Below are 57,042 nucleotides of genomic sequence, written 5' to 3'. Positions count from 1 at the left end.
CATCTCGCTGCTGCCGGTGGAGCTGATCCTGCAGGTCGGCTCCGGTGCGGGTTTCGCGATGGTGTTCGCGCTGCTGATCGCGGCCATCCTGTGGAACCTGGGCACCTGGTGGCTGGGGCTGCCGGCTTCGTCGTCGCACACGCTGATCGGCTCCATCATCGGCGTGGGCGTGGCCAACGCGCTGATGCACGGCCGGGACGGCACCAGCGGCGTGGACTGGGCGCAGGCCACCAAGGTCGGCTATTCGCTGCTGCTGTCGCCGCTGGTGGGCTTCGGTTGCGCGGCGCTGCTGCTGGTGGTGCTGCGCGCGCTGGTCAAGAAGCGCGAGCTGTACGAAGAGCCCAAGGGTCAGACGCCGCCGCCGTGGTGGATCCGCGGCCTGCTGGTGCTGACCTGCACCGGCGTGTCGTTTGCGCACGGCTCGAACGATGGCCAGAAGGGCATGGGCCTGATCATGCTGATCCTCGTCGGCACGGTGCCGATGGCCTACGCGCTGAACCGCGCGATGCCGGTCGAGCAGACGGTGCAGTTCACCGCGATGGCCCAGGTCACGCAGCAATCGCTGTCCGGCAACGCAGTGCTGGTGGTGCCGGCGGACGCGCGCAAGGTGCTCAGTGACTACGTGCGCACCAAGGCCTACACGCCCGAAGTCGTGCCGGCACTGGCCGAGATGGCCGGCAACATCGGCGCGCAGGTCCAGGCCCACGGCTCGCTGGCCAAGGTGCCGGCCGCCGCGGTGGCCAACGTGCGCAACGACATGTACCTGACCTCGGAGGCCATCCGCCTGCTGGACAAGTCCGGCGAGGGCAAGCTGGACGCACAGTCCAAGGCCAACCTGAAGGCCTTCAAGAGCGGCATCGACGACGCGACCAAGTTCATCCCGCTGTGGGTCAAGGTGGCAGTGGCCATCGCGCTGGGACTGGGCACGATGGTGGGCTGGAAGCGCATCGTCGTGACGGTGGGCGAGAAGATCGGCAAGACGCACCTGACCTATGCGCAGGGCGCGTCGGCCGAATTGGTGGCGATGCTGACCATCGGCGCGGCCGACATCTACGGCCTGCCGGTCTCGACCACCCACGTGCTGTCGTCCGGCGTGGCCGGCACGATGGCGGCCAACCGCTCCGGCCTGCAGTGGTCCACCATCCGCAACCTGCTGATGGCCTGGGTGCTGACGATGCCGGCGGCCATCGTGCTGTCCGGCTCGCTGTACTGGCTGTTCACGCAGCTATTCTGAAGTTCACGGTAGAGCTCAGTCGACTCAAGCGCTGAGCTCACTTCGTCACCGCAACATCCTCCAAGCATCGGTTCGTGCGTACCCGGCTGGCTGCGGTTCAGACCCGCAGTTGCAGAGCGCATTCCCAGGGGCATGGGGGCAGGGCTTTCGTTCGTCTCGCGGCCAGCGGCCATGCGTGTACGCTCCGGCTTGTGGCGGCCATGTGCCATGGATCTGGCGTAGAAATGCAGTTTTTGCGGGCTCCGACCGGCAATGAGCAGTCGGTCACGCCGTGCCGCTTTCGGGTAGCCACTCTCGGAACTACAAGATAGGAATCGAGACGATGACTCGCCTTGAAGCAGAACTGACGAAAGTCCTCCAGCCAGGCATGAGCGTGCCGGGTCCACTTAAGTTGCTCTATTCGTGGATTGAAGCGAATGGCCATTTTTTTGACAGGCCAAATGGCGAGCGCGTTGGCTTCCTTTTCCAGCAAGAGGCGCTCCGCGCGGGCTGGACCAACACCGAACGCCCCGGAGGAACGATCATAGAGTTTCTCGCAGAGGGTAACGAGCACTTGCATCACTGGTTCGGCCATCGGCGCGGTGACATGCTGAGCCGGCTTTGCGTTTTTGCCAGGACGGGCGCTGAAGGTTCAATGGCCGCGCTTTGGCTCGACGCCGAAGGGCGCCAGTTGATCGTCCATCTCGGGTCAGGATCGGGGTCGCTAACGACTTGCGTACTGGCGAGCGATCCAGTGGACTTTCTTCGTCTTTTGGCTATTGGCTACGACGAGTTGTGCTGGGGAAGCGACTTCGCTGAGCCGCCGAATAGCGATGCCTTGGGCGCCTCCATCTATGTCTATCCGAACCAACCGTTTCAACTTTGGGTACGCCAAACCTTCAATGTGACGATCCCAAGGACGGGATTGGAGATCGTCAAGAACCCGGATGACATGGGGGCGCCAGATTCGGCCGACGCATTCAACAGGTGGGTTCAAGAGAGCCTTGACTAGCATGGTGAGCGAGTAGGCTCGGCGTCTTTGACGTCCAGCAACGGCTTTGGGATGCTGAACCTCCAATAGCGAACTTCCTCGGTGGCCGTCAGCCGCAGCCAACGGTCGCCTGACCGTCCCATCCTGCGCCCAGTGCCAAGCGCAGGGCGCCCGTGCGTTGGGCAGGACCCTCCGCTTGCGCAAACGCCCGTCTGGACGAGCAGATTTGGCGGCCTGCGTGTGGGCCGGGCTGGGCGGCTCAAGCTATCTGGACGGGAATCCGTTCGCGCTGCGGACTGGCTCGGACGGTTTTCCGTTCGGCGCGGCTGCCAGCTGGCCTCGCCAGCGGGGAAAAGCGGTTTGGTGCCCCGCTGCGCTGGGCTGGCACGGTGTCTGCATTAGGGGGTGGATGGCGCAAATGCGCCACCAATACCGTACAAGCAGGCCAGCAGCAGATGGGCAGTCACCAGGCAAGGGGAGCGATGAGGCAAACAGCCGTCAGGCTGTGCGCTGCCGTCGCCCTTTGCGGGCTGGCGCTGGTGGGTCGCGCGGTCACCCCGGTGGCTGCCGCGGCCAGCGCGGTGCCGGCCTCGCCCACGCTGGCGCGCATTGCCGAAACCGGCCCCATCAACCTGGGCCACCGCGAGTCCTCGGTGCCGTTTTCGTATTACGACGGCAAGCGCCAGGTGGTCGGCTACTCGCAGGACCTGATGCTGAAGGTGGCCGACGCGATCAAGGCCGAGCTGAAGCTGCCGGCGCTGACGCTGAAGCTGGTGCCCGTCACCTCGCAGAACCGCCTGGCGCTGGTGCAGAACGGCACCGTGGACCTGGAATGCGGTTCGACCTCGAACACGGCCGAGCGCGGCCGGCTGGTCGCGTTTTCCACCTCCATCTTCGTCATCAGCACGCGGTTGCTGGTCAAGCGCGACGCCGCCATCAAGGACTTTGCCGACCTGGCCGGCCGCAAGGTCGTCGTCACCTCCGGCACCACCTCGGACCGGCTGCTGCGCACCTACAACGAGTCCCGCGGCAGCCGCATCCAGATCGTCACCGCACGCGACCATGACGACGCCTTCCAGGCGCTGGAGCAAGGCCAGGTCGAGGCGCTGATGCTGGACGACGCGCTGCTCTACGGCGAGCGCGCCAAGGCGCGCCTGCCGGAGGACTGGATCGTCACCGGCACGCCGATGTCCTCCGAGGTCTACGGCTGCATGATGCGGCGCGACGACCCGGCGCTGAAGGCCGTGGTGGACCGCGCGTTGACCCGCTTGTTGACCAGCGGCGAGGCCTTGAAGATCTACACCCGCTGGTTCCAGCGGCCCATTCCGCCGCGCGGCCAGAACCTGAACTGGCCGCCGTCCGAGTCCCTGCTCAAGCTTTACCGCCAACCCGGTGACCAGCCGCTCCCCTGAGGCTGGCCCGCGTTTCCTTTTTTCGTTTCCTGACCATGATGGAGTCCTTGATGTTCACCAAACTTGTTTCCCCTTCGACCCGCCGTGCACTGTTGGCTGCAGCCGCCCTGTCCGCCGTGGTCGGCAGCGTGCATGCCCAGGCCACCGACACGCTGAAGAAGATCAAGGACAGCGGCAGCGTCACGATGGGTGTGCGCGAGTCGTCCGGCGCGCTGTCGTACACCCTGGGTGACGGCAAGTACGTCGGCTACCACATCGAGATTTGCGAGAAGGTGCTGAGCGACGTGCGCAAGCAGCTGGGCCTGAGCTCGCTGGCCGTGAAGTACCAGCCGGTCACTTCGCAAAACCGCATCCCGCTGGTCCAGAACGGCACCGTGGACATCGAGTGCGGCTCCACCACCAACAACGCCACGCGCCAGAAGGACGTGGCCTTTGCCGTCACGACCTACGTCGAAGAAGTGCGCATCGCGGTGAAGGCCAACTCCGGCATCACGTCCATCGCCCAACTGGCTGGCAAGACGATTGCCACCACCACCGGCACCACCTCGGTGCAGACGCTGCGCAAGCACGAACGCGCCACTGGTGTGGACTTCAAGGAACTGTTCGGCAAGGACCACGCCGACAGCTTCCTGCTGCTCGAATCGGGCCGTGCCGATGCCTTCGTGATGGATGGCCAGATCCTGGCCGGCAACATCTCCAAGGCCAAGAACCCGGCCGACTTCAAGATCGTCGGCGAAGTGCTGTCGGTCGAGCCGATCGCGATCATGATCCGCAAGGACGACCCGGCCTTCAAGAAGGCCGTGGACGACAGCATCAAGGCGATGATGAAGTCCGGCGACATCGCCAAGCTCTACGACAAGTGGTTCCTGCAGCCCATCCCGCCGGCCAACACCAAGGTTGGCCTGCCGCTGTCTGAAGCCACCAAGGCGGCCTGGGCGAACCCGAACGACAAGCCGATGGAAGACTACGCGAAGAAGTGATCTGCGCTTCATGCTGAGGCGCCGTCGCTGAGCGGCGGCGCCCTGCATGACTCATCGAGGCCAGCCAGGAGGGAAGTTCGCAATGGCGACTTGGGATTGGGAGGTGTTCTGCAAGGACACCATTGAACAACAGGTGGCCCCGCGGTGCTTCGGCACCAAGGGCGACGTCACCTACCTGGACTGGCTGCTGTCGGCCTGGGGCTGGACGCTGAGCGTGTCGGTCCTGGCGCTGATCGTTGCGCTGCTGGTCGGCTCGCTGATGGGCATTCTGCGCACCACGCCGAGCAAGGCGCTGGTGGCCTTCGGCAATGCCTGGACCGAGCTGTTCCGCAACATTCCGCTGCTGGTGCAGATCTTCCTCTGGTACCACGTGCTGCCCACGCTGGTGCCGCCGCTGCGTGCGGTGCCCAGCTTCCTGCTGGTGGTCGTGGGCCTGGGCTTCTTCACATCGGCGCGCGTGGCCGAGCAGGTGCGCGCCGGCATCCAGAGCCTGCCGAAAGGCCAGCGCTACGCCGGCCTGGCGATGGGCCTGACGCTGCCGCAGACCTACCGCTACGTGATCCTGCCGATGGCCTTTCGCATCGTCATCCCGCCGCTCACCAGCGAGAGCATGAACATCGTGAAGAACTCGTCGGTGGCCTTCGCGGTGAGCGTGGCCGAGCTGACCCAGTTCGCGATGCAGGCGCAGGAGGAAACCTCGCGCGGCATCGAGGTCTACCTCGCGGTGACCGGGCTGTACTTCGTGTCCGCCTTTGCCATCAACCGGATCGCCAAGCTGATCGAAGGCTGGATCCGCGTGCCGGGCGTCGCGGGAGGTGGGCGATGAATCTCGATTTTTCCTTCCTCAGCTGGCAGATCGTCTCCAGCTTCATTGCCAAGGGCTTCTTCTTCTCGATCCAGCTGACGCTGGTCGCGATGATCTGCGGCATCGCACTGGGCACGCTGCTGGCGCTGATGCGCCTGTCCGGCAAGCCGTGGCTGGTGTGGCCGGCCACGATCTACGTGGACACGCTGCGTTCCATCCCGCTGGTGATGGTCATCCTGTGGTTCTTCCTGCTGATCCCTCTGCTGATCGGCCGCCCGATGGGCGCCGAGTTGTCGGCCATCATCACCTTCTCGGTGTTCGAGGCAGCCTACTACTCGGAGATCATGCGGGCCGGCATCCAGAGCGTGCCGCGCGGCCAGCAGTACGCTGGCTACGCGGTCGGCATGACCTATGCGCAGACCATGAAGCTGGTGGTGCTGCCGCAGGCCTTCCGCAACATGTTGCCGGTGCTGCTGACCCAGACCATCGTGCTGTTCCAGGACACCTCGCTGGTCTATGCCATCGGCGCCTATGACCTGCTCAAGGGCTTCGAGGTGGCCGGCAAGAACTTCAACCGCCCGGTCGAGACCTACCTGGTCGCCGCGGTTGTCTACTTCGTCATCTGCTTCAGCCTGTCGATGCTGGTGCGTCGCCTGCAGAAGAAAATCGCCATCATCAGATAAGGACATGCCGTGATCGACATCAAGAACATCTCCAAGTGGTACGGCAGCTTCCAGGTGCTGACCGATTGCACGACGACGATCAAGAAGGGCGAAGTGGTGGTCGTCTGCGGGCCTTCGGGCTCGGGCAAGTCCACGCTGATCAAGACGGTGAACGCGCTGGAGCCGTTCCAGAAGGGCGACATCGTGGTCGACGGCATCAGCCTGTCGGACCCCAAGACCAACCTGCCCAAGCTGCGCAGCCGCGTGGGCATGGTGTTCCAGCATTTCGAGCTGTTCCCGCACCTCTCGGTGACCGAGAACCTGACGCTGGCGCAGATCAAGGTGCTGGGCCGCAGCAAGGACGACGCCGTCGTCCGCGGCCTGAAGATGCTGGAACGCGTGGGCCTGAGCGCCCACAAGGACAAGTTCCCCGGCCAGCTCTCCGGCGGTCAGCAGCAGCGCGTGGCGATTGCCCGTGCGCTGTCGATGGACCCGATGGTGATGCTGTTCGACGAACCCACCTCGGCGCTGGACCCGGAAATGGTTGGCGAAGTGCTGGACGTGATGGTCAAGCTGGCCGAAGAAGGCATGACGATGATGTGCGTGACCCACGAAATGGGTTTCGCCAAGAAGGTCAGCAACCGCGTGATCTTCATGGACGCCGGCAAGATCATCGAGGACTGCAAGAAGGATGACTTCTTCGGCAATGCCGATGAACGCTCCCCACGCGCCAAGGATTTCCTGTCGAAAATCCTGCAGCATTGAACAGGCAGTGAGCTGCCGGCCCGAGATTCACGGGCAGGACCGGGCCGGCGCCTCCGTCAAGGGAGCGCCGGCCCTTTTTGTCGGAGCCGGAGACGCAGCCCGCCCGGCGGGTGGGATCAGGTACGCCTGAAACCGGGTGCTCAATGCAGCAGGAGGGACTGGATCCACTCCGCGGACTGGCTGACCTCGGTGTCCACCGAACGTGCCAGCGGCTGGTAGCGCAGGCCGATGGCCACGCGACCGGTCCACCAGACCAGCCGGCCGGTGGGCAGGGCCACCAGTCCCGGCGTGGCCTGCTCGGGCACGCAGCACGAGGCTTCGCTGATGCCGGGCGCGGTGGCTGAAGGCAGTTGCAAGGGCCGCGCGATGTGTCGGCGGGCGCTGTCGCGGCGTTCGGCCGCCAGCGGGCTGGGGAAGATCTGTTTCTGGACAGCAATTTCAGACATGGCGCGCTCCTGAAGACAAACCCCGTGACCGCCGCGACCGCAGGCGGTCCACGAGGGCATCGTGAACATTCTTGGGAGGGGTCGCAATGGGGTTGATCATGCGGCGCAACAGATGTCCTTGATGCCAGCGTGCAGCGCACGCGCGCGTGCGGTTTGTCCTACGCTTGGGGATTGGTTTCGCGACGGAGCGGCCGTCGCCCCGGTGGGAGAATCCGCCGCATGACTGCTGCCGCGATTTCCCCTGCTTCCACCACGCCCGCCGCCGTGGACCGCCTCACCCTGATCCGCCCGGACGACTGGCACCTGCACGTGCGCGACGGCGCGCCCATGCATGGCGTGGTGCCGGCCAGCGCGCGCCAGATGGGCCGCGCGCTGATCATGCCCAACCTGCGCCCGCCGGTGACCACGGCCGCGCAGGCAGCGGCCTACCGCGAGCGCATCCTCGGCGCCGTGCCCGCAGGGCGGGATTTCCAGCCGCTGATGTCGCTCTACCTGACCGACAACACGCCCCCGGAAGAGATTGCCAAGGCCAAGGCCGCCGGCGTGGTCGCGCTCAAGCTTTATCCGGCTGGCGCCACCACCAACAGCGACGCCGGCGTGACCGACCTGCGCAAGTCCTACAGGACGCTGGAGGCGATGCAGCGCGAAGGCCTGCTGCTGCTGGTGCACGGGGAAGTGACGGACCCCGAGGTGGACCTGTTCGACCGCGAGGCGGTGTTCGTCGAGCGCGTGATGAAGCCGCTGCGCCAGGACTTCCCCGAGCTGAAGATCGTGATGGAACACCTCACGACCAAGGAAGGCGCCGAATACGTGGCCCAGGCCGGCCAGTACACGGCCGGCACCTTCACCGCGCACCACCTGCTCTACAACCGCAACGCCATCTTCCTCGGTGGCCTGCGCCCGCACTACTACTGCCTGCCGGTGCTCAAGCGCGAAGTGCACCGCCAGGCCCTGGTCGCAGCGGCCACCTCCGGCTCGGACCGCTTTTTCCTCGGCACCGACAGCGCGCCGCATGCCTCGGTGATGAAGGAGGCCTCGGTCTGCGGCGCGGGCTGCTTCACCGCCCTGAGCGCGCTGGAGCTTTACGCCGAAGCTTTCGATAACGCCGGCGCGCTGGACAAGCTCGAAGGCTTCGCCAGCCTGCACGGGCCAGCCTTCTACGGCCTGCCGCCGAACACCGACACGGTGACCCTGGTGCGCGAGGCATGGACCTTGCCTGAGGCCATCCCGTTTGGCGACGCGCAGCTCAAGCCGCTGCGCGGCGGCGAGACCGTCGCCTGGCGCCTGGTCGACTGAGCGCCAAGACCTTCCAGCGGCGCTTTCGGGCGCCGTTTTTCATGGACCCGGCAGGTCTGCCCACAAGGCGGGCCGTGCCACAGGAACCCTGCAGCATGCACCCGCTTCCCGGCTTTGCTCGCGCCCGCACCCTGGCGCCGCTCGTCTCGCTGGCCCTGGCTTTTCCGACCTGGGGCGCAGACACGCCGCAGGCTGCCGACAAACCGCCCGCCTGGAACGTCAACCAGCCGCCCGGCCCGGCCAAGACGGTCAAGCTGGACACGCGCACCGGCACCTGGATGAGCGTTGACATCAGCCCGGACGGCCAGACCCTGGTCTTCGACCTGCTGGGCGACCTCTACCTGCTGCCGGTCGCTGGCGGCGAGGCGAAACCGCTGACACATTCCATGGCCTGGGAACAGCAGGCCCGCTTCTCGCCAGACGGCAAGCAGATCGCCTACGTCAGCGATGCCGGCGGCGGCGACAACCTCTGGGTCATGAACGTGGATGGCAGTGGTGCGCGCGCCATCACCAAGGAAGACTACCGGCTGCTGAACAGCCCCGTCTGGCACCCGAACGGCCAGTACATCGCCGCGCGCAAGCACTTCACCGGCACCCGCTCGCTGGGCTCGGGCGAGATCTGGCTTTACCACGTGAACGGCGGCAAAGGCCTGCAGCTCAACGAGAAGCCGAACTGGCAGAAGGACCGCGGTGAGCCCGCGCTGTCGCCGGACGGCAACTTCCTCTACTACTCGCAGGACAGCACGCCCGGCACCAGCTTCGAATACAACAAGGACGCCAACGGCGACATCTTCCGCATCTACCGCCAGGACCTGCGCGACGGCAGCACCGAGACGCTGGTGCGCGGCCCCGGCGGCGCGGTGCGGCCCACGCCTTCGCCCGACGGGCAGTGGCTGGCCTTCGTGCGCCGCGTTCGCAATCAGAGCACGCTGTTCCTGAAGAACCTGCGCACCGGCGAGGAACGCGCCGCCTGGTCTCACCTGGACCGCGACCTGCAGGAAGCCTGGTCGGTCTACGGCGTGTACCCGGCGTTTGCGTGGACGCATGACGCGAAGCAGATCGTCGTCTGGGCCCAGGGCAAGCTCTGGCGCGTGGACCCGTTCAAAGGCAGCGCGGCCGAGATCCCGTTCCACGTGCAGGACACGCGCGAAGTGCGCGAAGCGCGGCGCGAGCCGCAGGTCGTCGCGCCGGACAGCTTCCCGGTACACCAGCTGCGCTGGGTCAACGTCTCGCCGGACGGCAGCCGCGTCGTCTACTCCGCCTTGGGGCACCTCTATGAAAAACGCCTGCCGGACGGCACGCCGCGCCGGCTGACGAAACAGGACGAGCGCTTCGAGTTCTTCCCCAGCTTCTCGCGCGACGGCAGGCAACTGGTCTTCACCAGCTGGACCGATGCGCAACTTGGCCAGGTGCGCACGCTGGACCTGGCCAGCGGCCAGGAAACCGTGCTCACGCCCGAGCCCGGCCACTACCTCGCGCCGCGCTTCTCGCCGGACGGCAAGCGCGTGGCCTACAGCAAGGTGCGCGGCGGCTACCTCAGCTCGCCCTGGCATGCGCTGGACACCGGCATCTACCTGGCCGACGCCGATGGCCGCGGCACGCCGCAGCGCATCGTGAAAGACGGCGAAGCGCCGCAGTTCGGCGTCAGCAGCGACACGCTGTATTTCACCCGAGACCTCAGCACCAGCGAGGTCGACATGCAGCATAAGCTGATGCGCCTGAACCTGGCGGACCGGCAGGAGACGGAGGTCGCGCACAGCGAGTTCGCGTCCGAATTCGCCGTCTCGCCCAACGGCCAGTGGCTGGGCTTTGTCGAACGCTTCCATGCCTACGTGGCGCCGCTGCCGCTGACCGGCAAGCCCATCAGCATCGGCCCGAAGATGGACGGCCTGCCGGTGCGGCAGCTGGACGTGAACGCAGGCGAATACATGCACTGGAGCGGCGACAGCCAGCGCCTGCATGTGGCGATTGGCGACGAGTTGTTCACCACCGCGCTGAGTGCCGCATTTGCGCCAGGGACCGAGGACAGGCCAGGCTACAAGCCGCCGGAGCACGGCCAGAAGATCGGCTTCACGCAGGCGGCCGACAAGCCCGCCGGCCGCGTCGCGATCACCGGCGCGCGCATCGTCACGATGCGCGGCGACGAGGTGATTGAAGACGGCACGGTGCTGGTCGAGGGCAACCGCATCGCCGCAGTCGGCCCGCGCGCTGCGGTCAGCATCCCGGCCGATGCGAAACAGGTCGACGCGCGTGGCAAGACGGTCATCCCCGGCCTGGTCGACGTGCACTGGCATGGCGGCATGGGCGAAAGCGGCGTGATCCCGCAGCAGAGCTGGGTCAACTTCGCGTCGCTGGCCTTTGGCGTCACGACCATCCACGACCCGTCCAACGACAACGGCGAGATCTTCACCCAGTCCGAGCTGCAGCGCGCCGGCCTGGTGGTCGGCCCGCGCATCTTCTCCACCGGCACCATCCTCTATGGCGCCAAGGCGGACCAGACGGCCGTGATCGACAGCCTGGACGATGCGCTGACGCACCTGAAGCGCCAGCAGGCAGAGGGCGCAATCAGCGTGAAGAGCTACAACCAGCCGCGCCGCGATCAACGCCAGCAGGTGATCGAAGCCGCGCGGCAGACCCAGATGATGGTGGTGCCCGAAGGTGGCTCGCTGTTCGAGATGAACATGAGCATGGTGATCGACGGCCATACCGGCATCGAGCACGCCGTGCCGGTGGACACGGTCTACGACGACGTCAAGCAGCTCTGGTCGCAAACGGCAGTGGGCTACACGCCCACGCTGAACGTGGCCTACGGCGGGCTGGACGGCGAGCACTACTGGTACGACCGCACGGAGGTCTGGAAGCACCCGCTGCTGACCCGCTACGTGCCGCCCTCGGTGCTGGTGCCGCGCAGCGTGCGCCGGCCGACCGCGCCGGATGAGGACTACAACGTGATCCGCGCCGCGCGCACCGCCACCGAGCTGTCACGCGCCGGCGTGGGCGTGCAGATCGGCGCGCACGGCCAGCGCGAGGGCCTGGGCGCGCACTGGGAAATGTGGATGTTCGCGCTGGGCGGCATGCAACCGCTGGAGGCCATTCGCGCCGCCACGTTGACCCCCGCGCGCTACCTAGGCATGGACCACGACATCGGCTCGCTGGAGCCCGGCAAGCTGGCCGACCTGGTGATCATCGACGGCAACCCGGTGGCCGACATCCGCCAAAGCGATCGCGTCTTGCAGGTGATGCAGAACGGCCGGCTCTATGACGCAGCCACGCTGAACGAAGTCGCCCCGCGCCAGAAGGCCCGCGCCCCGCTGTTCTTCGCCGGGCAGCAAGGGGCCGCGATGCCGGTGACGCTGCAGGGCCATGGGGCGGATCAGGACTGAGGGCGGGGGGCGGTAACGCTCGCGGAATGTCAGCTCGGACTTGCCTGACGTGATGGCTGTTCATGGTTCGCCCAGTCACGGCGGTGCCACGAATAAATGGGGTCAGCGAATAAATGGGGTCAGAGTCAATTTATCCGGACAGGACCGTGCCCTTGCTTTGAGGTATCTCAAGATAAATTGACTCTGACCCCATTTATTCGCGCTCAACCTCGGCGCCGCGGCAAGCCCAACATCCAACGCTGAGCCTCCGAAGCAATCGCCCCGCCAGTTGCAGCGGCTCCGGTGTGATCCGGGACCGCCGCCACTGGCGGGGCAATGTTGCAGGCGGCCCGAAGGCCGTTGCAACTGAGGTGCCTCAATGAGGCTGTTCCATCACAGCGAGTTCAGGAACGCCAGCATCGCCTCTCGGTCCGCCTTGCTCAACGCTTCGAAGCGCTGGCGGCTCTTGGTGGCTTCGCCGCCGTGCCACAGGATGGCCTCGGTCAGCGTGCGGGCGCGGCTGTCGTGCAGGTAGCCGACCTTGCCTGCGGTGCCGGCCACCTTCTCGGTGTAGCCCACGCCCCACAGCGCCGAGGTGCGCCACAGGCTGCCGGTGGCCTGGCCTTCGACCAGGTTGTCGGCCAGGTCCGGGCCCATGTCGTGCAGCAGCATGTCGGTGTAGGGTTTGATGGTCTGGTTGCGGTTCTCGGCCAGCTCGGAGAGGCCGCCGGTCTTGATCTCGGCGGTGTGGCAGGCCACGCAGCGGGTGCTGGCAAACAGCTGGGCACCGGCGGCCACCTGCGTCGGGTTCACGTCCAGGTAGGACAGCGGCGTGACACCCTTGGGGAAGCCGCTGGCCTGGCTGCGCTGCGCGGGCACGCCCAGCAGGCCGAGGTAACGGGTGAGCAGTTGCAGTGCGTCTTCGCTGATGCCGGGTTCGACCTTGGCGGTGGTGCAGTTCGCCGGGCCGGCCAGGCAGTCCCGGTTCGGATAGACCGGCGAGGTGACCGACATGTCCTGCAGCGCCGCGGCCGCGGCCTGGTGGCGCAGGCTGACCTTGGCAGCCTTCCAGCCGTAGCGGCCCACGCGCACGGCCTTGGTTTCCGGGTCGTAGACGAAGTTGGCCACGCCCTTCACGCCGTCCTCGTCCGGCGTGCTGCGCACGCGCGAGAGGATTTCGGCATCGGTGATGGCTTCCAGCAGGCCCATGCCGATCATCGGCTGCGCGCTGCGCAGCGAATACACGCTGGGGGTCGGGCCGTCGAAGGCGACCCTGGGCTTGCTCAGTTCCACGGCGGTGCCGTCGGCCAGCGTCACCGTCTTGGTGTCGAAGCCGGCCACGCGCACGCTGGTGCCCCAGTCCTGCGGCAGGCCGGTGCTCAGCGAGCGGCCGTTCATCTGCACGTTCAGGCCATAGGTCGGGTGCGGCAGCTGGTTGCCGTTGCCGTCCAGCGTCGCGGTGCGCACCGCCATCGTGTCCAGCCGCTGGTTCAGCGCGCTGGGTGCGAGGCTGCGGCCGTTGTTGATGTGGCAGCCGAAGCAGGTCGACTGGTTGAAGCGCGGGCCCTGCAGGCGCACGGCCGCTTCGTTGCGGTCGTTGCCGGCTTCGGTGTGGTCGCCGGTCCACATGTTGGTGTGGATCCAGCGCCGGCCTTCGACAAAGCGCTGCATGTTCTGCATGCCGATCTGGTTGTTCGGCTGCTGGAACATGAACGTGGCGTTGTCGGCGTAGTCATATGAGATGGAGCCAATGCCGCCTTGCAGTGCCTCGGCCGGCAGCGGCGCGTTCATCAGCCGCGGCTGGATGCCGTACCAGGGCCGCAACCCGCTGCCCACCACGTAGGTCACTTCGTTGGTGTAGTAGCGGTAGGCGCCGCTGTCGCCCACGGCGTCCATCGCGGCGCGGCTGGAGAAGAACGAGCCTGTGAACTCGATCGCATCGCCCACCTTCAGCGCACGCGAAGGAACATTCACGCCGTTCGGGACCATCACACCATTGGCATTCGCCGCGATGTCGCTGTGGCCGGGCACGTTGTCCAGCACCACGCTGCAGCCGTCGTTGGCGCCGATCACGCCGTTGTAGCCGCTGGTCGGTCTGGCCAGCGCGTTCTGCGGTGGCTTGGCGATCACCGGGCAGGAGGTCAGGTCCTTGAAGCCGTCCGTGTAGGTGGTGTCGTCCAGCAGGTCGCCGGGGGACATCCAGCCATAGCCGGTCACCCCCGGATCGTCGAAGCGCCGGAAGAAGGAATGGCCGCCACCGCGCTGCGCTTCCTGGTAGTACTGGTTGACGACGATGGTCGGCTTGGTGACGCCGGCCACCTTGCTGTTGTCGATGAACTCCACGCCCCAGGTGCGGTTCTTGAAGTAGTTGGCGACGAAGTTCAGGTGCGCGCCGGGGCCCTTGTCCTGCGGCTTGCCATTGGCGTCCACCGTGTCGTTGACGCCGTAGCCGATCTCGTTCCAGTCCTCGCCACGTTCGCGGGCGTGGCGAGAACGGCCAACCATGCCGAAGCGCGTGACCAGCGTGCCGTCGGCCAATGTGAACTGCACCGTCTCCAGCGGCGCCTGCGCAGCCGGCGGGGCGGCGAGTGCCGCGCCGTTGGCCGGGAACAGCACGGCCGAGGTGGCCAGCACCGGCAGCGAGTTGTCGCTGCCAGGGGACATGAAGCTCACCTCGTACAGCGAGTAGCCATACTGCGTGCCGCGGGCCACGCCCTGCAGGCGCACGTAGCGCACGTTGGCATTCAGGTTGAAGAACTCCTCGTTGCCGCCCTTGCCGCCGATCACGTAGCGGATCTGGTACCAGGTCACGCCGTCGTCCGAGCCCTGGATCGCGTATTCCTTGCCGTAGGCGTTCTCCCAGGACAGCTTCAGGTAGCCCAGCGGCGTCTTGGCACCGAAGTCGAACTGGATCCAGGCCGCATCGTCCTGCGCGCTGGACCAGCGGGTCGTCATGCTGCCGTCGATCGCCAGCGCCGCGCTGTTGCCACCTTCGACCGCCGAAGAAGTGGCGGTCACCGGGTTCACCGCCACGCCAGGCTTGCTCAGGTCAAAGCCGGTGGGCAACTGCTGTGACGGTGGCGGCGCCGGCACGCCGGGCTGGTCGCCGCTGGGCATGGGCGCGGGCGCCGGGCTGGGAGCGGGCTCCAGCACCGGGTCTTCCGGCGTTGGGGTGGGCGCCGGAGCCGGTGAGGGCGGCGCCGGCTCGTTGGCGGTGGGCGGACTGCCGACGGTGTCCGTTCCACCCCCACCCCCACCACCGCAGGCAGCAAGCCCCAGGGCAGCGCTGAACATCAGGCCCAGCGTGAGCGAGGAGCGCAGCGGAGATGGTGACGGCGGTTGAGGGGCGGGGCAGGGGGTCGGTGTGGGCAAGGGGGAACCGGGACTGCGCATGTCGTTCGCTCTGACTTGGTCTTGTGGAATGGACGCGATGCGTCACATGCCCTCGTCGAAAAGGGGCTGCGGCGCGTCGCTGCCTCGATGGGGCCTTGAACTGCAAGAAAAACGCCAGTGGAACCGGTTGGGGGTCGTGGTTTAGCGCGCCGTAACATCCATGCGGAACGTCCCATGCAATGGTTCTCCTGGGAAACTGCATTCGGCGCAAGTGCTGACTCGCCAACATGTAACCTTCTTGGCCGGGTCTGCGAGGTGACCATCCTGGTCAGGGGGCACACGCAGATGGACCGACTTTGTCGCAGCCTGCGTGGGCGTGATGGGTCGGGCGTCTACCATGGTTGCCTGCCGCCCGGTTTCCGGGGCGGTCCAACCTGGAGCCCGTGATGTCGTCGAACGCCGCCGCTGCCGATCTGGCCAGCTACCTGCATGTGTCTGATCGCGAAGACGCCTGGTCCGGCGGCGCTCGTCTGATCCCCGTGACCACGCCTAGCGGGACTTTCAAGGTCTGGACCAAGCGCGTGGGCCACAACCCACAGCTCAAGCTGCTGCTCTTGCACGGCGGCCCGGGCGCCACCCACGAGTATTTCGAGGCCTTCGACAGCTTCCTGCCGGAGGCCGGCATCGAGTATTACTACTACGACCAGCTGGGTTCACACCGCAGCGACCAGCCCACCGACCCCGCGCTGTGGGACACCGCCCGTTTTGTCGATGAAGTCGAACAGGTGCGCCAGGCCCTGGGCCTGGACGCCAGCAACTTCGTGCTGCTGGGCCATTCCTGGGGTGGTGTGCTGGCCATCGAATACGCGCTGGCCCATCAGCAGCACCTCAAGGGCCTGGTGATCTCCAACATGATGGCCAGCTTCCCGGCCTACAACGACTATGCCCGCAAGGTGCTGATGCCGCAGATCGACCCGGCGGTGCTGGCCGAGATCCAGGCGCTGGAGGCGGCGCAGGACTATGCGAACCCGCGCTACATGGGTCTGCTGATGGCGCATCACTATGTGTTCCACATCCTGCGCCGCCCGGCCGAGGCATGGCCCGATCCGGTCAACCGCGCGTTTGCGCACATCAACCAGTCGGTCTACATCCCCATGCAAGGCCCCAGCGAGCTGGGCGCCAGCGGCAAGCTGGTTGAATGGGACCGCTTTGATGACCTCCAGCGCATCCGGGTGCCCACCCTGACCATCGGCAGCGCGTACGACACCATGGACCCGGCGCATGTCGAGGCCATGGCGCAGCAGCTTCCTCGGGGCGAGTACCTGCATTGCCCCGAAGGCAGCCACATGGCGATGTACGACGATCAGCTGACCTACATGCGCGGCCTGATCGGCTTCCTGCACCGGCTGCAGGCGCAAGGCTGAAAGACGCTCCGAACCGGGCGCCCCATCCTGCGGGGCCAGCGCCGGGCCGCTCCCAAGCGGCCCCGCAACGCGCCCGGCGGGTGGCTTCGCGTACCCGCGAAGCCGGGTGCCCTAGTTCAAGGGGAAGTGGCAGGCGACCTGGCGGCCGCCGCTGAGGCCTTGCAGGGTGGGGCGCTCGGTACGGCAGCGCTCGGTGGCCGCCGGGCAACGCGGGTGGAAGCGGCAGCCTGGGGGCGGGTTCAGCGGGCTGGGTGGGTCGCCCTGCAGCAGGATGCGCGGGCGGCGCGCCGCGCCTGAGACCCGGGGCACGGGCACCGACGAGATCAGCGCTGCCGTGTAGGGGTGGGCCGGCTGGGCGTAGAGCGCGTCGGTGGGGCCGATCTCGACGATGCTGCCCAGGTACATCACGGCGGTGCGACTGGAAACCTGGCGCACCACGCTCAGGTCATGGGCGATGAAGAGATAGGTCAGCCCCAGGCGTTCCTGCAGGTCGGCCAGCAGGTTGATGACCTGGGCCTGGACGGACACGTCCAGCGCGGAGACGGGTTCGTCCGCCACCACCAGCCGCGGGTTCAGCGCCAGTGCGCGGGCAATGCCGATGCGCTGGCGCTGCCCGCCGGAGAACTCGTGCGGGAAGCGCTGCAACTGCTCGGGCCGCAGGCCCACCAGCTCGGCCAGTTCCCGTACCCGCGCCTGCACTTCGCTTGCGCTGCGACTGCCCTGCGGCCCGGGGTGCACCCGCAGCGGCTCGGCGATCAGGTCACCCACGCGGCGGCGCGGGTTCAGCGAGGTGCTGGGGTCCTGGAACACCATCTGCAGCCGGGGCCGCAGCGGGCGCAGGGCGGCGCTGCCCAGGTGGGTGATGTCCCGGCCCTCGAAGCGCAGCGCGCCCGCCGTGATCCCATGCAGCCGCACCAGGCAGCGTGCCAGCGTGGATTTGCCACAACCCGATTCGCCGACCAGGCCCAGGGTCTCGCCCGGCCAGACCTGGAAGGACACGTCATCCACGGCCTGCACCGTCTGGCGCCCGGCGCGAGAGAGCGCCGAGCCCACGCTGAACTGCTTGCGCAGGTGCAGGGCCTCCAGGAGGGGTACTGCGGCTGCGGAGGGGGTGTCGGGCATCAGGCGTCCAGCGAAGAGGTGCAGCGCTCGCGTGCGGGGGCACGTTCGTCGGCCGGGAGCAGGCAGGCAGCGGCGTGCGCGCGCGGCGCCAACGGGCCCGGTGCGCCCGGTGCGCCGGCCTGCAGCAGGGGCCGTTGCTGCGCGCAGGCGGCATGGGCAGCCGCACAGCGCGGCGCAAAAGCGCAGCCCGGCGGCAGGGCCGACAAGGCCGGCGGCAGGCCGGCGATGGCGGGCAGGCGGCGCGGGCGCGGGCCATCCAGTGGTGGGATCGAGCCCAGCAGGCCCCAGGTGTAGGGGTGCCAGGGTGTGTCGAACAGGTCGGTTGCGCTGCCTTGCTCCACCACCCGGCCGGCATACATCACCATCACCCGGTCGGCTGTTTCGGCCACCACGCCCATGTCGTGCGTGACCAGCAGCACCGCCGAGCCGAACTGCTCGCGCAGCCGGTGGATCAGGCCCAGGATCTGCGCCTGCACCGTCACGTCCAGCGCGGTGGTGGGCTCGTCGGCGATCAGCACGGCCGGGTTGCAGCTCAAGGCCATGGCGATCACCGCGCGCTGGCGCATGCCGCCGGAAAGCTCGTGCGGGTAGCGCTCGAACTGCTGCGCCGGGCTGGGCATGCCCACGGCGGCCAGCAGCTCGATGGCGCGGGCTCGCGCCGCAGCCTGCGAAAGATCGGTGTGCGCGCGCAGCTGCTCGACGATTTGCCAGCCCACGCGCCAGACCGGCGTCAGCGCGGTCATCGGATCCTGGAACACATAGGCGATCTCGCGGCCTCGCACCGACTGCAGCTCGCCTGCGGACAGGCCGATCAACTCGCGCCCGCGAAAGCGCACCGAACCTTCGATCTCCACGTTCGGGTTGTCGATCAGCCCCAGCAGGCTCATCAGCGTGACCGACTTGCCTGAGCCGGACTCGCCCACCACGCCCAGGATCTCGCCGGCCGAGAGCTCGAAGGAGACGCCGTCCACCGCGCGCACCCGGCCTTGCGCGGAGCGGAAGCTCACGCGCAGGTCGCGCACGGACAGCAGCGGTTCAAGGCTGGATTCAGGCATCGCGCACCCGCGGGTCGATGAAGGCATAGGCCACGTCCACCAGGGCATTGGCCGCGACGACGAAGAAGGAGGCGTACATCACCGTGGCCATGATCACCGGCAGGTCCAGGGTCTGCAGCGAGTCGTAGGTCAGCTTGCCGATGCCGGGCAGGCCGAACACGACCTCGGTCAGCAGCGCGCCGCCGCCCACCAGCGCGCCAAAGTCCAGCCCGAAGAGCGTGACCACGCTGATCAGCGAGGTGCGCAGCGCATGCGCCAGCAGCACCCGGCGCGGGCTCAGGCCCTTGGCGCGGGCGGTGCGGATGTAGTCCTCCTGCCCGGCCTCGATCAGCGCCGCGCGCAGCACCCTGCCGTACAAACCCATGTAGAGCACCGAGAGCGTCAGGCAGGGAAAGACCAGGCACAGCAGCCAGCCCAGCGGGCTCTGGCTGAAGGGCACGTAGCCCAGCGGCGGCACCCAGCTGAACAGCCAGGTGTCATGCCAGCGGCTCTGGGTGACGAGGTTGACCACCGAGCCCAGCCAGTAGACCGGCATGGAGATGCCGACCAGGCCCAGCACCATCAGCAGCTTGTCGGGCCAGCGGCCGCGGTGCGCCGCCGCGACCAGGCCCATCAGCACGCTGCCCAGCAGCCACAGCAGCGCCGCGCCGCCCACCAGCGACAAGGTGACCGGCATGGCCGCCGCGATCTCGGGCAGCACCTGTTCGCCGCGGTTGACGAAGGAGGTCAGCTCGCCGGTGATGAACAGCCGCTTCATCAGCAGCCCGTATTGCACGGCCATGGGCTGGTCGAAGCCGAAGTCGTGCCGCACGGCGGCCAGCGTCTCGGGCGAGGCATTGCGCCCGGCAATGCGTGCGGAAGGGTCGGCACCCGGCGTGGCAAAGAAGATCGCAAAGGTCAGGATGCTGATGCCCGCCATCACGAACAGCATCTGGCCCAGGCGCCGCAGAATGGCCAGCGTCATGACCCGCCCCCTTTGACCCTGAAGGTGGCGCGTGGGTCCAGCGCGTCACGCAGCGCGTCGCCCAGCAGGTTCAGCGCCACGACGGTGATCACGATGGCAACGCCGGGCGCCAGCGCCACCATGGGTCGTGTGTAGAGCAGCGAGAGCCCGTCCTGGATGATGGTGCCCCAGCTCGCGTTGGGCGCCTGCACGCCGATGGACAGGAAGGACAGCGCGGACTCGGTCAGCATGTTGAGCGCCATCATCAGCGGCACGAAGACGATCAGCGTGGTGGCCACATTGGGCAGGATGTCCACCCTCAGGATGCGGTGCGTGGGCACGCCCAGGCCGATGGCGGCGTGAACGAAATCGCTGCGCCGAAGCGCCAGGGCCTGCGCCCGCACCGGGCGGGCCACATAAGGCAGGTAGACCAGGCCGATGATCAGCGCCGGCAGCCACAGGCTGTCAGCCTCGATGACCAGCGGCCCCAGGTGCAGCCCGCTGCCGATGGTCACGATGGACAGCGAGATCGCCAGCAGGTAGACCGGGAAGGCCCACAGCACATCCAGCACCCGCGAAAGCAGCCAGTCCACCACGCCGCCGAAATACCCCGCCACGATGCCCAGCAGCGCGCCCAGCAGCAGGCTCAGCAGCGTGGCGCCGCTGGCAATCAGCAGCGAAGCGCGGCCGCCGTAGAGCAGGCGGGCGGCCACATCGCGGCCCTGGTTGTCAGCCCCCAGCAGGTAGGCGCTGGGCTGCCAGGTCGGTCCGATGGGCGTCTGGCCCAGCCCCAGGCCTTCGGTGGACGCCTCGATCACATCGCGCAGCTGGCCGTCCAGCATGACCTGGCCGCTGATGTTGGAGCGAAACGGATCGGCATGCGCCACGCGCTCGGCATAGAGCGGCGCGGCCGCGCAAGCCAGCAGCACCAGCAGCAGCAAGGCGCCGGCCACCAGCGCGCTGCGGTCGGCCAGCAGACGCGCGAGCGCCACCCGCCACAAGCCCGGCGTCATCCCGCCGGCGGGCACATCCGCTTGCATTCGCCGTACCGCGCTTCAGCGCACCCAGGCCTGGTTCCAGAGGAAGTAGAACTGCCCGCTGAACTGGTAGCCCCCCACGCGCTTGGAGACGAAGTCCAGCTGCTTGGGGTTGAACATCACCGCCACCGGAGCCAGATCGGTCACCTTGCGGTCGATGGCGGCCCACAGCTTGGCGGCAGCGGCCGGGTCGGTCACGCCCACGCTCATGGCCTTTGCCAAGTCGGCGTCCAGGCCTTTGTCGCACAGGCCGGAGATGTTGATGGACGCGTCGCTGCCCTCATGGAAGCTGCCGCAGGAGAACAGCACGTTGAGGAAATTGGAGGGGGCCGGATAGTCCTGATACCAGTTGCTGTACGAGATCTGCACCTTGTTCTGCGTGTTCTGGATGTAGGTGAACTCCACCCCTAGCGCCAGCACCTTCAGCGAGGCCTGGTAGCCCAGGTCGTTGAGCACGCTGAGCACATAGGTGCCGATCTGCTTGCCGACGGCGGTGTCCTCGGTCAGCAAGGTCACCTTCTGGCCGGCGGTGCCGGAGGCTTTGACCAGGTCCTTGGCGCGCGCCAGATCGGGTGCGGTCCACTTGCTGCCGGGGTTCTTCGTGTAAGGGCAGTAGGCTTCGTAGCCGGCGAACTGCGGCGGCAGCACCTGGCAGCTGGCGGTGGCCAGGTTGCTGCCGCCGTAGATCTTGACCAGCGCGTTGCGGTCTATGGCCAGGTTCACGGCCTGGCGCGCCTGCAGGTTGTTGAAGGGCGCGATGCGGGTGTTCATCGGCAGGTAGAACATGGCCGTCAGCGGCGACACGTGCAGCTGCTTGGCGTATTTGCTGCTCAGCTCGCCCAGGCGGTCGGCCGGCAGCGGGTTGAACATCCAGTCGCCCTGGCCGTTGGCAATGGCGGTGACCTGGTCTTCATCGTTCAGGCCGAAGTCGTAGTCCACCTCGTCCACGTAGCCGTCGGGCTGGGCCTCGTCGCTCCAGGGCTTGAACTGCGGGTTGCGCACCAGCTTGAGCTGCTTCTTCGGGTCGTAGGAAACGATCTTGTAGGCCCCGGTGCCGGGCAGCGGGTTCACGCCCACGTCCTTGGCGGGCGCATCGGCCGGCACGATGAAGGCGTGCGGCACGGCCAGCTTGTAGAAGATCTCGGCGTCCGGCGCCACCAGGTTGAGCGTGACGGTGCCTGCCTTGGCATCGGCCACCACGCCGCCGGCCAGCGTGCAGCTGGCGGGGGTCTTCAGGCAGGCATCGGCACCGACGATGCCGTTGTAGAAGCTGCCTGCCGTGGGTCCGGAGACCTTGAAGATGCGGCGAAACGAGGCGGCCACGTCATTGGCCGTCAGCTCGCGCCCATCGGAGAACTTGATGCCCCGGCGCAGCTTGAAGACATAGCGCTTGCCGCCGTTCTCGGGCGCCGGCAGGGCCTCGGCCAGGTCCGGCACGATGGTGAAGGCCTGCGCGTCAGGCGCTTTCTTGAAGGCCACCAGGCCGTCATACACGCCCTGGAAAATCTGCGCGAACTGCAGCGTGTAGTTGATGTGCGGGTCGATGGTGCCGGCGCCGGCGGTGGACATCAGCCGCAGCTTGCCGCCCCGGTGCGGGTCGTTCGGGCCGGGGCTGCCGGCCCAGGCCATGCCCAGCGGCAGGGCTGCCAGCAGCACCAAGGTGGATCGGATCCGGGGGGAATTCTTGTAGATCGTCATGGACAACGGGGTGCAAGGCGGTACAACAGTGCCAGCTGGCGAGTCTGGCTGTGAATTCAGCGGTGCAATGGTTCGCCGCCAGTGACATCAGCAATTTGCATACCGCGCTGGTCGCTCGCCTCCGGCGACACTGGCGGGTCGTCGCCGTCAGCACGCCAAGTCTGGCGTGCCGCCTGCCATCATGTCTGGCCGAATGCCGAAGGGAATCCGTTCTTGTCCTTGTTCGCCCGTTTCGAAGCCCTTGTCGACCCCTTTCCCGCCGCCGAGCCCGAGCGCCCGCCTGCGGGCTTCTGGCCTTTCCTGTGGGCCGCCACCGAAGGCACGCGGCCCTACATCGCAGGCATGACGCTGTTCACTGCCTTGATCGGCGTGTTCGAGGCCTGGCTGTTTGCGATGCTGGGCCGGCTGGTGGACTGGCTCTCGGCCATTCCGCCGTCCCAGCTGTGGGCGCGCGAGGGTGGGAATTTGCTGGCGGTGGCGGCGGTGCTGGTGGGCAGCGGCCTAGCGGTCGCCTTGCAGACCATGTTCAAGCACCAGGCGCTGGCCGGCAATTTCCCGATGCGCCTGCGCTGGAACTTCCACCGCCTGATGCTGGCCCAGAGCATGGCCTTCTACCAGGACGAGTTCGCCGGCCGCATTGCCGCGAAGGTGATGCAGACGGCACTCGCCGCGCGCGACGTGTGGATGACACTGTGCGACATCCTGGTCTTCATCATCATCTACTTCGTCACGCTGATGGCGGTGGTCGGTGGTTTCGATCACTGGATGCTGGTGCCGCTGGGCGTCTGGCTGGGCCTCTACCTAGTGGCCATGCGCTTTTTCGTGCCACGACTGGCCAAGGTTGGCCAAAGCCAGGCCGATGCCCGCTCGCTGATGACCGGCCGCATCACCGATGCGTACACCAACATCGCCACCGTCAAGCTGTTTGCGCACGACAAGCGCGAGGCCGCGCACGCCCGCGGCGCGATGCAGGAATTCCTGGGCACGGTGCACGCGCAGATGCGCCTGGTCAGCTGGTTCGAGATCGTCATCCACATGCTCAGCGTGCTGCTGATCCTGGGCGTGGCCGGCGTTGCACTCTGGCGCTGGACGGACAGCGCGGTCGGTGTGGGCGCGGTCGCCGCGGCCACCGCGATGGCGCTGCGGCTCAACGGCATTTCGCACTGGATCATGTGGGAGATGGCGGCGCTGTTCGAGCACGTGGGCACGGTGCAGGACGGCATTGGCACGCTGGCCCGCGCGCGCCGCGTGGTGGACGCGCCTGAAGCCAAGCCGCTGCAGGTGCGTGCCGGCGAAGTGCGCTTCGAGGACGTGAGCTTCCACTACGGCGAGGTGAGCGCGGGCAAGCCGGTGGTGGACCGGCTGAACCTGACCATCCGCCCCGGCGAGAAGATCGGCCTGGTGGGCCGCTCAGGCGCGGGCAAGAGCACCGTGCTGAGCCTGCTGCTGCGCTTCCATGACGTGCAGCAGGGCCGCGTGCTGATCGACGGCCAGGACATTGCCCAGGTCACGCAGGACAGCCTGCGTGCACAGGTCGGCATGGTCACGCAGGACACCTCGCTGCTGCACCGCTCGGTGCGCGAGAACATCCTCTACGGCCGGCCCGATGCCGGTGACGACGCGATGCGCGCCGCTGCCAAGCGCGCCGAGGCCGAGTCCTTCATCGCCACGCTGACGGACCCCAAGGGCCGCCACGGCTTCGACGCGCAGGTCGGCGAGCGCGGCGTGAAGCTCTCCGGTGGCCAGCGCCAACGCATTGCCATTGCCCGCGTGATGCTGAAGGACGCGCCAGTGCTGCTGCTGGACGAAGCCACTAGCGCGCTGGACAGCGAGGTCGAAGTCGCCATCCAGCAAAGCCTCTACAAGCTGATGGAAGGCAAGACGGTTGTCGCCATCGCCCACCGCCTGTCCACCATCGCCGCGATGGACCGCCTCATCGTGATGGACGCCGGCCGCGTGGTCGAGGAAGGCAGCCACCAGGCGCTGCTGCTCAAGGGCGGGCTGTATGCGCGGCTGTGGGCCCACCAGAGCGGCGGCTTCCTGGGCGAGACCGATGAGGACGCGGTCGCGGCCGCCTGAAGAATCCGCGCCTCGCGGTGCCACTGTCCCTCTAACGTGCCGGCTTGCTTCTAGGGGCATCACCAGCTTTGACGTTGTCCGCTTCGCGTGCCGCTGGTAGCTTCGGTGGGCTGTGCGGCGCCCGCCGCTGGCCAACGAATGCAGGGGGACCGCATGGGATCGCAGTGGCAGAGGCAATCGGCGTGGGCCGCGGGCGCGCGCACGCTGGTCTTGTGGGCAGGGTTGGCGCTGGCGACCGGTGCGGCAATGGCGCAGCAGCATGCGGTGCCGCGGCTGTCGGCCGCCTCGCCGTTTGCAGCACCCGGCGGCACGCTGGTGCTGCAGGTCACCGGCTCGCCGGGTGCACTGGTTCGCATCGTCACCTCGCCACAGGCGGCCGAGCAGAACCTCGGCGCGGCCGGCATCCAGTTCTACAAGGCCGGCACGCAGACGACCGTGGCCAACGGCAGCATTCCCGCCGGCGGCAGCTTCAGCGCCACGCTGAGCATCCCGGCCAATGCGGCGCCGGGCAGCATCGTCTATGCGCAGGCGCTGTCGCAGCTGGGCGGGCAAAGCCTGCTGAGCAACGGCCTGGCCTACCGCGTGCAGGCCGCGCCGCCCAGCGGCGCGCGCAAGACCTCGGCCATCGCCGTCACGCCCGATGGCACGCGTGCCTACGTGGCCGACAAGCTCAGCGGCGTCATCACCGTGCTGAACGCTGTCAACGACACCAAGCTGGCCGACCTGCCGATCACCTCGGCCGTGGGCACCACGCCGCACCGGCCGATCCGCATCGCGGTGGACCCGGAAGGCCGGCACGCCTTCATCGCCAACACCACCGCGTCCACGCTGTCGGTCATCCACACGGCCACCGGCTCGGTCGCCGCGCAGATCCCGGTGCCGCGCGGCAGCCGCGGCATCGGCTTCGACTTCCGCAACGGCACGCGGCGCATCTACGTGGCCAACGAAACGCAGGGCGCGGTGCTGGTGTTCAAGGAGGCGCCGCTGGGCGTGTTCACCGCGCAGCCGGCCATCCCGCTGCGCAGTGCTGCGCCCGGCCCGCTGCTGGTGTTGCCGGACGGCAAGCTGGCCGTCGGCGCACGCACCGACAACGTGATCGAGATCCTGGACCCGGCCGCACCCGCTGGCGCCACCACGGTCGCCATCACCGCCATCTCCGGCGCGCCGCACGAACTGGCCTGGAGCGGCAGCGACATCCTGATCCCCACCTTCGTGGTCTTCAGCCAGGCCCGCGTGCCCGGCTTCAACCGCGTGCTGCGCATGGACCCGGCCACCTACCAGGTCACCGGCTACCTGCTGGACAACGTCGGCACCGACTACCGCAGCATTGCCGTGCGGCCCACGACCTTGCCCGGCCAGCCGCTCATCACCGTCAACGGCAGCGGCACCGGCACCACGCTGATCGTCGACGGCAACACCGGCGCCACGCTCGCCAACCTGGTGCTCAGCACCAGCTACCCGGACGCCACGCCGCAGGACCTGGCCATCGTCAACAACCCCAGCACCCGGCTGCCGTCCAAGCTCTACGTGGTGGACCTGTTCCGCGAAACCGTGCGGCCCATCCTGCTCACCGGCAGCCCGCTGTACAAGCTGCGGCCCGAAATCCCGCTCGCCTGGTCCGGCCAGGTGCGCGTGCCCGGTACCGGCGTGCTGGCGGCCGCAGACGAAGGCGAATGGATGTTCCGCAACGTCGTCGCCCTCGGCGGCACCGCCACCGCGCCCAACTCCGTCACCTGCAACAGCTGCCACATGGACGGCGCGTCCGACAACTCCAGCCTGCACGTGGTCGAGGCGCCGGGGCTGCAGTCGCTCCAGGCTGCACGCAGGCCGTCCGGCCACGGCACGATGGCGAAGGCCGTGAACCCCTCGGCCGACGTGCCCATCGGTGTGCCCATCCAGGTCCCGGCCCCCTGGGGCGCGGTCGAAACTGCGCCTTTTTTCTGGGACGGCTCGGTGCCCACCATCCAGCGCCTCGTCGCCGGCGCCCAGGCTCTGCACAACCACACCGGCCAGCCGCCCCCTTCAGGCGCCACCACGGCCCTGCTGGACTTCCTCACCGGCCACCTGCCACCTGCCAGCATCTACCTGAACCAGGACGGCAGCATGACTGCCGACCAGCAAGCCGGCAAAGCCATCTTCGAAGGCAGCGCCCGCTGCACCCAATGCCACGCCGGCAGCACCTTCATCCCACCCTCGGGCAGCGTGCTCACCATCGCCGAAGGCATCGGCACCGGCCTCATCCCCGCCAACGTCCCCAGCCTGCGCGGTGCCTGGGCGACGGCGCCCTACCTGAGCCAGGGCCAGGCCAAGACGTTGATGGATGTGCTCACGATGAACCCGAACGACGCGCATGGGCAGGCGGCGGCGCCGTTGACGGATGCGGAGCGCAAGCAGCTCGTCGAGTATTTGAAAGCCTTGTAGGGCGCCCGCTTACCACTGCACGATTCACCATGCCAGCCACCAGGCCCAAGGGTGCACACACCTCGCCAGCAGATTCCACGGCCGCTGTCGATGCGTTCATGGCATCGCTGGCGCACCCACACAAGGCCGTGATCGAAGCCTTGCGGGTGTTGATGCTGGGGTTGGACCCGTCAGTGCAGGAGGGTGTGAAGTGGAATTCGCCGAGCTTTCGCACCACCGAGTATTTCGCCACGACGAACCTGCGGGCGAAGGCCGGCATCGGCGTGATCCTTCACCTGGGGGCGAAGGTGCGTGATCTGCCGCCTGGTGGCGTGCAGATCGCCGATCCGGCAGGCCTGCTGAAGTGCTTGCCAAGGATCGCGCGATGGTCGAGTTTGCGGATGCGCAAGCCTTCGACGAGGCGAAGCCGGCGTTTCAGGCGGTCTTGCGGCAGTGGCTGCAGTTCGTGTGAACGGCTTTGCGGTGGCCAGGCCAGCTTCCCGAGATTGCCGATGAGCCTGTGAATGCCAGTCAGGTCGCGCTGCGCGGCACAACAGGTTTGATTTTCAGGCGCTGGGCGTTGCGCGCCAGGACTTCATCGAGCGTCACGATGTGCTTCGCACCCGCAGCCTCGGCGCAGGCCAGGTGGAGTGCATCGCCGGCGCGCAGCGCGCTCGCGGCATCCAGCACCAGTTCTGCCGCGCGATGGAAGTGTGCCGGCGCTACGGGCAGCAGCCGGAGGTCAGCCGCCACCATGCGCTCGAAACGAGCCCAGGCGGCCTTGGCCTGTGGCGCGTCTATGGCGCCAGTGCGCTGCTTGATGCCAAGGGCGCTGGCGAATTCTGGAATGCACCAAGCAGCCGCCACCAGTTCGTCTTTTTCGCCCGAATACCAGGCAGCTGCAGCGGCGCTGTGCTGCTCGTTCAGGAACAGCGGCACGAGCACGCTGGTGTCGACGTAAACCACCTCAGTACCGGGCGTCGCTGCGAACTTCTTCCATCACGGATTCGCTCGTCGGCATTTCGTTGCGCGCTTCGGCCAGCTCGCGGGCAAACGCCTTGCGGTCCCATTGCGCCGGCCGAATGGACAGGGTGCCATCCACGGTGAACTGCGCCTCGACGGTCGCACCTTCGCGCAGGCCGAGCCGGCGCACGACCTCAGACGGAATTCTCAGTGCCAGGCTGTTGCCCCACTTCGCGACTTGCAGGTCCATGATGTATATCCTTATGCGGATCTACATCGTACGTGCTCGACGCGTGCTGTCAAGCAGTGGCATGCACGCCAGGGGTCATGTCAAGCGTAGCTGCGCGCGTCCTCGATCACCTTCCCGTCGTTCGCCAGACTGCCCACCGGCAGCAACTGCACCTCGCAGCGCAGCCGGGTGACTTCGCGCACCGTGTCGGAAACGCGCTGGGCCAGGCCTTCGGTGGCGGGCTCGGCACATTCGGCCTGCAGCGTCATCTGATCCTGCGCCATCTCGCCGCTGATGACCAGCCGCAGGCGGCCCAGGGTGGGGTGGCGGCGGCCGACTTCTGCGACCTGGCTGGGGTGCACGAACATGCCGCGGACCTTGGCGGTCTGGTCGGCACGGCCCAGCCAACCGCGGATGCGGGTGTTGCTGCGGCCGGTGGGGCAGCGGCCGGGCAGCACGGCGGAGAGGTCGCCGGTGCCGAATCGGATCAGCGGATAGTCCGGGTTCAGCGTGGTGACGACGACTTCGCCGACCTCGCCCTCGGGCACCGGGTCGCCGGTGCCAGGCCGCACGATCTCGACGATCACCGCTTCGTCCAGCACCAGGCCCTCGCGGGCTGGTGTTTCGAAGGCGATCAGGCCCAGGTCGGCCGTGGCGTAGCACTGGTAGGCGGCCACGCCGCGCTCGGCCAGCCAGTCGCGCAGCGAGGGTGGGCAGGCTTCACCGGAGACCAGGGCCTTGCGCAGCGAGGCGAGGGACACGCCGGTCTCGGCTGCCTTGTCCAGCAGGATCTTCAGGAAGCTGGGCGTGCCGATGTAGCCCTGCGGCTTCAGCTCGGCCGCGGCCTGCAGCTGCAGCTCGGTGTTGCCCACGCCACCGGCAAAGGTGGCGCAGCCGATGGCGTGCGCGCCGGTTTCCATCATCGAGCCGGCAGGCGTGAGGTGGTAGCTGAAGCTGCAGTGCGCCAGGTCGCCGGCACGAAAGCCGGCGGCCCAGATCGCACGGGCCATGCGCCAGTAGTCCGGCGCGGTGCCTTCGGGCTCGTAGATGGGGCCGGGCGACTGGAACACGCGGCGCGCGCCATGTGCCACCGGCTGCCCCGTCCAGCCCACGGCCGAGAAGCCGCCAAACGGCTCGCCACCGGCCGCGCGGCTGGCCTGCTGGCGGGCCAGCAGCTCGTGTTTGCGCGTGACGGGCAGCGTGGCCAGCGCGGCGCGGGAACACACCGCGGCGGCGTCCACGCCTTGCAGCGTTTCGGCCATCGCCCGGCTGCGCCGCTGCGCGCTGTCCACCGCGCCGGGCAGCGCGGCCATCAGCCTGGCTTCGCGCTGCGCCGGGTCGCGGGCCTCCAGCAGGTCGTAGAACGAGGTCAGGCTCACCGTGTCACTCCTCGCCGTCCCAGCCGGCCGCCTGGCGCTTCAGCGCGGCCAGCCAGTCCCGCACCGCTGCCGCGTTGCCCAGCGTGCGGCTCTGCCATTCAGGGCTGTGCGACGGGCGCTTGACCCAGCGCACCTGCAAGCCGCCTTCGGCCAGGCTCAGTTCTGCCACCGGCTTGCCCTTGAACTGGTAGCGCAGCGGCGCGCTGCCGGCTTGCTCCTGCAGCTTCAGGTCGCGCAGGCCACGGCGCAGCGTCTGCAGCGCTTCGTCGGGCTTGAAGGCGGGCAGGGCCCAGCCGGACAGATCGTCGTCACTCATCGCGGCTCCTCATGCCAGCCATCTTTTACGGCGCTTGTAGCTCTTCGCGTCGCGGAAATTTTTCCGCTCGCCGCCTTCCTCGCGCCCCATGCCCAGGTAGAACTCCTGCACATCCTCGTTGTCACGCAGCTCCGCGGCGCTGCCATCCATCACCACGCGGCCGTTTTCGAGGATGTAGCCGTGGTCCGCGTAGCGCAGCGCGATGTGGGTGTTCTGCTCGGCGAGCAGGAAGGTCACGCGCTCCTTGCGGTTCAAGTCCTGCACGATCTGGAAGACCTCCTCGACGATCTGCGGCGCCAGGCCCATGGACGGCTCATCCAGCAGCACCATCTTCGGGTTGGCCATCAGCGCGCGGCCAATCGCGCACATCTGCTGCTCGCCACCCGAGGTGTAGGCGGCCTGGCTGCTGCGGCGCGTCTTCAGCCGCGGGAAGTAGGCGTAGACCTTCTCCAGCGTCTCGGCGACCGCCGCCTTGCCGTCCTTGCGCGCATAGGCGCCTGTGAGCAGGTTGTCTTCAATGGTGAGGTGCGCGAAGCAGTGCCGGCCTTCCATGACCTGCACCACGCCGCGCTGCACCAGCTGCGCCGGGCTGAGCTTTTCGATGCGCTCGCCGCGCAGCTCGATGCGGCCCTTGGTGACCTCGCCGCGCTCGCCCGCCAGCAGGTTGGAGACGGCGCGCAGCGTGGTCGTCTTGCCCGCGCCGTTGCCACCCAGCAAGGCCACCACCGATCCTTCAGGCACCTGAAGCGAAACGCCTTTCAGCACCAGGATCACGTGGTGGTAGATGACCTCGATGCCGTTGACGTCCAGCAGCGCGGCGGTGGTCGGAATCGCCGCCGTGGCTGGTCTTGCGGCCGGTTGAGATTGCGTGGCAATGGTCATGACGGAATGGGGGCTTTCCAGGTGCGTGACACAGAACCCCGTTCGGGCTGAGCTTGTCGAAGCCGGCGTGGTGCTGGGGCCTGCACTTCGACAGGCTCAGTGCGAACGGGTGAGGGCGCGGCTCGAACCTGGCACTTCGACAAGCTCAGTGCGAACGGGGGAAGATCAGCTGCAGCTGCGCGGCTTGATGTTCTTGTCTTTGGCGTATTTCGCCGCGGCCTCCTTGACCATCGGATCGATGTGCGTCTTGTCGGACTGGTACCAGTCGGAGGCCAGGTTCCATTTCGCGCCGTCCCACTGGACGATGCGGGCCCAGTCGGTGCCCATGTGGTTGCTGCAGCTGGTCTGCACTGGTCGCATCACTTCACCAAAGCCCAGCGCCTTGAGCTTGTCGGCCGTGAGGTTCAGGTTCTCGAAGCCCCAGCGCACCTGCTCGGGCGTCATGACCTTGCCCTTGCCGTACTTCTCCTGCGCGGCGCGAATGGCCTCGACCTGCAGCATCGCGATCATCATGCCGCGGGTGTGGGCCAGCGCGCCGATCTCGGTCGCCGCACCCGTGCCCTGGCCCTTGTCGTAGACGAACTTCTTCAGGTCCTCGTGCACACGGTCGCGGGCCGAGCTGTTGTGCAGCGTGATCGCGTTGTAGCCCTTGGCGCCAGCGCCGATGTCTTTCACGTCATGGTCCGAGCCGGCCCACCAGATCGCGTACATCTTCTCGCGCGGAAAGCCGCTGGCCTGGGCCTCGCGGATGCCGGCCGGCGTCATCACGCCGGCGGACCAGAACAGCACATAGTCCGGCCGGGCCTGGCGGATCTGCAGCCAGACGGATTTCTGCTCCACGCCGGGTGGCGTGACCGGGTAGAGCTGCACCTCGAAGCCCTCGGCGGCCGAGCGCCGCTGCAGCAGCGCGATGGGCTCCTTGCCGTAGGGGCTGTCGTGGTAGACCAGCGCGATCTTCTTGCCCTTCAGGCTGCCGCCTTCTTTCTTGGCAATGTCCTGCAGCATCACGTCGGCCGCGGTCCAGTAGGTGCCCAGCAGCGGGAAGTTCCACTCGAAGACGCTGCCGTCGGCCGAGGCAGAGAGGCCATAGCCCGGCGTCTCGACGACGACCTTGTCGACAAAGGCCTTGTCGGTCACCGCGAAGGTGATGCCGGTGGACTGGGTGTCGAAGCCGCTGGCGCCGCCGCCCTTGGTCTTCAGGCGTTCGTAGCATTCCACGCCCTTGGCCGCGTCATAGGCCGTCTCGCATTCCTCGAAGGCCAGCTTCACGCCGTTGACGCCGCCGTCGCGGGCATTGATCAGCTTCAGGTAGTCCTGCTTGCCGTCGCCCCAGGGAATGCCCAGCGGCGCGAACTGGCCGGTGCGGTAGACCAGCAGCGGAATGAACTGCTCATTGGCGGCCTGGGCCTGCACGGCCGGCGGAACGGTGGCCGAAGCCAGCGCGGCCGCAGCCAACAGCGTGGTGCGAACCAGGGAAGTGAAGCGCATGTGTTTGTCTCCTAGGTGATGCACTCTGTGCGGTGCGTGACTTCAATCAAGCGAGCGCCGTGGATCCGGCTTCGCCGGGCCACTGGTGCTGCCCCTTGAGGGGCCGCCGAAGGCGGTAGGGGTGGTTCATCAATGCGGGAAGGGCCAGAGGCGCAGCTTCTGACGACCTGTGGACCACAGCTTGGCCAGGCCGTGTGGCTCGACGATCAGGAAGAACACGATCAGCGCGCCGAAGATCATGTGTTCCAGCTGCGAGGCCGTGCCGGTGGAAATCGGCAGACCCAGCCAATGCGGCAAGTGGTTCAGCAGGAGCGGCAGCAGCACGATGAAGGCCGCGCCGAGGAAGCTGCCGGCGATCGAGCCCAGCCCGCCGATGATGATCATGAACAGCAGCTGGAAGGACTTGTCGATGCCGAACGCCGCGGGCTCCCAAGCGCCCAGGTGCACAAAGGCCCACAGCGCGCCGGCCACGCCGACGATGAAGCTGCTGACCGCAAACGCGCTGAGCTTGGCATAGACCGGGCGGATGCCGATCACGGCTGCCGCCACGTCCATGTCGCGCATGGCCATCCATTCGCGGCCAATGGCACCACGCACCAGGTTCTTGGCCGCCAGCGCCAGCACGGCCACCAGCGTCAGGCACAAGAGGTACTTCTGGACCGGGCTGCTCACGTCGAAGCCGAAGACCTGCAGCGGGCCGACGCTGACCGAGCCCGACGGTGAGTCGTTCGTGACCCACTTGACCCGGTTGGTGAACCAGTCGATGAAGAACTGCGCCGCCAGCGTGGCCACCGCCAGGTACAGCCCGCGGATGCGCAAGCTGGGCAGGCCAAACAACACGCCGCAGACGGTGGCCGCCAGCCCGCCGCCGATCAGCGACAGGATCAGCGGCATGCCCTCGATGCGCACTTGCAGGTTGAACGCGGCATACGCGCCCACCGCCATGAAGGCGCCGGTGCCCAGCGAGATCTGGCCGCAGTAGCCCACCAGCACGTTCAGCCCGATGGCGGCCAGCGACAGGATGAGGAACGGGATCAGCACCGCGCGGAAGGTGTAGTCGCTGGCCAGCCAGGGAACGGCGACAAAGGCGAGGGCCACCAGCGCCCACATGGCCCAGCGGTCCTGCGCGATGGGGAACAGCGCCAGGTCCGCAGCGTACGAAGTCTTGAACTGGCCATTTTCACGATAGAGCATGTGATGGCCTCCTCAGACGCGGTCAATGATCTTGTCGCCGAAAAGACCCTGGGGGCGAACAAGCAGGAACCCCAGCGCAAGGACGTAGGCAAACCAGTTCTCGATGCCGCCGCCCACGGTGGGCCCGAGGTAGATTTCCGACAGCTTTTCGCCGACGCCGATGATCAGCCCGCCGACGATGGCGCCGGGCACCGAGGTCAGGCCGCCGAGGATCACCACCGGGAAGGCCTTCAGCGCGACCATGGAGATGGAGAACTGCACGCCCAGCTTGCTGCCCCAGATGATGCCGGCCACCAGTGCCACCACACCGCCCACGGCCCAGACGATGACCCAGATGCGCGCCAGCGGAATGCCGATGGACTGCGCGGCCTGGTGGTCGTCGGCCACCGCGCGCAGCGCGCGGCCGGTGCGGGTCTTCTGGAAGAACAGCGTCAGCGTGGCGACCAGCAGCGCGGCGATCAGCGCCGAATACAGGTCTTCCTTGTTCAGCAGCAGGCCGCCGGGGAAGGTATTCTCCAGCACGAACATCGGGTCCTTGGGCAGGCCTACGTCGATCTTGTAGGTGGCACTGCCAAACAGCAGCTGGCCGGCGCCGTCGAGGAAGTAGCTGATGCCCAGCGTGGCCATCAAGAGCGTGATGGCCGGCTGGTTCACCAGCCCGCGCAGCGCCAGCCGCTCCACCAGCCAGGCCACCACGATCATGCAGGCCACGCTGGCGATGAGGGCCAGCACATTGGCCAGGATCAGGCTCTCGAAGCCGAACCACTGCGGGAACCATTCGGAGAAGCGCGCCATCGCCAGTGCGGCGAACAGCACCATCGCGCCCTGCGCAAAGTTGAAGACACCCGAGGCCTTGAAGATCAGCACAAAGCCCAGCGCGACCAGCGCGTACAGCATGCCGGCCATCAGCCCGCCGAACACCGTTTCCAGAAAAAACCCCATCTCGATGTTCCTTTCAGGCTGCGGCGCGTTGGTCGGCCAGCGGCGGGGTGACAGGCGATGCGGCGCGTGGAGCCGCAGCGGGCGGCGCGGCGTCCGTGCCCAGGTAGGCGCGGATGACTTCGGGGTTGGCGCGCACTTCGGCCGGCGTGCCGTCGCCGATCTTCTTGCCGTAGTCCAGCACCACCACGCGGTCGCAGAGGTCCATCACCACGCCGATGTCGTGTTCGATCAGCACGATGGTGGTGCCGAACTCGTCGTTCACGTCCAGGATGAAGCGGCACATGTCCTGTTTCTCCTCGACGTTCATGCCGGCCATCGGCTCGTCCAGCAGCAGCACGCTGGGTTCCATCGCCAGCGCGCGGCCCAGGTCCACGCGTTTTTGCAGGCCGTAGGGCAACTGGCCGACGGGCGTCTTGCGGAAGGCCTGGATCTCCAGGAAGTCGATGATGCGTTCGACCGCTTCGCGTTGCGCGATCTCTTCCCTCAGCGCCGGCCCCCAGCGCAGTGCCTGCAGCAGCAGCGGGCTTTTCATGCGCAGGTTGCGGCCGGTCATCAGGTTGTCCAGCACGCTCATGCCCTTGAACAAGGCCAGGTTCTGGAAGGTGCGGGCCACGCCCATCTCCGCGACCTGGCGCGAGTTCATGTGGCTGAAGGTCTGGCCGCGGAAGGTGATCCGGCCCTCCTGCGGCGTGTACACGCCGTTGATGCAGTTCAGCATCGAGCTCTTGCCGGCACCGTTCGGTCCGATGATGGCGCGGATCTCGTGCTCGCGCACATTGAAGCTGATGTCGCTCAGCGCCTTGACGCCGCCAAAGCGCAGGCTGATGTGCTGCACGTCGAGGATGACCTCGCCGGGGGTCTGTACCGTGTTGCTGCTCATGTCATGCAGCCTTCCGTGAAGCGGCAGGGTAGGTCTGGGTGTCGGCGATCTGCAGCGTCGCGGCAATGCGGCCGCTGCGCCCGTCCTCGAAGGTCACCGCCGTCTCGATGTACTGCTGCTTCAGGCCGCCATAGAGCGCGTCCACCAGCGGCGCGTACTTGCTGGCAATGAAGCTGCGCTTGACCTTGCGGGTGCGGGTCATCTCGCCGTCGTCGGCGTCGAGTTCCTTGTGCAGGACCAGGAAGCGGTGGATCTGCGAGCCGGCCAGCAGCTCGTCGCGCGCCAGGTCGGCATTGACCTGCTGCACGCAGTCCTGGATCAGCGCGTAGACCTCGGGCTTTTGCGCCAGGTCGGTGTAGCCGGCGTAGGCCAGGTTGCGCCGCTCGGCCCAGTTGCCCACGGCCTCGAAGTCGATGTTGATGAAGGCGCAGACGCGGTCGCGGCCGTCGCCGAAGGCGACAGCCTCCTTGATGTGCGGGAAGAACTTCAGCTTGTTCTCCACGTACTTGGGCGCGAACATCGCGCCGTCGAAGGCGCCACCGGCCAGCCGGCCCACGTCCTTCGCGCGGTCGATGATCTTCAGGTGGCCGCCGGCATCGAGGAAACCGGCGTCTCCGCTGCGGTACCAGCCGTCGGCCGTCATGACCTCGGCGGTGGCGGCCGGGTTCTTGTAGTAGCCGCGCAGCAGGCCGGGCGACTTGATCAGCACCTCGCCCTGTTCCGAGACCTTCAGCTCGACGCCGGCAATCGGCACGCCCACCGTGTCGGCCCGCGCTTCATGGTCCGGCTGCAGGCAGACGAACACGGCGGTTTCGGTCGAGCCGTAGAGCTGCTTCAGGTTGATGCCGATGGCGCGGTAGAACGCGAACAGGTCCGGCCCGATGGCCTCGCCCGCGGTGTAGGCCACCCGCACGCGCGACAGGCCCAGCGTGTTGCGCAGCGGGCCGTAGATCAGCACATTGCCCAGGGCATAACGCAGCCGGTCCAGCGCGCCGACGGGCTGGCCGTCCATCAGCGCAGTGCCCACGCGGCGGGCGAGTGCCATGAAGTGCTGGTACAGGCCGCGCTTGATCGCGCTGGCGTCTTCCATGCGAATGGTGACGGTGGTCAGCATCGCTTCGAAGATGCGCGGCGGCGCGAAATAGTAGGTCGGCCCGATCTCCTTCAGGTCGATGCTGACGGTGGCGGCCGACTCGGGGCAGTTCACCACGTAGCCGCAGGCCAGCCACTGCGCATAGCTGAAGATGTTCTGGCCAATCCAGGCCGGCGGCAGGTAGGCCAGCACTTCCTCGTGCTCGGTCAGCCTGTCGAAGGCCTGGCCGGCCGCGGCGCGGTCCAGCAGCGTGCGGTGGCTGTGCACCACGCCCTTGGGCTGGCCGGTGGTGCCCGAGGTGAAGAACATCGCGGCCACGTCGTCGGGCTGGCCGAGCGCGATCTGCGCGTCCACGAAGGCCGGCTGGCGCGCTTGGAAGGCTTCGCCTTCGGCCAGCAACTGGTCCAGCGAGGCGAGGCCGGGCGCTTCGTAGCGGCGCAGGCCGCGCGGGTCATCGAACCAGATGCGGGCCAGCTGCGGGCACTGCGTGCGGATCTCCAGCAGCTTGTCGACCTGCTCCTGGTCCTCTACCACCGCAAACCCGATCTCGGCATTCACCAGCGGGAACACGAACTCGGCCGCCGCCGCGTCCTGGTAAAGCGGCACCGGCACCGCGCCCAGGGCCTGCGCGGCCAGCATGGTGGCGTAAAGCCGCGGCCGGTTGTCGCCGATCACGGCCAGGTGCTGGCCGCGCTGCAGGCCCGCTGCGGCCAGGCCCGCGGCCAGCAGGCGCACGTGCTCGGCCAGTGCGCCCCACGAGGTGGTTTGCCAGATGCCGTATTCCTTTTCGCGCAGCGCCGGGTCCTGCGGCCGAGCGGCGGCGTGCTGCAGCAGCAGGCGCACAAACGTCGTGTCCAAGGGCGAGTCTCCGGTGGCTGTTTGCGCCGGATGCTAGGGCCGGCTTTGACGCCATGTTGTCGGTTCAACGACAATCTACGGGTCTGTCCGGGGCGGACTTTCCCGCGGCTTGATGGCAAGGTTCGGGCACATGAAGGCTGCCTTGACGCCCCCGTCTTCCCTCTACCAGCGCTCGCGCCCGGCGCACGAGGCCGAACTCGCCACCATTGCCTGGCTGGCGCTGCTGAGCGATGAGGACAAGGCGCTGGTCAAGCCCGAGATCCGCCTGGTGACCGCCGAGCCGGGCGATCTGATCTGCCGCCTCGGCAAGGCGCCAACCTACTGGTTCGGGCTGGTCGAGGGGCTGCTGAAGATGAGCAACGACGCCAGCCACGGCACCATGGTGACCTTCGCCGGTCTGCCGCCAGGTGCGTGGTTCGGCGAGGGCACGCTGCTCAAGCGCGAGCCCTACCGCTACAACGTGGAGGCCTTGCGCCAGAGCGCGGTGGCCGGCCTGCCGATCGAGGCCTTCCACGACCTGCTGGGCCGCAGCATTGCCTTCAACCGCTTTGTGCTGAACCAGCTCAACGAGCGCCTGGGCCAGTTCATCCTGGCCCGCGAGACGGACCGCCTGAACGACCCCGATTCCCGCGTGGCGCGCAACCTTGCCGCGCTGTTCCACCCGGTGCTGTACCCGGGCGTGGGCCAGTTGCTGCGCATCACCCAGCAGGAACTGGCCTACCTGGTCGGCCTGTCGCGCCAGCGGGTCAACGAGGCGCTGCGCTCGCTGCAGGGCGCGCAGCTGATCCAGATCGAATACGGGGGCTTGCGGGTGCTGAACCTGGAAGGGCTGAGGCGCTATCCGGTGCCACCTGCGGGCAGCGAATAGCCAGCATTCTGGCCGGCACTTTCATTGCGCCAACGCCACTGCAGCCTGGCCGTGTGTCGCCCGGATCCGCTTCTCCTCCGCCAGCGCCTCGTTGGCCGATTCGCCGAGCGCGCGCTGGCAGTCGGCGAAGCTGCGCAGTGCATCCGCAAGCGCCAGGCTGCGCGCGGCGTCGTACTCGGCGCGGTGCAGCTTGACGGCCTGTTCCAGCACGGGCCTCGCTTCGGCTGCGCGGTGTTGCGCCAGCAGGGCTTGCCCGAGCACCAGCGTGGCCAGCGCTTCGTGGTCCCGCTGGTAGTCGGCGGATTGGCCTTGCGCGATCTTTTCAAGCGCCTGCCGGGCCTGTCGCTCCGCCTCCGCGGTGTTGCCGGCGGCCATTTGCAGCCATGCCGATTCGGCCATCGTGCCTGCCTTCTCCGAAGGCGCAGGGTCCTTCGGCAGCTTCTTGTCGGCACGCGCCTGCTGGTAGGCGGCCAGCGCCTGCGCGCCTTGCCCTTGCGCGACCAGCAGGCGCCGCTGCGCCGGGCGGAGGAAACCCCCCGCCGGGTAGTTGGCCTTGGTGGCGATGTCCTGCACATGCTGGATCGCGGCGCGCGCTTCGTCGAAGTGGCCGAGGTCGGTCAGGCCCTGCGCCCGGAAGCTCCAGAGCGGCACGGCGAAGTCGGGTGCATCCTTCATTCGGTCGCCCAGCTTCAGCGCCTGGTCCACCTCCGCCAGCCCTTCCTCGGTCCGGCCAAGGGCGATCAGGGCCCGACCGTGCGCGGCCACCATCATCGGCTTGGCCAGGCCCATCTGAAGCTCGCCAGTGAGGCCGAAGCGGTAGGCCGGCTCGACCACCGCCAGGCTCTCGTGGAAACGGCCGGTGTCGTAGAGGAAGTTGGCGAAGGTTGCCTCGGTGAAATGGATTTGCCCCGGTGCCGCGGCGGTTCGGTGCCCGATCTCCAGGCTGTGCGCGAAGCTGGCCCGGGCCTGGTCATACGCGCCAAGCGCGCGCTGCACGTTGCCCAGCGTGATGTAGGCGGTGAACAGCTGGCTGGCACCGAACTCGGGATGGGCTTCACCCAGCGCGATCGCTTCGGTCAGCGCGTCGCGTGCCTGTTCGTTGTGGCCGACGTAGGAAGCATTCTGGCCCAGCCACTGCAGGGCCAGCCCGAGGTCGGCGGTGGGCGGGCCGCGCCGCGCGATGGCGACCGCCCGGCCTGCCGCCGCCTCGCCATGCGTTGGGTCCAGGCGGGCGTCCAGCGCGGCTTGCCGCAGCTCAATGCGAAACCTCGCCTGCGAGCTGTTGTCGTGGCGAGCGTCGAGGATGGCCGCGCCGTCCTTCAGCAGTTGCTGCGCCTCTTCGCGGTGCTCCTGCTGCGTCAGCGCGGCGGCCGTGTCGGCCATTGCGAGCACGGTGTCGTCGCTCTCGGGCCCCGTCAACTCGCGCGCCAGTGCCAGCCGCTTGCGGCACAGCGCGAGCTGCTGTGCTTCCAGCTGCATGTCCTCGGACATGGACGCCAGGATTTTCAGCAGCCGCAGGCGCGCAAATGGCGCGTCCCTCAGCTCGGTGTCAATGCGCTGGGCGCCACGGTTCAGCAGCTCGCTGGCGGTGGTGTTGCGGGCCTTGGCAGGGTCGGCCTGGTCCGCGCTGTTGGCGGTGAACACGCTTTCGAGGAACTGCTGCACGGCGCGGGCGGCATCCGCCTCGTTGCGCGCCAGCCTTGCCTGCCAGACCGCGACCGACGCGCCCGCCACCAGCGCCACCGCCACCAGGCCGCCCGCGGCCACCTGCAGCCGGTAGCGGCCGACGAACTTGGCGAAGCGGTACGACAGCCGGTCCGGCCGGGCCTCCACCGGTTCGCCCGCCAGGTGCCGCCGCAGGTCCTGCGCAAACGCGTCCATCGTCGCGTAGCGCTGCGCGGGCTGCTTCTTCAGCGCCTTGTGCAGGATGGCGTCCAGGTCGCCCTTGAGCTGCCGGGCCAGCGTTGGCGTGTCAGCCACCTGGCTGGCCAGCGCGGGTTCGACGGAGGCGATGGCCTCCTCCAGTTGCGCCGCGCTCGCGCGCTTGAGGCGGTACGGGCGGCCGCCGCCGGCCAGCAACTCGAAGGCGACCACCGCTGCGCTGTAGATGTCGCTGGCCGTGCCCAGCGGCTCGCCGGCGATCTGCTCGGGGCTCGCGTAGTCCGGCGTCAGCGCGCGGCCGTGGGCGGCGGTCAGCCCGGTTTCCTGCGTTGCTTCGCCGGCCTGCAGCAGCTTGGCGATGCCGAAGTCCAGCAGCTTCACCTGGCCGTCGTTCGTGACGAGGATGTTGCTGGGCTTCAGGTCGCGGTGCACCACCAGCTTGGCGTGGGCGTGGGCGACGGCCGCCATCACCTGCAGCAGCAGGGCGATGCGTTCGCGCAGCGGCAGCGCACGCTCGCGGCACCAGGCATCGATCGGCTCGCCGTCGATCAGCTCCATGGCCAGGTAGGGCCGCCCCTGGGCATCGGCCCCGGCGTCGTAGAGGCGGGCGATGTGCGTGTGTTCGAGCGAGGCGAGGATCTCGCGCTCGCGGGCCAGGCGTTCGGCAAAGGCATCGCCCCAGACGGCCCGCGGCAGCTTCAGTGCGACCTGCCGCTTCATCAAACCGTCGGCGCGCTCGGCGATCCAGACGGCGCCCATCCCGCCGAGCGCGAGCCGTTCCACCAGCCGGTACGGGCCGACGCTGCCGCCAGGCGCGAGGCCTTCGCCCGCGTCGGCCGGCATGGCGTGCAAGGCCGGCGGCTTGGCCAGGAAGTCGCCCGACTCGATCTTCGACTGCCCGGCGAGCAGCGCATGCAGCGCTTCGCGGTGGTCCGCGTCCGCGCCTGACAGGCCGGCCAGCCACGCTTCGCGCTGCGCCGGCGGCAGCGACAGCGCTTCGTCGAGCAGTCCGCTGATGGCAGCCCAGTTGGACGAGAACTTGTCGAGCTTTTTCATCGCGTCTTTCCCGCGGGGGCGATCAGCTTTCGCCTGACGTGTGCCGGGTCAACCGGTTCAGCCAGGGCGTGAGGCACAGCAGCAGCAGTCCGGCACCGATGGAGCTGCCGTAGAGGAACACGAAAGGCGGGATGCCGCTGCCGGCCAGCAGGCCTTCGAGCGAGCCGGCCAGGTAGTTGGCCACGCCGGTGGCCGCCATCCAGCAGCCCATCAGCAGGCCGGCCAGGTGGCGCGGCGCCAGGCGCGACGTGAGCGACAGGCCGACCGGCGACAGCATCAGCTCGCCCAGCGTGTGCAGCACGTACACGACCACCAGCCACAGCGGGCCGACATGGCCGAAGGCCTGCGCGCGCTGCTGCGCAATCGCCATCACGACAAAACCCAGGCCCAGCGTGATCATGCCCAGCGCCATCTTGGCCGGGTCCGGCAGTGCGTAGCGCGAGCGGTCCAGCCGGGTCCACAGCGCGGCGAAGGCGGGGGCCAGCAGGATGATGGTCAGCGGGTTGACGAGCTGGAACCAGGTCGCCGGGATCTCCCAGCCGAAGAGATGGCGGTCGGTCTGCTCGTCGGCAAACAGCGTCATCGTGCCGCCGGTCTGCTCGTAGCCCAGCCAGAAGAAGATCACGAAAAAGACGATGACCGCGATGGCCAGCACGCGCTGGCGTTCGACCGGGCTCAGGGCCGGCCGGGCGGTTGCAGCGCCACGCTGGCGCCGGCCGCTGAACCACAGCACCAGCACCACCGCGGCCACGCCCAGCACCAGCTGCAGCCCCATCGGCACGCCGCTGAGCAGCCTTGACACCTGCATCACCGCCAGCACCAGCAGCAGGCTGCCCGCGCAGAAGGCCAGCACCAGCGGCAGGTGCTGGCGCGTCACGCCGGTCTGGTCTTCGCGCAGCCCGGCGCGGCCCAGCAGCGGCTGCAGCCACAGCATGGCCACCAGGCCCAGCCCCATGCCCACGCCGGCGCTGGCAAAGCCCCAGTGCCAGCCATAGACCTCGCCCAGCGTGCCTGCGCCCAGCGGTGCCAGCAGCGAGCCGACGTTCACCGCCATGTAGAAGATCGTGTAGCCGCCGGCGCGGCGTGGATCGTCCGGGCCGTCGTACAGCAGGCCGACCATGGACGAGGTGTTGGCCTTGAACAGCCCGTTGCCGACCACCAGCAGCCCGAGTGCGACGAACAGCAGCGGCTCGAAGGCCATTGCGAAGTGACCCAGCATCATCACCGTGGAGCCGATGATGGAGGTCAGCCGTGCGCCCAGCCAGCGGTCCGCGATGTAGCCGCCCAAAAGCGGCGTCAGGTAGACCAGCCCGGTGTAGAGCCCGTACAGGCTCAGCGCCTCGGCGCGCGGGTAGCCCAGTGCCTTGGTGAGGTACAGCACCAGCAGCAGCCGCATGCCGTAGTAGCTGTAGCGCTCCCACATCTCGGTCAGGAAGATGACCTTCAGGCCGGGTGGGTGGCGCACGGGTTCGGTGCTGGCGGGCAGGGTGGTGTTCAAGGTGCGGTGGGCTGAACGTGGAGGTGACCGGGCGCCGGGTTGGCGCGGCCGCATTGTCACCCTGGCCGGCCACTGCGCGGCCTGTGCCGCCGAGGCGACGGTTCGTCGCAAGCAGCTGTAGCGCCAGGGGCTGGTGGCCGAACATGCAGCCATCGAATCCAGTTGCAGGTGCCTCCGCCATGACCCGCTCCAACCCCTTCCACTCCCCCCGCACTTCGGCATTTCGCCCGCTGCGCCTGCTGGCCATCGTGGGCACATCGATCTTGAGCCTGGCCCTGGTGGGCACCACGCTGGCCTGGGCCGAAGGCTTCAAGGCCGGGCTGGCCATCGACGAAGCCGCCACGCCGGCCGACATCGGGCTGCCGCTCTACCCCGGTGCCAAGCCCTGGACCGAGAAGAACGACGAAAAGGATTCGGCGCAGATCCGCCTGTGGGGCGGCAGCTTCGGCTTCACGCTGGCCGCCGGCCAGTTCCTCAGCAGCGACCCGCCAGACCGCGTCGCCGCGTTCTACCGCGAGGCATTGGCCAAGAAGGGCACGGTGCTGGACTGCGGCCAGCCCGGCCAGGTTGACACACCCCTGCCCAAGGCCAGCGGCAGCGACGACGTGCTGCGCTGCAAGAACGACAAACCCAAGCCCGGCGGCCGGCTGCTGAAGGCCGGCCTGTCCAGCCGCCAGTTCCAGGTCAGCCTGGAACCCGGGCCGGACGGCAAGGGCACGCGCATTGGGCTGGTGCGGCTCGAAGCGAAAGGCTTCGAACCTTGAGTCACCCAAGTGGCAGGCCGCATCGGTCGCCGTCCGTATCATCGGCGCCGTGTCTGTCTGCACCAAGCGCCGCGCCGATGAGCTGGGACCTGCCCGATCCGTTCACCCTTGAAGTCGTCCCGCAGCCGCAGGACATCGACGGCCTGGACCACACCAACAACGCCGTCTACGTGCAGTGGTGCGAGCGGGTGGGCTGGGCGCATTCCGAGCACCTGGGCCTGAGCCTGGCCGACTACCGCCGGCTGGATCGCGCGATGGCCATCCGCCACGGCCACTACGACTACCTGCTGCCGTCCTCGCAGGGCGAGGCCCTGCAGATCGCCACCTGGCTCACTGCCAGCGACGGCAAGCTGGCGATGGAACGCCGCTTCCAGCTGCGCCGCACCCGCGACGGGCAGACGCTGATGCGCGGCCGCTGGGACCTGATCTGCATCGAGATCAGCAGCGGCAAGCCGCGCCGCATGCCGCCGGAGTTCGTCGCGGCGTATCAGGCCGCAGTTGTTCCCGTCGCCTGACGCAGCGCGGGGTTGGCAATGCCTGCCGCCACATGGCCGGACGGCACATGCGGCGCGGCGCCCTCGACGTGGCCGGTCTGGTCGTCGAAGAAGAAATCGGGTTCGAATTCGCGCAGGAACGGGCCTTTGGTGAGGCCGCCGAGGAAGAAGGCTTCGTCGATCTCGACGCCCCAGGCCATCAGCGTGCGGATGGCGCGTTCGTGGGCCGGGGAACCGCGGGCGGTGACCAGGGCGGTGCGCAGCGTCATGCCAGTGTCCTCGGCGCTGGCGCGCAGGCGGTGCAGGGCGTCCAGCAGTGGCTTGAACGGGCCGGCGGCCAGCGGGGTTTGCGCCTGTTCGACCTCATGGTCCTGGAAGGCTTGAAGCCCACCGCGCTGGAAGACCTGTTCGGATTCGTCGGAGAACAGCACGGCGTCGCCGTCGAAGGCGATGCGCAGTTCGGTGGGGTGCGCGGCCGAGGCGCGTGCGGCCTGTGGCAGCACACGCGCGGCCGGCACGCCGGCGGCCAGGGCCTGGCGCACGTCGGCCTCGTTGGCCGACAGGAACAGGTGGGCGCCGAGCGGGCGCAGGTAGCGCCAGGGACTGGCGCCGCGGGTGAAGGCACCGCGCTCAATGCCCAGGCCGTAGTGCTGCGCCGAGCGGAACACGCGCAGCCCCGAGGCCGGGTCGTTGCGCGACAGGATCACCACCTCCACCAGCGGCTGCGCGCCGCGGTTGAAGTCCAGCAGCTTCTGCACCAGCGAAAAGGCCACGCCGTGCGCGGCTGGCTGGTCCAGCAGCTTGAGTTGCAGGTCCATGTAGGCGCGGTCGTCGCCGTCCTCGAAGACCTGGTTTTCCTGCTCGAAGTCGAACAGCGCGCGGGAAGAGATCGCGACGACGAGGCGGTTGTCGAGGGAGGCTGGCATGGGCTCAGCGCAGTCCGGTCACGGTGGACGGCGGGCGGGGTGTCGTGTCTTTGGGCGGCTGCTTCATCAGCGCCATCGCGGTGCCGATCAGGCCTGCCACTTCGCTCATGTTGCCGGGCACGATCATGGTGTTGTTCTTCTGCGCCAGCTGGGCATAGGCCTCTACCGCTTTCTCCGCCACCTTCAGCTGCACCGCCTGCTCGCCGCCGGGCGACTGGATGGCCTCTGCCACCTGGCGGATGGCCTTGGCGGTGGCCTCGGCCACTGCGACGATGGCGGCGGCCTCGCCCTGGGCCTTGTTGATCTCGGCCTGGCGCTGGCCCTCGGAGCGGGCGATGAAGGCCTCGCGCTCGCCGGTGGCAATGTTGATCTGCTCCTGCTTGCGGCCTTCGGAGGCGGCGATCAGCGCGCGCTTCTCGCGCTCGGCGGTGATCTGCGCCTGCATCGAATGCAGGATCGCGGCTGGCGGCGTCAGGTCCTTGATCTCGTAGCGCAGCACCTTCACGCCCCAGTTGGCGGCGGCCTCGTCCAGCGACGCGACGACCGCCAGGTTGATGTGGTCGCGTTCCTCGAAGGTCTTGTCCAGTTCCATCTTGCCGATCACCGAGCGCAGCAGCGTCTGCGCCAGCTGGGTGATGGCGAAGATGTAGTTGCTCGAGCCGTAGCTGGCGCGCATCGGGTCGGTCACCTGGAAGTAGATGATGCCGTCGACCTGCAGCTGGGTGTTGTCCTTGGTGATGCAGACCTGGCTGGGCACGTCAAGAGGAACCTCTTTGAGGGAGTGCTTGTACGCGACCTTCTCGATGAAGGGCGTGACGAAGGCCAGGCCGGGGGTCAGCGTGCGGTCGTACTTGCCCAGTTTCTCGACCACCCAGGCGTTCTGCTGCGGCACGATCTTGATGGTCTTGATGATGAAGACGATGGCCACGACGGCCAGCACGAGTGCGATTTCCATGGGCGCTTTCAGAGGGTTGGGGTTGCCGCCGCGGGCAGCGGGCTGAGCACCAGCCAGTTGGCTTCGACGGCGCTGATGCGGTGCGGGCCGGGGGCGGCATGCGCCCCTTCGGCCAGCCTGGCCTGCCACTGGGTGCCGCGGTAGTTCACGCGGGCGCTGCGGTCGGCGCCCCAGGCATCGACCTGGACCTGGTTACCGATGTCGAGGTTGACATCGCGGTTGTGCGAGGGCGCGGGGGCCTGGCGCTGGCGCCCGCGGTGGCGGTGCCACAGCGCGGTGGCGCCCAGCCCGAGCAGGGTCGCAGCCAGCCACTGCAGGCCGGCGGCCAGCCCGGCCAGCGCCGCCAGCGCGCCGCCCGCCGCGCCCAGGGCCAGCATCAGCAGGTAGAAGGTGCCGGTGGCCAGTTCCAGGGCCACCAGGGCCCCGGCGGCCACCCACCACCAGGTCGAAACGGAGAAGTCCATCGGTTCATCCTCTGCCGACGCTTGGCCGGCAGCTCAGTGTAGGCCCGCGGGTGGGTCGGGTCTGTGGCCTTGGGCACCCGCCGGCCAGCACAGCCTGAGGGCCTCGATGCCCAGCATCGCCAGCAGGCTCCAGCCGAACACCGGCAAGGCCCAGGCCAGCGCCGCCATCAGCGGCCACAGCCACAGCGGCGCCTGGCGCAGCTGCCGGCGCTGCAGCGTGGGGGCTGCCAGCTGGCCCCGCGGGCGGCGCAGCCACCACATGGCCAGGCCGGAGACCACCGAGAACACCGCGGCCAGCGCCGTCAGCACCAGCAAGACCTGGTTCCACAGGCCGAACTCGCCACGATGGAAGGGAATGCCCACCGCGGTGGCACGCGAGAGCAGCGGCAGCTGGTCCCAGCCGCTCTGGAACAGCGGCGCGCCGCTGCTTGCGTCCAGCACCAGGTTGAAGCGGGCGGTGGGCTGGCTGCGGTCCTGGTTCTCGACGCGCCAGGTGCCGGTGTCGCCCGCCGGAGGGCTGATCTGCAGGCGGATGTCCGGCGCCAGCGCACGGGCCCGGTCCCAGGCGGCCTGCCAGCCCAGCATCGGCCCGTTGCCGGGGGCCGACTGCAGCGCCTTGGGCGGGCGCGGGCTGTCCTGTCCCAGCTGCTGCTGCAAGGCGCTGAACCTTGCGCCACTGTGGCGTGACCAGGTCAGGCCGGTGACCAGCACCACCGCCAGCACGCCGCCCAGCGCCAGCGCGACGACGGCATGCAGGTCGCGCCAGGTCGCGCGGCCTCTGCCCCAGCGCGGCCTGAGTGCGCGCCAGCCCGGGCCACCGCGGGCCTGCGAGTGCGGCCACCACATGACGATGCCGGTGGCCATCAGCACCAGCATCCAGCTGGCGCCCAGCTCCATGAGCCAGCGCCAGCCGTCGCCCAGCAGCGCGCTGGCATGCAGCTTCTTGGCCCAGGTCCTGAAGCGGGCCAGTTCGGGCAGGCTGCCCAGCACCTGGCCGGTGGCCGGGTTCACATAGACCAGCACGCCGTCGGGCAGGCCGTGATGGTCCGGCCCGTCCGCCATCGCGTGATGCTCATGCGGCTGGCGGGGAGGATTCAGCACGACCTGGGTGCTGTCGTCCGCGGCATGCGGCGGCACCACCTGGCGCAGCGTGCTGCCGGGCTGGCTGGCCAGCCCGGCCTGCACCTGGGCGTCCAGCGGCAGTGGCTGCGCGGCCGGGGCCACGTGGTCCAGCGCGGCGTAGCGCCAGGCCTCGATCTGCGGCGACAGCACGTAGAGCAGCCCGGTGAGCGAGGCGAACAGCACGATGGGCGCGCACAGCAGGCCGGCCCAGAAATGCAGGCGCCAGAAGATGCGCTGCAGCGAGGCGTTGTTCATGGTGGGGGCGCTCACAAGCTGAAGCGCAGCTCGGCGAAGAGCGTGCGGCCGGGGTAGGGGTGGGACTGGTAGGCCGGCTGGTCGGCGACGTTGTTGACGCCCAGCGCCAGTTCCAGCTGCGGGCTGAAGCGGTAGGCGCTGCGCAGGTCCAGCTGGCGCACCTGCGACACGCCGCCGTAGACATTCGGGTTCACGTCCAGGTTGTAGGTGTCGTTGTAGGCCCGGCCTTCGTAGCGCCAACTGGCGGCGAACAGCCAATGGGCTTCGGGCCGCCAGCTGGCCTGCAGCGTGGCGCGCTGGCGCGGCACCCGCAGCCAGCTTTTGCCGACCATGGCCGGGTCGTTGCGGTTGGCGGTCACCTTGCTCTGGAAGTTGTGGGCGAAGCTGGCGTCCAGCGCCAGGCCGCTGAGCCACAGGTCCTGGGCCGACCAGGCCAGCTCCACGCCCTGGGTCTTCACCCGGTCCACGTTCTGCACGCAGGTGTAGCTGCTGGCGCCGGTGGCGGTGGTCTTGCAGACGGCGGGGTCGCTGGTGCTCTGGCGCAGGATGGCGTTTTTCACTTCGTCGCGGAACAGCGAGACGCGCAGGCGCTGGTGCTCCCATTCCTGCTCGGCGCTGAGTTCCGCCGCGTCCGAGGTTTCGGCCTGCAGGTTCGGGTCCGACAGGGTCTGGCTGGTGGCTGTGACGGTGCCGTTGTAGAGCTCTTCCACGTTCGGGAAGCGCACGCCGCGGCCCAAGCTCAGCTTGAGCAGCAGGCTGTCGCTGGCCTGGTAGGCCAGGGCGGCCTTGGGCGAGTGGCCGCGCAGGCTGCGGTCGTCATAGGGCACGCTCACGCCGCTGGCGAGCTGGCTGCCGTCGTAGGCCTTGAACCACTCCTCGCGCCAGCCCAGCGTGAGCTTCCAGTCCTCGGCCAGGCGCCAGCCGTCCTGCGCGTAGAGCGCGGTGATCGTGCTGCGGCCGCGGTAGTCCTGCGAGCGCGTGCCTTCATCGCTGCGCCAGTCGCCATCGGCGCCGACATTGGCCACCGCGTTGTCCAGGTGGTAGGTGTTGCGGTGCAGGCCGAATGCCAGGCTGTGGCGGCCGGCGGTCCAGTCGTCTGCGCTGGGGGTCCAGGTGGCCTGGGCTTCGGCCGTGTGCCAGCCGGTGCCGTCGCGCCGCGTGACGCTGCCGGCGCCGCCCTGAGCGGCGACCGGGTCGGGATTGTTCGCCTGGCGTGCAGCGTCGTCCAGGATGCGGTAGCTCGACAGCACCAGCGAGGCATTCCAGCCCGGGCCGCGGCGGGTCTTCAGGCTGGCGCCCAGTTGCTGGTGCAGCTCGGTGCGGTTGGCCGGCGCGAAGCTGGCGAGCGGGATGCTGAAGCTGTTGCTGCCGTCTGTCACGACGCCGGACCAGACGGTGGCGCCGCTGGCGTCGCGCAGAAAGCTCTGGTCGCGGGTGTGGGTGTCGTTGTGCCACCAGCTGGCCATGGCGCTGGCCTCCAGCGTGGCGCCCAGCTTCTGGCCGGCCCGCAGGTTCAGCGTGTCCTGCACGGTGTGGTCGATGGCGCCTGCGTTGGCGCCGAAGACCGCGCGGCGCAAGCCCTTGGGGTCCGTGTCGTAGACGATGCCGGTGACTGGCGTGGCCGTGCCGCTGGTGGCTGGGAAGCTGCCGTTGGCCGCTGCGGTCACGGTCGCGTATTGCATGGGCTGCGAGGTGGCGTCCTGGTGGTTCAGGTCCGCGCTCAGCCACAGGCCGCTGGCCAGCGCCTGGCCCAGGTGCAGCGAGAGCTGGCCGCTGCCGAAGTTGTCCGCGTGGCCGTACTGGCTGAAGCGCTGCTGGCTGCCGATGAGCCGGCCCGAAGCCTCGAAGCCCTTGGGCACGCGCTGGCTGACGCTGACGGTGCTGCCGATCGAGTTGCCCGGCAGCAGCGCCGAGTACGGGCCGTAGAGCATGTCCACCCGGGCTATGGCCTCGGGCGAGATCATGTTCCAGCGCGGCGCGTCGAAACGGCCGAGGAAGTTGCTGATCAGGTAGCCGTCCAGGTAGACCAGCGCGCGGGACGGCTGCAGCGTGCCGAAGCTGCGGCCGGCGAGCAGCGCGTTGCGGTCGCCCAGGTAACGCTTGCGTACCGTCGTGTTGGGCATGTACTGCAGTGCGTCTTCGGGGTTGAACAGGTTCTGCTCGCGCAGCTGTTCGGCCGTCTTGCTGGCGGTGGCGCTGGGCAGGCTGGCGGGCAGGCCGGTGCGCGAGGCCGTGCCGGTGACGACGATCACCGGCGTGAGCTCGGCATCGCTGGCAACACCCTGGGCCAGGGCTTGGGTGCAGGGGGCTGCGAACGCGGCAGCCCAGGCCAGCAGGTGCAGGGCGACGCCAGGCGGCGCCTGCAGCTGGATCGGCAGGGAGAGGAATGGCATGGTTGAACAGTGATCGGGCAGGCCGGTGCTGGCACGGGGTGGCGCAGGTGCGGCTTGCGGATGGCAGGGCGCCGCCGGGTCGCGGCGCGGCGGCCGGACCCGGGTCAGCAGGAAGGTGGGAGGGCGCGCCGGAGCGCGTCAGGCCGGCAGCGGCGGGGCGTGCAGGCGTGCGCCGAGCCAGCGCAGCAGCGGGTCCGGCCGGCGCGTGGGCCGGGGGACGGGCGGGGCGGGCTCAGGCCGCGCACGGCCCGGCAGCAGCCAGCCGAGCACCGCCAGCAGCAGCATCGCGCCGCCCAGCATGCCGCCGAGCGCACAGTGATCGTGCGCGGTGTTGCCGGTGTGTTGCGCCGGGCCGGCGCTGAGGTCACCGTCCGCCAGCGGGGCCGCGCTGTCGGCGCCCGGGGCTGTCAACGCGATGGTGCGCATGCCGTACACCGAGCAGACTTCGACCAGTTCCACGCCGCGGTGGTGCGCAGCGGCAACCGCCATCAGCGGCACCGCCAGCTTCAGCAGGCACAACGCGACCAGCCACCAACACCATGAGGCGCGGCGGCTGCGGTGCAAGTGAAAGCTGCTGACCATGTCGGCCAGCATTATGTGGTGGGCAGCGGTGTTCGTCGCTGTCAGTTCAGTGCACGAAGCCCATGCGGTTCTTGTTGCCGGAGGCGTTGGGCAGGTCCTTCTCCAGCAGCGTGCCGCGGCTGTCCAGCCGGGCGTTGCCAAAGGCGGTCATCCAGGCGCGGCGCATCTCGCGTGGCGCCATGTCGGCCAGGCGGTCCAGCACGGCCGTGGACGGCGTCTCGTCAAAGCGCTCGCCCCAGGCATGGGCCCCGCGGATGGACGCATACAGCCGGCTGGCGATGGCGCGCGCCGCAGCGGCGTCCGGCATCTGCACCTCGAACACGTTCATGCGGTTCAGGATGGGCTCGGGGATACAGCGCTCGTCGTTGGCGGTGGCGACCCAGATGACCTGGCTGGCGTCGATGGGCACTTCGGCGAATTCATCGGTGAAGCTGTGCGCGGTGTCGTGCTCCAGCAGGCCGTAGAGCGCGCCCAGCGGATCGTAGGCATGTTCGCCGCGGGCCTTGTCGATCTCGTCGACCACCATCACCGGGTTGGCGTAGTTGCCGTCCACCAGGGTCTCGAAGACCTTGCCGGGCCGCGCGCCTTTCCACTGGCTGGAGGCGCCGGAGAGCACCCAGCCGGCGGTCAGCGAGCTCATCGACAGGAAGCCCATGCCGGTGCCCAGCAGCTGGGCGATCTCGCGTGCGAAATGGGTCTTGCCAACGCCCGGCGGGCCGAGCAGCAGCATGGGCGTGATCTCCAGCGCGTCGCGGCTGTCCTCGCACAGCGCGAGCTGGCGGCGCACGGCGTCCAGCACCCCGTGGAAGTTGGGCAGTTCGTCGTAGAGGTGGCCCATGGCCGGCAGGCCGGAAGGCTTGACCTGGAAACGCTCGGGCCCTTTTTCGAGCATGCGCTCGTAGGTGGAGCGCAGCGTTTCGTGTTCCCGGTCGGGCAGCTTGTGCAGCCGTTGCTGCACCTCGGCGACGCGGTAGAGGCTGCGCATGCGGGCAATCGGAATTGCGCCGCTGCTGACCGAAACGAGCTCGTGAGATGTGGACATCAGACCTCCATCCAGGCAATCACCGGCTTGAAACGAGAGGGCCGGCAACTGCATTGCAGCAAATGACCTGCCTGGGCCAGCGCCGGATCAGCGGCGCAAAACCAGGGCTGATCGGGCTCAAGCAAATCGCGAGCCTGCCGGCCGGCTCGCGGCTGGCGCCGACGGGGACCGCTGCAAGAGACCTCATGACAAGTTCGGTGAATTGGCGGCTTCCAGGCGGCTTATCCGGCGCTTGAAACGAGGGGAGTCGCCGAAGAATTCACGCTTCTCCGTTGCTCGCTCGGATCCGCGCCTGGCCGCTGCCATCGCCCCGTCGCCTAGCAAACGGACAAGCCATCTCGTCTCGTTGTTTACCGTCTTTTTTGCCGGAGAAGTTTTTCCATGCCGCAAGCTTCCTTTGCCCGCAAGGGCTCCATCGGGCGCAGGCTCGTGCTGGTGTTGTCCGCCATCCTGGGACTCTCGCTGCTCAGCAGCATCGTTGCCGTGGTGCAACTGCGCCATCTGGGCCAAGAAGTCGAGGTGATGCTCAGCAGCAACCTCAAGGTCGAGCGGGCCGGGTCCGACTGGCTTCGTTACACCACCGCCGGCATCCAGCGCGCCGCGGCCATTGCCAAGAGCAGCGACCCGGCGCTGATCGACTACTTCGCGCCCGCCTCTGCAGCCTCCATCTCCGCAACCAACGACTTGCAGAAGCTCATCGAAGGCGCGCTGGATTCGGCGGATGAAAAGGCGCGGTTCGCCAAGATCAGCGAATTGCGCAAGACTTACCTTGCCGCACGGGAAGAAATCAGCAAGGTCAAAAAGGCGGGTGATGCGGAAGCCGCCACGCGAATCTTCAACGAGCGGTTCGAGCCGTCCTCCAAGCTTTACCTCGAGGCCGTGGGCGGGCTGGTCAAGGTGCAGCGCGATCAGCTGGACGAATCGGCTGCGCGCGTCGAGTCGCTGCGCTCGCGCACCGTCACGCTGCTACTGGCCTGCACCGCGCTGGCGCTGGTGGCTGGCTCTGCGCTGGGCTGGATGCTGATCCGCAGCATCACCGTGCCGCTGCGCCAGGCCGAGCGCGCGGCTCGCGCGATCGCCGACATGGACCTGACCGGCGCGGCGCAAACCAGCTACCGCAGCGACGAAACCGGCCAGCTGCTGCACGCCATCGATGCGATGCGCCAGGCGCTGCGCACCGCGCTGCACGAGGTGCGCGGCGTGGTCGACAGCATCTCCACCGCCAGCACCCAGATCGCCACCGGCAACCACGACCTGAGCGCACGCACCGAGCAGACGGCCTCCAACCTGCAGGAAACCGCCAGCGCGATGGAGCAGCTGACCAGCACCGTGCGCAGCAGCGCCGACGCTGCCTCCCAGGCCAACCAGCTCGCCAGCTCGGCCGCCCAGGTGGCCCAGCGTGGCGGTGCGGCAGTGGCCCAGGTGGTCAGCACCATGGGCGACATCCACCAGTCCAGCAAGAAGATCGCCGACATCATCGGCGTGATCGACGGCATCGCCTTCCAGACCAACATCCTGGCGCTGAATGCGGCCGTGGAAGCTGCCCGCGCGGGCGAACAAGGCCGCGGCTTTGCCGTGGTGGCCGGCGAGGTGCGCAGCCTGGCCCAGCGCAGTGCCGAAGCTGCGCGCGAGATCAAGAGCCTGATCGGCGCCAGCGTCGACAGGGTCGAGTCCGGCGCCCGCCTGGTCGGCGATGCCGGCAACACGATGAACGAGATCGTCGCCAGCGTGCAGCGGGTCACCGACATCATTGGCGAGATCAGCACCGCCTCCACCGAGCAAAGCCAGGGCATTGGCCAGGTCAACCTGGCGGTCACCGAGCTGGACCAGATGACGCAGCAGAACGCTGCGCTGGTGGAGGAGTCGACTGCAGCCGCCGAAAGCCTGAAGGACCAGGCCGGCCGCCTCAGCAGCGTGGTCGGCACCTTCCGCCTGACGGCCGCCTGATCGTCACTTTCGCTCCGCACCCAGGCGCCTTCGGGCGCCTTTTCTTTTGCGCCGCGCCTGTGGTCAGATCGCGGCTGCCATGCCCACCTACCTCACCAGCCGCATCCTGCTCACGCTGGGCGCGCTGTCGCTCTGGTGGTACACCGGCAACCCAATCACGCTGCTGATGGTCTCGCCGCTGTTTGGCGCCTTGTGGACCGGGCCGCTGATCGACGGCATCTCGGCCGCCTTCCGCGGCACCAAACGCATGGCCATGCGTGACCTGGAGCGGCCCGGGCGCAGGCTCTGCGCCTTCCGTGGCCACGGGCTGTGCCTGGACCGCGATGGCGAGGACCAGCTGTGGTTCGAGGCCGAGGTGGTGCGCAAGTTCGGCGTGAAGCTGCCGGCCGAAGCACTGCTGCCAGCCGGGGCGCTGCGCATGCACTTCGGTCACGTCCAGCTCCGCGCCGACCTGCTGGCCGAGCGGCTGTGCCAGTCGGCACCGCCCGAGTCGGTCACGCTGGCATTCGGGCGCTGGTTGCAGCGGGAGTTGAAGGCGGCCGCGACGCGGCGTGCGGCCGGGCGTTAAAGCCCGGCGCGGGTCTTACTTGACCCAGTCGTTCAGTTGGATGATGGGGAGCATCACGGCCAGCACGATGAGCATCACCACGCCACCCATCGCGACGATCAGCAGCGGTTCCAGGATGGTGGCCACCGCGAGTGCGCGGCGCTGTACTTCGCCGCCGAGCTGCTTGGCGGCGCGGTCCAGCATGCGCGGCAGCTGGCCGGTCTGCTCGCCGAGGCGGGCGAACATGGCCAGCAGGCCGGGGAAGCGCTTCTTGGCGGCCATGGCCGAGGCCAGCGGCGCGCCTTCGCGCACCTGGACCAGCGCGTCCATCGCGTCGGCCCGCATCGCGCGATTGCCCAGGGTTTCGGCCGCGGCTTGCAGCGCCTTCAGGATGGGCACGCCGGCGCCTGCCAGCATCGCCAGCGTGCCAGCGAAGCGGGCGGCGTTGTAGCCGCGCGTGAGCCGGCCGATCAAGGGCACGTTCAGCATGCCGGCGTCGAAGCGCTGGCGGAAGGCTTCGTTGCGCAGCGCACGCAGCAGCAGCACCACGCCCACGGTCATCACCGCGACGAAGTAGAGGCCGTAGTTGCGCACGAAGGCACTCACGGCGAGCATGATGACCGTCAGGATGGGCAGGGCGTGCTTGCCGTTGACGAACACCGAGGCCACCTGCGGCACCACGTAGGTGACCAGGAAGGTGACGATGACGACCGCGATCAGCGAGACGATGGCCGGATACAGCATCGCGCCGATCAGCTTGCTGCGCAGCGCCTGGCGTTCCTCCAGGTCATCGGCCAGGCGCTCCAGCACGCCGCCGAGTGCGCCGCTCTGCTCGCCGGCGGCGACCACTGCGCGGTACACGTCGTCGAACTCGCGCGGTGCCGAGGCCAGTGCGCGGGCGAACGGGCTGCCGCCGTTGACTTCGCTCTTCAGGTGGGCGATGAGCTCGCGCTGGCGCGGCTCTTCGGATTCGTCGGCCAGCGCGGTCAAGGCCCGTTCCAGCGGCAGGCCGGACGAGACCAGGCCGGCCAGTTGCCGGGTCCAGACCGTCAGCCCGCTCTTGCTGAAGGCCCGGCGGTTGAACTTGACGCTGTTGCCGGTCGAAGCCTCGACCATGGCCACCAGCGTGACGGTCAAGGGCACCAGCCCCTGGCCGCGCACGGCCGCCCGCGCGGACTTGGCATGGTCGGCCTCGACCAGGCCATTGACCTGCTTGCCGGCGGCGTTGAGGGCTTCGTACTTGAAGGCGGGCATCGCTCAACTCACTCGCGGGTGACGCGGAGAACTTCTTCCAGTGACGTGATGCCGGCGGCGACCAGCCGTTCACCGTCCTCGCGCATCGAGCGCAGGCCGTTGAGGCGGGCGGCTTCGATGATCTCGCTCTCGGCGGCCTGGTTGTGGATCAGCGCCTGCACCTTGTCGTCCACGACCATCAGTTCGTAGACGCCGGTGCGGCCCTTGTAGCCGCTCATGCTGCAGGCGGGGCAACCGACGGGGTGCCAGCGGCCTTCGCCATCCTGCTTGCGGCAGACCGGGCAGAGCTTGCGCACCAGGCGCTGGGCCTGCACCGCCAGCAGCGAGGAGCTGAGCAGGAAGGGCTCGACGCCCATGTCGATCAGCCGGGTCACGGCCGAGGGCGCGTCGTTGGTGTGCAGCGTGGCCAGCACCAGGTGGCCGGTCAGCGAGGCCTGGATGGCGATCTGCGCGGTCTCGAAGTCGCGGATTTCGCCGATCATGATGACGTCCGGGTCCTGCCGCAGGATGGCGCGCAAGGCCTTGGCGAAGGTCAGGTCGATCTTCGCGTTGACCTGCGTCTGGCCGATGCCGGCCAGCTCGTATTCGACCGGGTCTTCCACCGTCAGGATGTTGGTGGTGGCGGTGTCGAGCCGACCGAGGGACGCGTACAGCGTGGTCGTCTTGCCGGAGCCGGTCGGGCCGGTGACCAGCACGATGCCGTGCGGCTGGTGGACCTGGCGGTCGAAGGCGGCGAGCACGTCGCCGTCCATGCCCAGGCCTTCCAGCGTGAACTTGGACTCGCTCTTGTCCAGGAGGCGCAGCACCGCACGTTCGCCGTGGGCCGAAGGCAGGGTCGAAACCCGCACGTCGATTGCCCGGCCGCCAATGCGCAGCGAGATGCGGCCATCCTGCGGCAGGCGCTTCTCGGCAATGTCCAGCTCGGCCATGATCTTCAGGCGCGAGATCAGCGCCGCGTGCAGCGCCTTGTTCGGCTGCACGACTTCGCGCAGCGTGCCGTCCACGCGGAAGCGCACGCTGGAGCTGCGCTCGTAGGGCTCGATGTGGATGTCGCTGGCGCCGTCCTTCGCGGCCTGCGTCAGCAGCGCGTTGAGCATGCGGATGATGGGCGCGTCGTTGGCGGCTTCCAGCAGGTCTTCGACCGCCGGCAGCTCCTGCATCATGCGCGAGAGGTCGACCGCGCTTTCGACTTCGCCGATCACCGAAGCGGCGCTGCCTTCGCCGCCCGAGTAGGCCTCGGCCAGGCGCTGGGCCAGGGCGGCGCTGTCTTCGTGTTCCAGCTGGTCGACCGAATACAGGCGCAGCACCTCGGTCAAGGCACTGCGCGGCGTGCTGTCGGCAAAACGCAGCAGCAACTGGCCGCCGTCGTCTTCCAGCAGCAGCGTGTTGGCCTTGGCAAAGCCGTAGGGCAGGGGGTGGCGTTGGGCCATGTCAGGTGCCTGGTCTGCGCTCAGTTGCTGGAAGGGGCCGGCGCGGCGGGCGCGTTCGGGCCTTCGGGCGGATTCGGCGGCGTGGTGATCGGCGAGGCCGGCGCGCCGCTGCCCGGCATGCGCTGCGGGATGATGGGCGAGTCGGTGATCGGCGCGATGAAGTCCGGGTTGGGCTGGCTGTTCTGCTGCAGCGCGCGAATCGCGTCGTAGCGGTCCACGGTGACGGCGTCGGCAGCGCCCGGCGTGCGCAGCACGACAGGGCGCAGGAACAGCATCAGGTTGCTCTTGGTGCGGGTGCGCGATTCGTTGCGGAACAG

At 68.3% G+C, this 57,042-nt stretch carries 46 protein-coding genes and 1 pseudogene (2 of these 47 running past the window's edge); 18 read left to right on the top strand and 29 right to left on the bottom strand.

From position 1 onward, the window contains the following. The 7 genes from AC3WR5_RS15865 to AC3WR5_RS15835 all read left to right on the top strand — a co-directional run. Positions 1 to 1,234, top strand: partial view of an inorganic phosphate transporter gene (locus AC3WR5_RS15865; RefSeq protein ID WP_492485684.1) — the 3' portion only. It extends 380 nt beyond the left edge of the window; the window shows 1,234 of its 1,614 coding nt (coding positions 381-1,614); its start codon lies off the left edge, out of view; the stop codon is at positions 1,232 to 1,234. Between the two features lie 322 nt (positions 1,235 to 1,556). Further along, a complete protein-coding gene (locus tag AC3WR5_RS15860; RefSeq protein ID WP_492485683.1) occupies positions 1,557 to 2,225 on the top strand; it encodes a hypothetical protein in 669 nt (222 codons plus the stop codon). Between the two features lie 461 nt (positions 2,226 to 2,686). Then, entirely contained in the window at positions 2,687 to 3,616 is a 930-nt protein-coding gene (locus AC3WR5_RS15855; protein WP_492485682.1) for a transporter substrate-binding domain-containing protein, read from the top strand. A gap of 50 nt (positions 3,617 to 3,666) precedes the next feature. Continuing rightward, on the top strand, positions 3,667 to 4,596 hold the full coding sequence (locus AC3WR5_RS15850; RefSeq protein ID WP_492485681.1) for an amino acid ABC transporter substrate-binding protein: 930 nt from the start codon (positions 3,667 to 3,669) through the stop codon (positions 4,594 to 4,596). A gap of 82 nt (positions 4,597 to 4,678) precedes the next feature. Next, positions 4,679 to 5,422 carry an amino acid ABC transporter permease gene (locus tag AC3WR5_RS15845; RefSeq protein ID WP_492485680.1) on the top strand — a complete coding sequence of 248 codons (744 nt, stop codon included), beginning with the start codon at positions 4,679 to 4,681 and terminating at the stop codon, positions 5,420 to 5,422. Next, positions 5,419 to 6,084, top strand: coding sequence for an amino acid ABC transporter permease (locus AC3WR5_RS15840; protein ID WP_492485679.1), 666 nt, complete (start codon positions 5,419 to 5,421; stop codon positions 6,082 to 6,084). The genes AC3WR5_RS15845 and AC3WR5_RS15840 overlap by 4 nt, the downstream gene beginning before the upstream one ends. A gap of 9 nt (positions 6,085 to 6,093) precedes the next feature. After that, positions 6,094 to 6,828, top strand: a complete 735-nt coding sequence (locus AC3WR5_RS15835) for an amino acid ABC transporter ATP-binding protein (protein ID WP_492485678.1) — start codon at positions 6,094 to 6,096, stop codon at positions 6,826 to 6,828. Between the two features lie 140 nt (positions 6,829 to 6,968). Here AC3WR5_RS15835 and AC3WR5_RS15830 read toward each other — a convergent pair whose 3' ends face one another. Then, positions 6,969 to 7,274, bottom strand: a complete 306-nt coding sequence (locus AC3WR5_RS15830; protein WP_141287139.1) for a hypothetical protein — start codon at positions 7,272 to 7,274, stop codon at positions 6,969 to 6,971. 219 nt (positions 7,275 to 7,493) lie between these two features. Between AC3WR5_RS15830 and pyrC the strand changes: the two genes are divergently transcribed. After that, complete coding sequence (pyrC, locus tag AC3WR5_RS15825) at positions 7,494 to 8,570, top strand: dihydroorotase (RefSeq protein WP_141287141.1); 1,077 nt, start codon at positions 7,494 to 7,496, stop codon at positions 8,568 to 8,570. A gap of 95 nt (positions 8,571 to 8,665) precedes the next feature. Next, the gene (locus AC3WR5_RS15820; RefSeq protein ID WP_492485677.1) at positions 8,666 to 11,953 is read left to right on the top strand and encodes an amidohydrolase family protein; all 3,288 of its coding nucleotides are present in this window, start codon (positions 8,666 to 8,668) and stop codon (positions 11,951 to 11,953) included. Between the two features lie 372 nt (positions 11,954 to 12,325). Here AC3WR5_RS15820 and AC3WR5_RS15815 read toward each other — a convergent pair whose 3' ends face one another. Next, positions 12,326 to 15,085 (bottom strand): di-heme oxidoredictase family protein, encoded by a 2,760-nt coding sequence (locus AC3WR5_RS15815; protein WP_492485676.1) that lies wholly within the window; start codon positions 15,083 to 15,085, stop codon positions 12,326 to 12,328. 626 nt (positions 15,086 to 15,711) lie between these two features. Here AC3WR5_RS15815 and AC3WR5_RS15810 point away from each other — a divergent pair. Continuing rightward, entirely contained in the window at positions 15,712 to 16,689 is a 978-nt protein-coding gene (locus tag AC3WR5_RS15810; protein ID WP_492485675.1) for a proline iminopeptidase-family hydrolase, read from the top strand. Between the two features lie 111 nt (positions 16,690 to 16,800). Here AC3WR5_RS15810 and AC3WR5_RS15805 read toward each other — a convergent pair whose 3' ends face one another. From AC3WR5_RS15805 to AC3WR5_RS15785, 5 genes are read right to left on the bottom strand one after another with little or no spacing between them, the layout of a single operon-like run. Next, positions 16,801 to 17,811: an ABC transporter ATP-binding protein gene (locus tag AC3WR5_RS15805; protein ID WP_492485674.1), complete on the bottom strand. Its 1,011-nt coding sequence runs from the start codon at positions 17,809 to 17,811 to the stop codon at positions 16,801 to 16,803. Next, positions 17,811 to 18,866 (bottom strand): ABC transporter ATP-binding protein, encoded by a 1,056-nt coding sequence (locus AC3WR5_RS15800; protein WP_492485673.1) that lies wholly within the window; start codon positions 18,864 to 18,866, stop codon positions 17,811 to 17,813. Before AC3WR5_RS15800 ends, AC3WR5_RS15805 begins: the two co-directional genes overlap by 1 nt. Next, the gene (locus tag AC3WR5_RS15795) at positions 18,859 to 19,830 is read right to left on the bottom strand and encodes an ABC transporter permease (RefSeq protein ID WP_141288586.1); all 972 of its coding nucleotides are present in this window, start codon (positions 19,828 to 19,830) and stop codon (positions 18,859 to 18,861) included. Before AC3WR5_RS15795 ends, AC3WR5_RS15800 begins: the two co-directional genes overlap by 8 nt. Then, positions 19,827 to 20,849, bottom strand: a complete 1,023-nt coding sequence (locus tag AC3WR5_RS15790) for an ABC transporter permease (RefSeq protein WP_492485672.1) — start codon at positions 20,847 to 20,849, stop codon at positions 19,827 to 19,829. The genes AC3WR5_RS15795 and AC3WR5_RS15790 overlap by 4 nt, the downstream gene beginning before the upstream one ends. A 15-nt stretch (positions 20,850 to 20,864) precedes the next feature. Then, entirely contained in the window at positions 20,865 to 22,544 is a 1,680-nt protein-coding gene (locus AC3WR5_RS15785) for an ABC transporter substrate-binding protein (RefSeq protein WP_492485671.1), read from the bottom strand. Positions 22,545 to 22,763: 219 nt separating this feature from the next. Between AC3WR5_RS15785 and AC3WR5_RS15780 the strand changes: the two genes are divergently transcribed. From AC3WR5_RS15780 to AC3WR5_RS15770, 3 genes are all read left to right on the top strand, one after another. Next, on the top strand, positions 22,764 to 24,623 hold the full coding sequence (locus tag AC3WR5_RS15780) for an ABC transporter ATP-binding protein (RefSeq protein ID WP_492485900.1): 1,860 nt from the start codon (positions 22,764 to 22,766) through the stop codon (positions 24,621 to 24,623). Positions 24,624 to 24,776: 153 nt separating this feature from the next. Further along, the gene (locus AC3WR5_RS15775) at positions 24,777 to 27,044 is read left to right on the top strand and encodes a beta-propeller fold lactonase family protein (protein WP_492485670.1); all 2,268 of its coding nucleotides are present in this window, start codon (positions 24,777 to 24,779) and stop codon (positions 27,042 to 27,044) included. Between the two features lie 29 nt (positions 27,045 to 27,073). Continuing rightward, positions 27,074 to 27,547 (top strand): DUF1801 domain-containing protein, encoded by a 474-nt coding sequence (locus AC3WR5_RS15770; protein ID WP_492485669.1) that lies wholly within the window; start codon positions 27,074 to 27,076, stop codon positions 27,545 to 27,547. A 7-nt stretch (positions 27,548 to 27,554) separates the two neighbouring features. Here AC3WR5_RS15770 and AC3WR5_RS15765 read toward each other — a convergent pair whose 3' ends face one another. From AC3WR5_RS15765 to AC3WR5_RS15720, 10 genes and pseudogenes are all read right to left on the bottom strand, one after another. After that, a complete protein-coding gene (locus AC3WR5_RS15765) occupies positions 27,555 to 27,989 on the bottom strand; it encodes a type II toxin-antitoxin system VapC family toxin (protein WP_492485668.1) in 435 nt (144 codons plus the stop codon). Position 27,990: 1 nt separating this feature from the next. Continuing rightward, positions 27,991 to 28,236, bottom strand: coding sequence for an AbrB/MazE/SpoVT family DNA-binding domain-containing protein (locus tag AC3WR5_RS15760; protein WP_492485667.1), 246 nt, complete (start codon positions 28,234 to 28,236; stop codon positions 27,991 to 27,993). Between the two features lie 80 nt (positions 28,237 to 28,316). After that, positions 28,317 to 29,588: a phenylacetate--CoA ligase family protein gene (locus tag AC3WR5_RS15755; RefSeq protein ID WP_492485899.1), complete on the bottom strand. Its 1,272-nt coding sequence runs from the start codon at positions 29,586 to 29,588 to the stop codon at positions 28,317 to 28,319. 10 nt (positions 29,589 to 29,598) lie between these two features. Continuing rightward, the gene (locus AC3WR5_RS15750) at positions 29,599 to 29,910 is read right to left on the bottom strand and encodes a hypothetical protein (protein WP_492485666.1); all 312 of its coding nucleotides are present in this window, start codon (positions 29,908 to 29,910) and stop codon (positions 29,599 to 29,601) included. A gap of 9 nt (positions 29,911 to 29,919) precedes the next feature. Next, positions 29,920 to 30,792 (bottom strand): ABC transporter ATP-binding protein, encoded by an 873-nt coding sequence (locus AC3WR5_RS15745; RefSeq protein WP_492485665.1) that lies wholly within the window; start codon positions 30,790 to 30,792, stop codon positions 29,920 to 29,922. A gap of 165 nt (positions 30,793 to 30,957) precedes the next feature. Beyond that, the gene (locus AC3WR5_RS15740) at positions 30,958 to 32,280 is read right to left on the bottom strand and encodes an ABC transporter substrate-binding protein (protein ID WP_492485664.1); all 1,323 of its coding nucleotides are present in this window, start codon (positions 32,278 to 32,280) and stop codon (positions 30,958 to 30,960) included. Between the two features lie 129 nt (positions 32,281 to 32,409). Beyond that, positions 32,410 to 33,474, bottom strand: a complete 1,065-nt coding sequence (locus AC3WR5_RS15735) for a branched-chain amino acid ABC transporter permease (RefSeq protein ID WP_492485663.1) — start codon at positions 33,472 to 33,474, stop codon at positions 32,410 to 32,412. 12 nt (positions 33,475 to 33,486) lie between these two features. After that, positions 33,487 to 34,416 (bottom strand): branched-chain amino acid ABC transporter permease, encoded by a 930-nt coding sequence (locus AC3WR5_RS15730; RefSeq protein WP_492485662.1) that lies wholly within the window; start codon positions 34,414 to 34,416, stop codon positions 33,487 to 33,489. Between the two features lie 94 nt (positions 34,417 to 34,510). Further along, positions 34,511 to 35,296 (bottom strand): annotated as a pseudogene (locus AC3WR5_RS15725) (ABC transporter ATP-binding protein); the annotation flags it as partial. A gap of 1 nt (position 35,297) precedes the next feature. Next, positions 35,298 to 37,247, bottom strand: coding sequence for an AMP-dependent synthetase/ligase (locus AC3WR5_RS15720; RefSeq protein ID WP_492485661.1), 1,950 nt, complete (start codon positions 37,245 to 37,247; stop codon positions 35,298 to 35,300). Between the two features lie 130 nt (positions 37,248 to 37,377). Here AC3WR5_RS15720 and AC3WR5_RS15715 point away from each other — a divergent pair, with 130 nt between their 5' ends. Further along, the gene (locus AC3WR5_RS15715) at positions 37,378 to 38,115 is read left to right on the top strand and encodes a Crp/Fnr family transcriptional regulator (protein ID WP_492485660.1); all 738 of its coding nucleotides are present in this window, start codon (positions 37,378 to 37,380) and stop codon (positions 38,113 to 38,115) included. Positions 38,116 to 38,136: 21 nt separating this feature from the next. Here the strand turns inward: AC3WR5_RS15715 and AC3WR5_RS15710 are convergent, their stop codons facing one another. Further along, the gene (locus tag AC3WR5_RS15710) at positions 38,137 to 41,052 is read right to left on the bottom strand and encodes a protein kinase domain-containing protein (RefSeq protein ID WP_492485659.1); all 2,916 of its coding nucleotides are present in this window, start codon (positions 41,050 to 41,052) and stop codon (positions 38,137 to 38,139) included. Between the two features lie 22 nt (positions 41,053 to 41,074). After that, a complete protein-coding gene (locus tag AC3WR5_RS15705) occupies positions 41,075 to 42,550 on the bottom strand; it encodes a peptide MFS transporter (RefSeq protein ID WP_492485658.1) in 1,476 nt (491 codons plus the stop codon). 179 nt (positions 42,551 to 42,729) lie between these two features. Here AC3WR5_RS15705 and AC3WR5_RS15700 point away from each other — a divergent pair, with 179 nt between their 5' ends. Both AC3WR5_RS15700 and AC3WR5_RS15695 read left to right on the top strand, forming a co-directional pair. Beyond that, positions 42,730 to 43,314: a hypothetical protein gene (locus AC3WR5_RS15700; protein ID WP_492485657.1), complete on the top strand. Its 585-nt coding sequence runs from the start codon at positions 42,730 to 42,732 to the stop codon at positions 43,312 to 43,314. A 77-nt stretch (positions 43,315 to 43,391) separates the two neighbouring features. Beyond that, entirely contained in the window at positions 43,392 to 43,829 is a 438-nt protein-coding gene (locus tag AC3WR5_RS15695; RefSeq protein WP_492485656.1) for an acyl-CoA thioesterase, read from the top strand. Here AC3WR5_RS15695 and AC3WR5_RS15690 read toward each other — a convergent pair. From AC3WR5_RS15690 to AC3WR5_RS15660, 7 genes are all read right to left on the bottom strand, one after another. Further along, a complete protein-coding gene (locus AC3WR5_RS15690) occupies positions 43,802 to 44,734 on the bottom strand; it encodes a 5'-nucleotidase (RefSeq protein ID WP_492485655.1) in 933 nt (310 codons plus the stop codon). The two genes, AC3WR5_RS15695 and AC3WR5_RS15690, sit on opposite strands and share 28 nt — an antisense overlap. 4 nt (positions 44,735 to 44,738) lie before the next feature. Beyond that, positions 44,739 to 45,689, bottom strand: coding sequence for an SPFH domain-containing protein (locus AC3WR5_RS15685; protein WP_141291402.1), 951 nt, complete (start codon positions 45,687 to 45,689; stop codon positions 44,739 to 44,741). 8 nt (positions 45,690 to 45,697) lie between these two features. After that, positions 45,698 to 46,153, bottom strand: coding sequence for an NfeD family protein (locus AC3WR5_RS15680; RefSeq protein WP_492485654.1), 456 nt, complete (start codon positions 46,151 to 46,153; stop codon positions 45,698 to 45,700). 33 nt (positions 46,154 to 46,186) lie between these two features. Next, positions 46,187 to 47,530 (bottom strand): PepSY-associated TM helix domain-containing protein, encoded by a 1,344-nt coding sequence (locus tag AC3WR5_RS15675; protein ID WP_492485653.1) that lies wholly within the window; start codon positions 47,528 to 47,530, stop codon positions 46,187 to 46,189. Positions 47,531 to 47,541: 11 nt separating this feature from the next. Next, positions 47,542 to 49,923: a TonB-dependent receptor gene (locus tag AC3WR5_RS15670; RefSeq protein ID WP_492485652.1), complete on the bottom strand. Its 2,382-nt coding sequence runs from the start codon at positions 49,921 to 49,923 to the stop codon at positions 47,542 to 47,544. 138 nt (positions 49,924 to 50,061) lie between these two features. Then, the gene (locus tag AC3WR5_RS15665; protein ID WP_492485651.1) at positions 50,062 to 50,517 is read right to left on the bottom strand and encodes a hypothetical protein; all 456 of its coding nucleotides are present in this window, start codon (positions 50,515 to 50,517) and stop codon (positions 50,062 to 50,064) included. Between the two features lie 34 nt (positions 50,518 to 50,551). Beyond that, positions 50,552 to 51,547, bottom strand: a complete 996-nt coding sequence (locus tag AC3WR5_RS15660) for an AAA family ATPase (protein ID WP_492485650.1) — start codon at positions 51,545 to 51,547, stop codon at positions 50,552 to 50,554. A gap of 381 nt (positions 51,548 to 51,928) precedes the next feature. Between AC3WR5_RS15660 and AC3WR5_RS15655 the strand changes: the two genes are divergently transcribed. Both AC3WR5_RS15655 and AC3WR5_RS15650 read left to right on the top strand, forming a co-directional pair. After that, positions 51,929 to 53,494 (top strand): methyl-accepting chemotaxis protein, encoded by a 1,566-nt coding sequence (locus tag AC3WR5_RS15655; protein WP_141289995.1) that lies wholly within the window; start codon positions 51,929 to 51,931, stop codon positions 53,492 to 53,494. 79 nt (positions 53,495 to 53,573) lie between these two features. Then, the gene (locus AC3WR5_RS15650) at positions 53,574 to 54,062 is read left to right on the top strand and encodes a hypothetical protein (protein WP_492485649.1); all 489 of its coding nucleotides are present in this window, start codon (positions 53,574 to 53,576) and stop codon (positions 54,060 to 54,062) included. 15 nt (positions 54,063 to 54,077) lie between these two features. Here the strand turns inward: AC3WR5_RS15650 and gspF are convergent, their stop codons facing one another. The 3 genes in view from gspF to gspD are tightly spaced (at most 20 nt apart) and all read right to left on the bottom strand, a layout consistent with a single transcriptional unit that may run on beyond the window. Beyond that, entirely contained in the window at positions 54,078 to 55,295 is a 1,218-nt protein-coding gene (gene gspF / locus AC3WR5_RS15645; protein ID WP_231010187.1) for a type II secretion system inner membrane protein GspF, read from the bottom strand. An 8-nt stretch (positions 55,296 to 55,303) separates the two neighbouring features. Continuing rightward, positions 55,304 to 56,725: a type II secretion system ATPase GspE gene (gene gspE, locus AC3WR5_RS15640; RefSeq protein ID WP_141290264.1), complete on the bottom strand. Its 1,422-nt coding sequence runs from the start codon at positions 56,723 to 56,725 to the stop codon at positions 55,304 to 55,306. A gap of 20 nt (positions 56,726 to 56,745) precedes the next feature. Then, on the bottom strand, positions 56,746 to 57,042 hold the 3' end of the coding sequence (gene gspD / locus AC3WR5_RS15635) for a type II secretion system secretin GspD (RefSeq protein WP_492485648.1). Its footprint extends 1,983 nt past the window's final position; 297 of the gene's 2,280 nt are visible here — the last part of the coding sequence; its start codon lies beyond the right edge, outside the window — the gene reads right to left on this strand; the stop codon is at positions 56,746 to 56,748.

The organism is Ideonella sp. FW305-24 (genome assembly GCF_058788035.1).
The sequence above is the reverse complement of the archived record's forward strand: the minus strand, read 5'-3'. Positions and strand labels throughout refer to the sequence as shown.

What these genes read in the sequence shown, in the direction of transcription:
- AC3WR5_RS15860 (WP_492485683.1), top strand. Translation starts at nt 1,557, where the DNA reads ATGACTCGCCTTGAAGCAGAACTGACGAAAGTCCTCCAGCCAGGCATG.
- AC3WR5_RS15855 (WP_492485682.1), top strand. Translation starts at nt 2,687, where the DNA reads ATGAGGCAAACAGCCGTCAGGCTGTGCGCTGCCGTCGCCCTTTGCGGG.
- AC3WR5_RS15850 (WP_492485681.1), top strand. Translation starts at nt 3,667, where the DNA reads ATGTTCACCAAACTTGTTTCCCCTTCGACCCGCCGTGCACTGTTGGCT.
- AC3WR5_RS15845 (WP_492485680.1), top strand. Translation starts at nt 4,679, where the DNA reads ATGGCGACTTGGGATTGGGAGGTGTTCTGCAAGGACACCATTGAACAA.
- AC3WR5_RS15840 (WP_492485679.1), top strand. Translation starts at nt 5,419, where the DNA reads ATGAATCTCGATTTTTCCTTCCTCAGCTGGCAGATCGTCTCCAGCTTC.
- AC3WR5_RS15830 (WP_141287139.1), bottom strand. Translation starts at nt 7,274, where the DNA reads ATGTCTGAAATTGCTGTCCAGAAACAGATCTTCCCCAGCCCGCTGGCG.
- pyrC (WP_141287141.1), top strand. Translation starts at nt 7,494, where the DNA reads ATGACTGCTGCCGCGATTTCCCCTGCTTCCACCACGCCCGCCGCCGTG.
- AC3WR5_RS15820 (WP_492485677.1), top strand. Translation starts at nt 8,666, where the DNA reads ATGCACCCGCTTCCCGGCTTTGCTCGCGCCCGCACCCTGGCGCCGCTC.
- AC3WR5_RS15810 (WP_492485675.1), top strand. Translation starts at nt 15,712, where the DNA reads ATGTCGTCGAACGCCGCCGCTGCCGATCTGGCCAGCTACCTGCATGTG.
- AC3WR5_RS15805 (WP_492485674.1), bottom strand. Translation starts at nt 17,811, where the DNA reads ATGCCCGACACCCCCTCCGCAGCCGCAGTACCCCTCCTGGAGGCCCTG.
- AC3WR5_RS15800 (WP_492485673.1), bottom strand. Translation starts at nt 18,866, where the DNA reads ATGCCTGAATCCAGCCTTGAACCGCTGCTGTCCGTGCGCGACCTGCGC.
- AC3WR5_RS15795 (WP_141288586.1), bottom strand. Translation starts at nt 19,830, where the DNA reads ATGACGCTGGCCATTCTGCGGCGCCTGGGCCAGATGCTGTTCGTGATG.
- AC3WR5_RS15790 (WP_492485672.1), bottom strand. Translation starts at nt 20,849, where the DNA reads ATGCAAGCGGATGTGCCCGCCGGCGGGATGACGCCGGGCTTGTGGCGG.
- AC3WR5_RS15785 (WP_492485671.1), bottom strand. Translation starts at nt 22,544, where the DNA reads ATGACGATCTACAAGAATTCCCCCCGGATCCGATCCACCTTGGTGCTG.
- AC3WR5_RS15775 (WP_492485670.1), top strand. Translation starts at nt 24,777, where the DNA reads ATGGGATCGCAGTGGCAGAGGCAATCGGCGTGGGCCGCGGGCGCGCGC.
- AC3WR5_RS15770 (WP_492485669.1), top strand. Translation starts at nt 27,074, where the DNA reads ATGCCAGCCACCAGGCCCAAGGGTGCACACACCTCGCCAGCAGATTCC.
- AC3WR5_RS15760 (WP_492485667.1), bottom strand. Translation starts at nt 28,236, where the DNA reads ATGGACCTGCAAGTCGCGAAGTGGGGCAACAGCCTGGCACTGAGAATT.
- AC3WR5_RS15750 (WP_492485666.1), bottom strand. Translation starts at nt 29,910, where the DNA reads ATGAGTGACGACGATCTGTCCGGCTGGGCCCTGCCCGCCTTCAAGCCC.
- AC3WR5_RS15745 (WP_492485665.1), bottom strand. Translation starts at nt 30,792, where the DNA reads ATGACCATTGCCACGCAATCTCAACCGGCCGCAAGACCAGCCACGGCG.
- AC3WR5_RS15740 (WP_492485664.1), bottom strand. Translation starts at nt 32,280, where the DNA reads ATGCGCTTCACTTCCCTGGTTCGCACCACGCTGTTGGCTGCGGCCGCG.
- AC3WR5_RS15735 (WP_492485663.1), bottom strand. Translation starts at nt 33,474, where the DNA reads ATGCTCTATCGTGAAAATGGCCAGTTCAAGACTTCGTACGCTGCGGAC.
- AC3WR5_RS15730 (WP_492485662.1), bottom strand. Translation starts at nt 34,416, where the DNA reads ATGGGGTTTTTTCTGGAAACGGTGTTCGGCGGGCTGATGGCCGGCATG.
- AC3WR5_RS15715 (WP_492485660.1), top strand. Translation starts at nt 37,378, where the DNA reads ATGAAGGCTGCCTTGACGCCCCCGTCTTCCCTCTACCAGCGCTCGCGC.
- AC3WR5_RS15710 (WP_492485659.1), bottom strand. Translation starts at nt 41,052, where the DNA reads ATGAAAAAGCTCGACAAGTTCTCGTCCAACTGGGCTGCCATCAGCGGA.
- AC3WR5_RS15700 (WP_492485657.1), top strand. Translation starts at nt 42,730, where the DNA reads ATGACCCGCTCCAACCCCTTCCACTCCCCCCGCACTTCGGCATTTCGC.
- AC3WR5_RS15695 (WP_492485656.1), top strand. Translation starts at nt 43,392, where the DNA reads ATGAGCTGGGACCTGCCCGATCCGTTCACCCTTGAAGTCGTCCCGCAG.
- AC3WR5_RS15690 (WP_492485655.1), bottom strand. Translation starts at nt 44,734, where the DNA reads ATGCCAGCCTCCCTCGACAACCGCCTCGTCGTCGCGATCTCTTCCCGC.
- AC3WR5_RS15685 (WP_141291402.1), bottom strand. Translation starts at nt 45,689, where the DNA reads ATGGAAATCGCACTCGTGCTGGCCGTCGTGGCCATCGTCTTCATCATC.
- AC3WR5_RS15680 (WP_492485654.1), bottom strand. Translation starts at nt 46,153, where the DNA reads ATGGACTTCTCCGTTTCGACCTGGTGGTGGGTGGCCGCCGGGGCCCTG.
- AC3WR5_RS15675 (WP_492485653.1), bottom strand. Translation starts at nt 47,530, where the DNA reads ATGAACAACGCCTCGCTGCAGCGCATCTTCTGGCGCCTGCATTTCTGG.
- AC3WR5_RS15670 (WP_492485652.1), bottom strand. Translation starts at nt 49,923, where the DNA reads ATGCCATTCCTCTCCCTGCCGATCCAGCTGCAGGCGCCGCCTGGCGTC.
- AC3WR5_RS15665 (WP_492485651.1), bottom strand. Translation starts at nt 50,517, where the DNA reads ATGCTGGCCGACATGGTCAGCAGCTTTCACTTGCACCGCAGCCGCCGC.
- AC3WR5_RS15660 (WP_492485650.1), bottom strand. Translation starts at nt 51,547, where the DNA reads ATGTCCACATCTCACGAGCTCGTTTCGGTCAGCAGCGGCGCAATTCCG.
- AC3WR5_RS15655 (WP_141289995.1), top strand. Translation starts at nt 51,929, where the DNA reads ATGCCGCAAGCTTCCTTTGCCCGCAAGGGCTCCATCGGGCGCAGGCTC.
- AC3WR5_RS15650 (WP_492485649.1), top strand. Translation starts at nt 53,574, where the DNA reads ATGCCCACCTACCTCACCAGCCGCATCCTGCTCACGCTGGGCGCGCTG.
- gspF (WP_231010187.1), bottom strand. Translation starts at nt 55,295, where the DNA reads ATGCCCGCCTTCAAGTACGAAGCCCTCAACGCCGCCGGCAAGCAGGTC.
- gspE (WP_141290264.1), bottom strand. Translation starts at nt 56,725, where the DNA reads ATGGCCCAACGCCACCCCCTGCCCTACGGCTTTGCCAAGGCCAACACG.